General features: G+C 52.8%; 52 protein-coding genes (2 of these 52 only partly in view). 46 read left to right on the plus strand and 6 right to left on the minus strand.

What is annotated here, in order from left to right:
* The 5 genes in view from AC07V9_RS07140 to AC07V9_RS07160 are tightly spaced (at most 19 nt apart) and all read right to left on the minus strand, a layout consistent with a single transcriptional unit that may run on beyond the window.
* A protein-coding gene (locus tag AC07V9_RS07140; RefSeq protein ID WP_495015024.1) for a response regulator crosses the window boundary here: on the minus strand, window positions 1–2,400 show its start. The gene continues 3,594 nt to the left of window position 1, outside the view; the window shows 2,400 of its 5,994 coding nt (coding positions 1–2,400); the start codon lies at window positions 2,398–2,400; its stop codon lies beyond the left edge, outside the window.
* Entirely contained in the window at window positions 2,393–3,184 is a 792-nt protein-coding gene (locus AC07V9_RS07145; RefSeq protein ID WP_495015025.1) for a CheR family methyltransferase, read from the minus strand. Before AC07V9_RS07145 ends, AC07V9_RS07140 begins: the two co-directional genes overlap by 8 nt.
* Window positions 3,185–3,186: 2 nt before the next feature.
* Window positions 3,187–5,181: a methyl-accepting chemotaxis protein gene (locus AC07V9_RS07150; protein WP_495015026.1), complete on the minus strand. Its 1,995-nt coding sequence runs from the start codon at window positions 5,179–5,181 to the stop codon at window positions 3,187–3,189.
* Window positions 5,182–5,200: 19 nt separating this feature from the next.
* Complete coding sequence (locus tag AC07V9_RS07155; RefSeq protein WP_495015027.1) at window positions 5,201–5,686, minus strand: chemotaxis protein CheW; 486 nt, start codon at window positions 5,684–5,686, stop codon at window positions 5,201–5,203.
* Complete coding sequence (locus tag AC07V9_RS07160) at window positions 5,679–6,059, minus strand: response regulator (RefSeq protein ID WP_495015028.1); 381 nt, start codon at window positions 6,057–6,059, stop codon at window positions 5,679–5,681. The genes AC07V9_RS07155 and AC07V9_RS07160 overlap by 8 nt, the downstream gene beginning before the upstream one ends.
* Window positions 6,060–6,178: 119 nt before the next feature.
* Between AC07V9_RS07160 and AC07V9_RS07165 the strand changes: the two genes are divergently transcribed.
* The 27 genes from AC07V9_RS07165 (at window position 6,179) to AC07V9_RS07295 (ending at window position 32,592) form a co-directional block, all read left to right on the plus strand.
* The gene (locus AC07V9_RS07165) at window positions 6,179–6,871 is read left to right on the plus strand and encodes a hypothetical protein (protein WP_495015029.1); all 693 of its coding nucleotides are present in this window, start codon (window positions 6,179–6,181) and stop codon (window positions 6,869–6,871) included.
* Window positions 6,872–6,931: 60 nt separating this feature from the next.
* On the plus strand, window positions 6,932–7,792 hold the full coding sequence (locus AC07V9_RS07170; protein ID WP_495015030.1) for a ParB/RepB/Spo0J family partition protein: 861 nt from the start codon (window positions 6,932–6,934) through the stop codon (window positions 7,790–7,792).
* 163 nt (window positions 7,793–7,955) lie between these two features.
* Window positions 7,956–9,587 carry a hypothetical protein gene (locus tag AC07V9_RS07175; protein ID WP_495015031.1) on the plus strand — a complete coding sequence of 544 codons (1,632 nt, stop codon included), beginning with the start codon at window positions 7,956–7,958 and terminating at the stop codon, window positions 9,585–9,587.
* Between the two features lie 144 nt (window positions 9,588–9,731).
* Window positions 9,732–10,583, plus strand: a complete 852-nt coding sequence (locus AC07V9_RS07180) for a ParA family protein (protein WP_495015032.1) — start codon at window positions 9,732–9,734, stop codon at window positions 10,581–10,583.
* A 6-nt stretch (window positions 10,584–10,589) separates the two neighbouring features.
* Window positions 10,590–11,807 carry a ParB/RepB/Spo0J family partition protein gene (locus AC07V9_RS07185; RefSeq protein WP_495015033.1) on the plus strand — a complete coding sequence of 406 codons (1,218 nt, stop codon included), beginning with the start codon at window positions 10,590–10,592 and terminating at the stop codon, window positions 11,805–11,807.
* Window positions 11,808–12,877: 1,070 nt separating this feature from the next.
* On the plus strand, window positions 12,878–14,134 hold the full coding sequence (locus AC07V9_RS07190) for a DUF7146 domain-containing protein (protein WP_495015034.1): 1,257 nt from the start codon (window positions 12,878–12,880) through the stop codon (window positions 14,132–14,134).
* A 436-nt stretch (window positions 14,135–14,570) separates the two neighbouring features.
* Entirely contained in the window at window positions 14,571–14,729 is a 159-nt protein-coding gene (locus AC07V9_RS07195; RefSeq protein ID WP_495015035.1) for a hypothetical protein, read from the plus strand.
* Window positions 14,730–14,800: 71 nt separating this feature from the next.
* Window positions 14,801–15,745, plus strand: a complete 945-nt coding sequence (locus AC07V9_RS07200; RefSeq protein ID WP_495015036.1) for a PD-(D/E)XK nuclease family protein — start codon at window positions 14,801–14,803, stop codon at window positions 15,743–15,745.
* A 62-nt stretch (window positions 15,746–15,807) separates the two neighbouring features.
* On the plus strand, window positions 15,808–16,266 hold the full coding sequence (locus AC07V9_RS07205; RefSeq protein WP_495015037.1) for a hypothetical protein: 459 nt from the start codon (window positions 15,808–15,810) through the stop codon (window positions 16,264–16,266).
* A 118-nt stretch (window positions 16,267–16,384) separates the two neighbouring features.
* Window positions 16,385–16,636, plus strand: coding sequence for a hypothetical protein (locus AC07V9_RS07210; protein ID WP_495015038.1), 252 nt, complete (start codon window positions 16,385–16,387; stop codon window positions 16,634–16,636).
* A 289-nt stretch (window positions 16,637–16,925) separates the two neighbouring features.
* The gene (locus AC07V9_RS07215) at window positions 16,926–17,297 is read left to right on the plus strand and encodes a hypothetical protein (protein ID WP_495015039.1); all 372 of its coding nucleotides are present in this window, start codon (window positions 16,926–16,928) and stop codon (window positions 17,295–17,297) included.
* 127 nt (window positions 17,298–17,424) lie between these two features.
* Complete coding sequence (locus AC07V9_RS07220; protein WP_495015040.1) at window positions 17,425–18,273, plus strand: hypothetical protein; 849 nt, start codon at window positions 17,425–17,427, stop codon at window positions 18,271–18,273.
* Window positions 18,274–18,784: 511 nt separating this feature from the next.
* Window positions 18,785–19,951, plus strand: a complete 1,167-nt coding sequence (locus tag AC07V9_RS07225) for an AAA family ATPase (RefSeq protein WP_495015041.1) — start codon at window positions 18,785–18,787, stop codon at window positions 19,949–19,951.
* 14 nt (window positions 19,952–19,965) lie between these two features.
* On the plus strand, window positions 19,966–20,778 hold the full coding sequence (locus AC07V9_RS07230; RefSeq protein WP_495015042.1) for a hypothetical protein: 813 nt from the start codon (window positions 19,966–19,968) through the stop codon (window positions 20,776–20,778).
* A 159-nt stretch (window positions 20,779–20,937) separates the two neighbouring features.
* Window positions 20,938–21,159 carry a hypothetical protein gene (locus AC07V9_RS07235; protein WP_495015043.1) on the plus strand — a complete coding sequence of 74 codons (222 nt, stop codon included), beginning with the start codon at window positions 20,938–20,940 and terminating at the stop codon, window positions 21,157–21,159.
* Between the two features lie 165 nt (window positions 21,160–21,324).
* Complete coding sequence (locus tag AC07V9_RS07240; RefSeq protein WP_495015044.1) at window positions 21,325–21,540, plus strand: hypothetical protein; 216 nt, start codon at window positions 21,325–21,327, stop codon at window positions 21,538–21,540.
* Between the two features lie 2 nt (window positions 21,541–21,542).
* Window positions 21,543–23,633 (plus strand): hypothetical protein, encoded by a 2,091-nt coding sequence (locus AC07V9_RS07245; protein WP_495015045.1) that lies wholly within the window; start codon window positions 21,543–21,545, stop codon window positions 23,631–23,633.
* Window positions 23,634–23,729: 96 nt separating this feature from the next.
* Window positions 23,730–23,999 (plus strand): hypothetical protein, encoded by a 270-nt coding sequence (locus AC07V9_RS07250; RefSeq protein WP_495015046.1) that lies wholly within the window; start codon window positions 23,730–23,732, stop codon window positions 23,997–23,999.
* Between the two features lie 555 nt (window positions 24,000–24,554).
* Window positions 24,555–25,799 carry a DUF3150 domain-containing protein gene (locus AC07V9_RS07255; protein ID WP_495015047.1) on the plus strand — a complete coding sequence of 415 codons (1,245 nt, stop codon included), beginning with the start codon at window positions 24,555–24,557 and terminating at the stop codon, window positions 25,797–25,799.
* A 70-nt stretch (window positions 25,800–25,869) separates the two neighbouring features.
* The gene (locus tag AC07V9_RS07260; protein ID WP_495015048.1) at window positions 25,870–26,790 is read left to right on the plus strand and encodes a hypothetical protein; all 921 of its coding nucleotides are present in this window, start codon (window positions 25,870–25,872) and stop codon (window positions 26,788–26,790) included.
* Window positions 26,791–26,886: 96 nt separating this feature from the next.
* A complete protein-coding gene (locus AC07V9_RS07265) occupies window positions 26,887–27,498 on the plus strand; it encodes a hypothetical protein (RefSeq protein ID WP_495015049.1) in 612 nt (203 codons plus the stop codon).
* 121 nt (window positions 27,499–27,619) lie between these two features.
* Complete coding sequence (locus AC07V9_RS07270; protein WP_495015050.1) at window positions 27,620–27,997, plus strand: hypothetical protein; 378 nt, start codon at window positions 27,620–27,622, stop codon at window positions 27,995–27,997.
* A 176-nt stretch (window positions 27,998–28,173) separates the two neighbouring features.
* A complete protein-coding gene (locus tag AC07V9_RS07275; protein WP_495015051.1) occupies window positions 28,174–29,091 on the plus strand; it encodes a hypothetical protein in 918 nt (305 codons plus the stop codon).
* Window positions 29,081–29,995, plus strand: coding sequence for a hypothetical protein (locus tag AC07V9_RS07280; protein WP_495015052.1), 915 nt, complete (start codon window positions 29,081–29,083; stop codon window positions 29,993–29,995). Before AC07V9_RS07275 ends, AC07V9_RS07280 begins: the two co-directional genes overlap by 11 nt.
* Before the next feature lie 40 nt (window positions 29,996–30,035).
* Entirely contained in the window at window positions 30,036–30,734 is a 699-nt protein-coding gene (locus AC07V9_RS07285; protein WP_495015053.1) for a hypothetical protein, read from the plus strand.
* Entirely contained in the window at window positions 30,698–32,104 is a 1,407-nt protein-coding gene (locus AC07V9_RS07290) for an ATP-binding protein (protein ID WP_495015054.1), read from the plus strand. The genes AC07V9_RS07285 and AC07V9_RS07290 overlap by 37 nt, the downstream gene beginning before the upstream one ends.
* Before the next feature lie 2 nt (window positions 32,105–32,106).
* Entirely contained in the window at window positions 32,107–32,592 is a 486-nt protein-coding gene (locus AC07V9_RS07295) for a hypothetical protein (RefSeq protein WP_495015055.1), read from the plus strand.
* 54 nt (window positions 32,593–32,646) lie between these two features.
* Here AC07V9_RS07295 and AC07V9_RS07300 read toward each other — a convergent pair whose 3' ends face one another.
* Window positions 32,647–34,164 carry an HD domain-containing protein gene (locus tag AC07V9_RS07300; protein ID WP_495015056.1) on the minus strand — a complete coding sequence of 506 codons (1,518 nt, stop codon included), beginning with the start codon at window positions 34,162–34,164 and terminating at the stop codon, window positions 32,647–32,649.
* A 131-nt stretch (window positions 34,165–34,295) separates the two neighbouring features.
* Between AC07V9_RS07300 and AC07V9_RS07305 the strand changes: the two genes are divergently transcribed.
* From AC07V9_RS07305 to AC07V9_RS07395, 19 genes are all read left to right on the plus strand, one after another.
* Window positions 34,296–35,177 (plus strand): hypothetical protein, encoded by an 882-nt coding sequence (locus tag AC07V9_RS07305; protein WP_495015057.1) that lies wholly within the window; start codon window positions 34,296–34,298, stop codon window positions 35,175–35,177.
* Window positions 35,178–35,191: 14 nt separating this feature from the next.
* Window positions 35,192–36,850: a type II secretion system protein GspD gene (locus AC07V9_RS07310; protein WP_495015058.1), complete on the plus strand. Its 1,659-nt coding sequence runs from the start codon at window positions 35,192–35,194 to the stop codon at window positions 36,848–36,850.
* A complete protein-coding gene (locus AC07V9_RS07315; RefSeq protein ID WP_495015059.1) occupies window positions 36,850–37,779 on the plus strand; it encodes a hypothetical protein in 930 nt (309 codons plus the stop codon). The genes AC07V9_RS07310 and AC07V9_RS07315 overlap by 1 nt, the downstream gene beginning before the upstream one ends.
* Entirely contained in the window at window positions 37,757–38,275 is a 519-nt protein-coding gene (locus tag AC07V9_RS07320) for a hypothetical protein (protein WP_495015060.1), read from the plus strand. Before AC07V9_RS07315 ends, AC07V9_RS07320 begins: the two co-directional genes overlap by 23 nt.
* A gap of 1 nt (window position 38,276) precedes the next feature.
* On the plus strand, window positions 38,277–38,954 hold the full coding sequence (locus tag AC07V9_RS07325; RefSeq protein WP_495015061.1) for a hypothetical protein: 678 nt from the start codon (window positions 38,277–38,279) through the stop codon (window positions 38,952–38,954).
* 2 nt (window positions 38,955–38,956) lie between these two features.
* Window positions 38,957–40,747 carry a GspE/PulE family protein gene (locus AC07V9_RS07330; protein ID WP_495015062.1) on the plus strand — a complete coding sequence of 597 codons (1,791 nt, stop codon included), beginning with the start codon at window positions 38,957–38,959 and terminating at the stop codon, window positions 40,745–40,747.
* Between the two features lie 269 nt (window positions 40,748–41,016).
* Window positions 41,017–41,484 carry a type II secretion system protein gene (locus AC07V9_RS07335; RefSeq protein ID WP_495015063.1) on the plus strand — a complete coding sequence of 156 codons (468 nt, stop codon included), beginning with the start codon at window positions 41,017–41,019 and terminating at the stop codon, window positions 41,482–41,484.
* 14 nt (window positions 41,485–41,498) lie between these two features.
* The gene (locus AC07V9_RS07340; protein ID WP_495015064.1) at window positions 41,499–42,668 is read left to right on the plus strand and encodes a type II secretion system F family protein; all 1,170 of its coding nucleotides are present in this window, start codon (window positions 41,499–41,501) and stop codon (window positions 42,666–42,668) included.
* A 2-nt stretch (window positions 42,669–42,670) separates the two neighbouring features.
* Window positions 42,671–43,189, plus strand: a complete 519-nt coding sequence (locus AC07V9_RS07345) for a prepilin-type N-terminal cleavage/methylation domain-containing protein (RefSeq protein WP_495015065.1) — start codon at window positions 42,671–42,673, stop codon at window positions 43,187–43,189.
* A complete protein-coding gene (locus AC07V9_RS07350) occupies window positions 43,173–44,183 on the plus strand; it encodes a type II secretion system protein (protein WP_495015066.1) in 1,011 nt (336 codons plus the stop codon). The genes AC07V9_RS07345 and AC07V9_RS07350 overlap by 17 nt, the downstream gene beginning before the upstream one ends.
* Before the next feature lie 43 nt (window positions 44,184–44,226).
* Entirely contained in the window at window positions 44,227–45,423 is a 1,197-nt protein-coding gene (locus AC07V9_RS07355) for a radical SAM protein (RefSeq protein ID WP_495015067.1), read from the plus strand.
* Window positions 45,423–46,565 carry a radical SAM protein gene (locus AC07V9_RS07360; protein ID WP_495015068.1) on the plus strand — a complete coding sequence of 381 codons (1,143 nt, stop codon included), beginning with the start codon at window positions 45,423–45,425 and terminating at the stop codon, window positions 46,563–46,565. The genes AC07V9_RS07355 and AC07V9_RS07360 overlap by 1 nt, the downstream gene beginning before the upstream one ends.
* Window positions 46,562–47,680, plus strand: coding sequence for a radical SAM protein (locus tag AC07V9_RS07365; protein WP_495015069.1), 1,119 nt, complete (start codon window positions 46,562–46,564; stop codon window positions 47,678–47,680). Before AC07V9_RS07360 ends, AC07V9_RS07365 begins: the two co-directional genes overlap by 4 nt.
* 231 nt (window positions 47,681–47,911) lie before the next feature.
* Window positions 47,912–48,286, plus strand: a complete 375-nt coding sequence (locus tag AC07V9_RS07370; RefSeq protein ID WP_495015070.1) for a hypothetical protein — start codon at window positions 47,912–47,914, stop codon at window positions 48,284–48,286.
* A gap of 5 nt (window positions 48,287–48,291) precedes the next feature.
* A complete protein-coding gene (locus tag AC07V9_RS07375; protein WP_495015071.1) occupies window positions 48,292–49,839 on the plus strand; it encodes a hypothetical protein in 1,548 nt (515 codons plus the stop codon).
* A 42-nt stretch (window positions 49,840–49,881) separates the two neighbouring features.
* Entirely contained in the window at window positions 49,882–50,940 is a 1,059-nt protein-coding gene (locus tag AC07V9_RS07380; RefSeq protein ID WP_495015072.1) for a radical SAM protein, read from the plus strand.
* Between the two features lie 121 nt (window positions 50,941–51,061).
* Window positions 51,062–52,666 (plus strand): radical SAM protein, encoded by a 1,605-nt coding sequence (locus AC07V9_RS07385; RefSeq protein WP_495015073.1) that lies wholly within the window; start codon window positions 51,062–51,064, stop codon window positions 52,664–52,666.
* Window positions 52,667–52,754: 88 nt separating this feature from the next.
* Entirely contained in the window at window positions 52,755–54,584 is a 1,830-nt protein-coding gene (locus AC07V9_RS07390; protein WP_495015074.1) for a radical SAM protein, read from the plus strand.
* Window positions 54,581–57,671 carry the 5' portion of a PEP-utilizing enzyme gene (locus AC07V9_RS07395; protein WP_495015075.1) on the plus strand. Its footprint extends 332 nt past the window's final position, so 3,091 of the gene's 3,423 nt are visible here — the first part of the coding sequence; its start codon is at window positions 54,581–54,583; the stop codon falls past the right edge of the window. Before AC07V9_RS07390 ends, AC07V9_RS07395 begins: the two co-directional genes overlap by 4 nt.

The following is a 57,671-nucleotide window of genomic DNA, read 5'->3' on the forward strand; positions in this document are numbered from 1 at the left end:
AGCGGTAGCGTCGGATTCGATGAAGGAGATGAGGATCGCATGGTAGATGGCGAACTCTTCTCGATACATGTCGATGTGTCCACCATCGACGCCTTCTGGATACTCACGCATTTCATTGCGCGGGCCATTCTCAACGAGCTCGCCAATGAGTACATGGTCACCACTGATATCGGCCGCAGGCACAACATCAGCAATTGTGACTTGGTCAACCGCTAACGCCTGAACCATCGAAGGATCAGATTTGGCGAGGAGTGCGTTCTCCATGTCTTTAGTAAAGATTGAGACTTTGCCCCGGGCGGAATATTCATCCATACACCGGAAGGTCATTTGGAGTGCACTAGCGATCAGAGAATCGGCTGCAGTTCGGTCAAAGCTCTCCTCTCTCGACTGGTTGTTCGCAGACTGGCTGTAAGCACCAAGTGCTCTTGCCAACCGGTGAAAGGAGTCGAAACCATACAGCTTAGCGCCCATAGCGAGACGTTCGGACGCTTTGTACAACGCGTCCATCGTTCTACGATCACGGACGTCAGGTTTCGGAAGGACCTGTTCAAAAACTTTCCGAAGCTCGAAGATTTCCGACAGGAAGTGGTTTTCAGCAGTTTCATGGCCTTCGTCAGTGGTGAGTGCAGCTTCGAACTTATCCATCAGATCCGACGTGGACACAACCTCGACGTGGTCGACCTGAATGCCCAACTCGCCCAATGCCTCCTCGGCCTTAGCCATAAGCGTGGGCGATGGTTCTATCCCGGAAAGGATTGCTGCGAGATACCCTTCAACTGCGACGAGTGCACGAGCGGCCATTTCAATCGCGGTGTTCTGCTTGATCCCTTGGTCGCTCATCTGCGATAGGAAACCCTGGCACGAACCGTTGAGTATCAAGCCAGCTCTTGTCAAACCGGTGAAGCTCAAGGCGGCCCCTGTATCTACAAGGCGCTTAAGACCCGTTTTGAGATCCTCGATGCTTGAACCGCTATCAAGGTGATCCGTGATCGACCGGCGGGTCAGAGTCAGCTCCTGGATGGACTGCTCGACGACAGCCGCAATTACGTCGGGCTTCACTCCGGGGATTCGTAATGACTGGATACTCTCGTTTGAATCTAGCCGGCGGATATGTTCGTCCAGGAACATGAAATCCGCTTTGAGGCTTTCGATGATCCCAGATGTGAAATCACTTACGTTGTCGATGGTATCTACGCGTGCCAGAGACTTTGCGGCGACCGCTGCCATCTCACTCTCATTCACCATGTAGAAGACGCTAGCTACCTGGCGGATTGACGTCCTGAAGGAAGCGATCTGTGCATCAAACGTCTGTGGTGACTTGCTGGTAATTGCTCGACCTAGCGAGACCATGGAGGTCTCCAGTAATGGGCGGAGCTCGACGACAACGTCCTTAATCGAGTCAGCACTCGCAGCTTCAATCCTAGCCTGAAGATCTGCGAGCGAACTTGCGTCCACTGATTTGCGTACGTTGAAAACGGCCAACACGTTTTCAATGTTAGTCGGGAGCTTGGTAGACATGCTGAGCACCGACAGCAACGATTTGAATCGCGCTACGCCCAGGGTTGCTTTAGCGCCCTCCTCCCCGTCGCTGTCCGCTTTCTGAATCGCCACCGAGAGCATTCGGATTTTGGAGAGCGTGTCGCTGCCACTACGAATAGCTCCTAGTGCCAAGGCTTCCGTTAGACACTCACCAATCCACCAAAAGCAGCCTACCTCGAGGTCGTATGTGACAGCTTGAAGATCCCGCAGGACATCCCGCAGCTCGCTGATCGCTGTCTTATTTTGGTTTGTCATGTACGAGCTGAAGGCGGTCTGGAATCGTTTAGGCGATCTTCCGAATACCTCCTGACGCTGCTCTTCACTGGCATTGCGGTTACGAAGGGGTGGCTCTACGTAAACAAATTCAACATCGGGTGGTAGTAAGTTGTCCTCTTCGAGCAGCGGTACCCCTCGCAACTCTCGAAGCTCGTTGATCTGCTTGGCCAGAATGCCAGCGCTGTCGGGGGCACCGTCGATAACCATCCCGATGTATTTCGGAATGGTGAGTAGCCCACCCAAAACAGAGATCAGAGCGAGCTCGATCTTGTGCGACTCAATCCTTTGATCTGAGACGTTGTTGATGATGATCTTGACTTCGAGGGCTAAAGCGCTCCCACCGATGCATTCCGCGACATCCAAGGACGCGTGGATGTGTTTGACTTCGGCTTCTACTTTCGCGAACGCCTCATCTCGATGTTTCCGCTGATTTTCATACCAGATGTCTTCTGCATCGGCCGGCGGGTTAGCTAAAGCTTTGGTTTTCTTATGGAACACATCAAGCTGAAGCTTGGTCGTGTCGACGCTTTTCTGAATGGGGGCCAGCAGCCAGGTCAGTTTGGCGGTATGTAGTTTGTTAGACATCGACAGACCTTTGGAATACGTTCGGGTTGCTATTAGGAATTCTTGAGATACCTGGACACGACCAATTCAGAGTTTCCCCGGGACCGGTAATCAGGTGACCGCCAGCCGGAAGCATCGCTGCTAGACGGTTCAGGATTTCGTATCTCGTTTCTGTCCTGTAGTAGATCAGCATGTTCTGCGTGATGATGATGTCTGGATTGGTCAGTAACACCGGACGATCCATCAGGATGTTGTGCTCTTCAAAGGTGACCATCTCTCGGACGAAACGGTGGAACCTCATCATGTCCCCTTTGGTGGGCGCGGCCGCGACAGTTCCTACGTTTGGATGTCTCGGATAGAGCCCCTCTCGTGCAGTACTGATGCAGACCGAAGAGACGTCGGTACCGTGCACTCGGAATGTCGGGTGACCAGCGTCCAGCAGAGCTGACGCAATGCTGTAAGGCTCCTCGCCTGTTGAGCATCCGACTGAAAGAACCTTAGGGGCTGTGATCTGACGGCAGATATCAACTATCCGCTGTGTGGCTGGTAACGACCGAAAGAAACGTGTTTCGTGATTCGTTGCGAGGTGCAGTATCAATGCCCATGTTTCAGGAGCAATGAGTCCACCTTTCCGTTTGGTGTCCAATTCGGCGAGGTCCGTGCCCATGCTCTCGGCCAGGCGCTCGAGTGCGCTTTTCAGCGCACCCTGACGGCTCTCATCAATCTGAATTGAGAATCTGGCCTCGATGGTTTCCAACCACCGTCCAAATATGTCCAGTTCTGCCGGGGCATCGAGGCGTGTCATCATCATTCCTTGCTGAATTGAGCGATGGTGCTTTGCAGGTCTTGCGCCTGACGGTTTACGTTCTTAATAGCGACCGCCGTTTGCTCGCTTGCTGCGCTGTTGTCAGCGCTGTACTGATTAACGCTGTCCACAACATTACTCACGTCACCGGATTTGGCTTTGAGCTGTCTGGTTTCTTCAATCGCACGTTGTGCACCTTGTGACAGACCCTGCGCCAACTCATTGATAGCTTTCAAAGCGTCTTGTGCCAGGTTGGAACGGTCTCGTAGCTTGTCGGTTTCACGTTGTGCACGGTCTACAGCCGACTGGTTTTCTCGGGCAGCGTCATTCATCGTTTTGAGCTGCACGGTGATTTGAATTACGGCGTCTTTTGTTTCTTCACTGAGACGAGCCATGGCTTTGGCCGCAGTGCCGATCCGAACTGACTGGCCTTTGTCTTCGAGCTCATCAGCCAGAAGCATTGCGTTGTAGGAAAGCGTTGCCGATTTGGTGGATACCTGAGCTACGACCCCAGCGATACGCTCCAAGTCTTGGAAGCTTTCAATCATGTGTTTGGAGCGATGCTGGATAGAGAGTGTTTGCTGCTGCAGTTCGAGAATGTTGTCGTGAACCTGGGTAACCGCGATCTCACCGGAGCCAACCTTGCGCCCCATGTCGTCTGAGATTTGCTGAGTGCCGAGCGTCATGCCTTCGATCTGATTGATGAACTGAGACAAGTCACCAAACAGTTGGCTGATATGCTCGATGGCTTTGTCTTGTTCCGCTCGGTTTTGCGCCACGTTTTGCTCAGTGATCAGCGTTTGCTCTGTGGCTGCTGACAATCCGATGATTGTTTCTTTAACCTCATCCAGGATCGTTGCAAATTTCCCGAAGGTCTTATTGAGACCCTTGGCGATATCCTTTGTGGATTCGTTGTCTTCGGTGAGCTTTGTATTCAGACGCCCCTGACCTACCAACTCAATTTCATCGAGGAGTAGCTTGAGGTGTTTGGACCTAGTGCTGATCGAAACTTCTTGATGGCGCCCTTGGTTTTCAATTGTCTCAGTGCGGCTACTGGTGATGGACCGCATCAGAAGCATAGAGATGATGGACAATAGGAGGGTCAGCCCACCCAGCCCTGCAACGATGGTTATGCCCATTGGCCGGCTATCGGGCAGTGCCTGTACCGATCCGATCAGGCTAACAGTCGACGACGACACGCGGTCGCGCGCAGCCCAAATAGTTTTCGCATGCGGAATGTTTTCACTCACACCCGCCGAGCTATCAATTGTCTTCTGAATCATGCGCACCACGGATTCAGCGTCGTGATAGCTCTTTACCAGAGGGACCATGAACTCTTGCTGGTCTTTAGGTAGGGATTGACCAATCCGTCCTAAAGCAGTGACGTACTGTGAGAATGCGCTTGATGCTGCCCGAAGAGTGTCGGTGGTGATTGCCGCGTCGGAGCTCAAAGCTCGTTGCCCGTCCTCAAGGGAGGACACAGCAGCCGTGAGCTGGGTGCGAAGCTGAGGGGAAGGCGCAAGGGCTTCCAACTTGGCAAGTGCCTCCTTGGCCCCTCTCAGAGCTTCTGAGGCGGTCTTTTGTGTATCGGCTAGGTTGCGGCTGTATTGGTCGGTGACAGATCGCTGACTGATGATTTGAGAGATTGACGGTGAAATCTCTGTCCAAACTTTCTGCACCGCTTCGAGATTCGCAAGTACGACCGGTGGAGCTGGATCAATACCCCTGACAGGGTCGCCATTACGCAATGCCGCGAACGCCTTTTCAACAGCGTTCTCCAGATTGTCCATCTCCGACGTGAAGGAGCTGTCAGTGGCCGCCCGCTCAGCCAGGTAAATCGCCTGCATAGCGTTTGTCTGCGCTTCATAGCTTGCTTTCAACAGAAAGCCTTCTTGCGCGTTGTTCTTAAGGTAGTGATAACCGGTGTACCCAGCAGCGCCACCCGTAAGCAGTACCAAAACTGTTGCAAGTGAAACCAGTGAAGAGTTATTGCTCATTTGTACTTTCTCGGGTGGGTCAAGTGAGGTCGACGTTTTGAAGCTTTTCGTCGGCTATCAGTGCTGGAAGGTCAATCAGTGCCCAGTTGCGGCCTCGAGCACTGACGGCTCGACGCATGCACTTTCCTAGGCCTGGTGGAATCTTGAAGCCGGACTGGTCGCAATCCCTGAGGTCGCTCGCCAGAATGAAAGCGCAGATCTCATCTACGACGATCGCGACGTTCCCTACGCCATCGTTACCCTTCACAAATAGGGCTCCGCTGACGTCCGACTTTTGTGTGTGATCCTTCGAGATGTTGAGGAACATGGAGATGTTCACGAAAGGAATGAGTTGCCGCCCAAGACGGCCCGCGCCCAGCAACCAGGGTTTTGTTCCAGGTATTTGGTTCAACTCCTGCGGCACTTGGTCTACCGCAATGATTGAAGATGATGGGCTCAGGCAGTACGTGTCACCGATTCGATAACCCGCAAAATGCATCCCTCCCCTTGGTTTCTGACTATTCAAGGAGTTCGTCCATTTCAGTGATGGCGTTTTCAAGGGTGGCCCTGGTGAAGGGCTTCGTGAGATAGAGATCAGCGCCGCTGATAAGGCCGGTCTGTTGATCGAACACACTGCTGGCACCGGACAACATAGCGATTGGCTTCTCACCCCAGTCTTTCCAGGAGCGAAGCAGCTCGATCAGCCTCAGCCCATCAAGCTCGGGCATTTCCCGGTCGATGAAGCATGCGTCTGGGTTTGTCTCGCGGATAACGGTGAGAGCTGCATAGCCGTTCTCAGCTACATGAACCTCGTAACCTAGTTTCTCTAGCAGAGCAGTACCAAGTTTACGAATGCCGCTAGCATCGTCGACGATGCAAACGGTCCGAATTTTGGGCATAGATTAATCCTCTCGTATGCCCTAATAGTGTCGAGGAGGTGCACCATTTCGGGCTTGAGAGGGTGGATCGGGCGGTTTTTTTTTGTCGGTCGTTATGTTGTTTGGCTTTAGGAGTTTCTATGGCCAGCAAATCAAATCATCGCTCTGCATTCGCCGCTGATCCCAAATTTCTCGCAAGACTCGCGAATCAGGGCATTGCTCCGCCCTCCCCTGCTGCCAGCGGGGTATCTAATGCACCATCCCAGGGGATCAGCTCTGGGATTGGAGAGATACGGACACCTAAAGAAGGGAAAGCAAAGGCCCGATTGCGTAAAGTGCAAGAAGCCAACATGGACAGTAGGTTTGATAGGTTAGTGTTTGATCCAACATCAAGCTCGCTGACCGCTTTTTTCCCCAAGGCTATCCTTCTGAGTTTGAACTTCATGCTCCGAGTTCACGACTCGAGCTCTACCTCACTCAAAGCCACATGGGTAAAGCGGGTCGAAGCGCTTCGGCTAGAAAACCCGGCTACCTTTCGCGCCTGGCTCAATGGCGTTACATTCCCGTTGATTGTTGAAGAGATCTACATCACTCCGGAATCACATGTGCTCGATCACGAATCTGTAACCGCGGCGTGTAAGCCGATCCTTGATGCGTTCGTTTTGAATGGCTTTCTGCCCGACGACAACGGGAAGGTCCTAGCTCAACCGTTGCCATACACGGAGCGAGGTTTGAATTCAGGACTTGTTTTGAGGTTTAAACCCTCCCCTCGGCCATGGGGTCATATTGATGATTTGACCGTTGACCAGGCACGAACGGGACTGCGCGCTTGAATATTCACTGGCATGGGTTACATTCGTGTATCCGTTACACGAAAAAACGAGTGGATACACGTGTATCAATTTGACCCAAAAAAACTTGATTCCTTAGGGATTGCGAATGTGCCCACAACCCTTATGGATGTGGGTCTTGATCAGCTATTCCCGGGCATCTGGCAGCAACGCAAAACCTTTAGCGACGATTCGCTAGATGATCTGAGCGACTCGATGCTGACAGCTGGCACGAACGTTGTTCCTATAGTGGCCACCCCAAGAGACGGGGGTGGCTTCAGTATTATTGCTGGGGAGCGGCGATGGAGATCTGCGCAGAGGATTGGCCTCAAGAAGGTGAAATGTGAAATAGGTAAATACACCTATCAGCAGGCTCTCTACATTTCAGCGATTGAGAACCTGCAACGACAAGATCTCACCCCCATCGAGGAAGCCAGCTCCTACCAGGACATGGCTCTGGAATTTGAGCTATCCCACCTTGAGCTCGGTCGACAGCTGGGGAAAAGTCGCGGGCACATTTCAAATTACATACGGCTGCTCGAGCTGGACATTCGGGTTCGTGATGCTCTTAGTGATCGCAGACTAACGTATTCCCAGGCCCGCCCTTTGTGCTCGTTGGAGCACAAGTTCGATCAGCGCAAAATTGCCGAAAAAGCAATGCGATTCAACTGGCCTGTCACACGCATTCTGCAAGCCGTTAACGAAATCACGCAGAAGCCGGCACCTACCGTAAAGCTTTCCGATACAGACGCCGATATTCGTAGCCTTGAGCGAGTGGTGTCTGAGGTCACTGGGTTGGCTTGCGTAGTCAAACGAACCCCTAAGGGCGGGTGGCAGCTTGGATTCAACGCACCTGAAAGTGAGAGTTTTACTGGTCTGCTTGAGCGTCTAGGCATATTTACAAACGCGGATCTTGAAATGTGATTCTTGTTTTGGTGGTTTTGGGCCACTCGTTACCCACTATTAGATAAATACCCTTTTGGATTTGCTGTCGATGCCCTCCTCACCTCACACACCCCCAGGATCTTTTTCATCCCAGCTGAACGGGTGTGTGGTTGAGAAAAGCTTTGGCACAGGAAGTTTTCGCATGCGGAATGTTTTCACTCTGACCTTGCTGACCGTTGCGTTGGCTCTTGCAGGCTGTGGTACGCATACAGCTAAGCCTGCAGAGCTTACGACTGTGGAGCCTCAAAGCCAGTATGACGACCGCATTCAGGATGCCTTAGGTACACAGAAGTACACAGAAGCGCAGTACCTCTATCAGCGAAAATTCAACGACTACCAGAACCAAATCGACGACCTTGAAAAGAAACGTCGAGATTTGGATGCACGCCTCAACGCCAAGGCCTATGAGACGGGCCTTGCTGAAGCACCGGCTTCTTCAACTGAAGCAGGGCGGATTCAGGAATACCAGGCTGCCTCCAAAGCGTCTCAGGCACGTGTAGCAGAAGCCACCTCCAAAATGGCAATTCAGCAGTCACTTATTGAGAATCGTCGAGACAAAGAGCTTCTGGAAGCCGACGGAAAGGCTGCTAAGCAAGTGGCTGATATCGAGATGTCCTCAGCCAAAGAACTCGCCGCTATGGAAGATCGGATCAGCCAAGATATCGAAGGCCGACGCAGTATCGATAATGCCGCCAGGCTCGAAGAAACAAAACGGTTTGACGAGCAGCGTTTCACTCTAGCGCTAGCTAACGCAGACTCTGAACGACAGGCGAAGGAAAAGGTTGCCCAAGAAAGCGCACTATTGGACCGAATGCGCGCTGATGCTTCAAATCGAATGACTGTTCAGGAGGCCAGGGTCGCAGAGCTCAAGCGTCAGATCGCTGAGATCGAAACCCAGATGACTAAAACTCGAGGGGAGGACGACCTTGCAATTCGATCTCAGGTTTCCAAAGTAGGGTTTGCTCAAGGAGAGGTAGACCGCCTTTCTAAGATCAGTCAGGATTTGAAGTCGTCGAGTTCTAGCGCTCAAGTCGGACTGTCGCCAGGTAGTACGGACTACGTCCAGGCGAAAAATGCTGAAATGAGTCGTGCGCGGGCAGAAACTGATTCCCGTAAAGCTCAGCGGATCGCCGATGTGAACACGCGGGCGGCAGTCGAAAAGAATGCCATAATTTCACGCGCTCGAACGGAGCTTGCAGCACTTTCTGCCAGTACTGAGATGGCAAAGGCGAACGTCGTTGCCCCTGTTGTGACCGGGCGCGCCGTCTACGGTGGTTCAGACAATTCACCGCCGGCCCCAAAAACCATTTTGCCAAAGCCCACCATCAAACCAGCTCCGCTGCCTACCCAAGCTGTGGTATCGAAGCCTGCACCTGTACTCACCATCAATCGGTTCGAGCCTAAGGTGGATACCACTCCTAGGTCTGTGCCTAACGACGAGATTGGGGGCGCGGTCTTGGCCGGGGGTAGTGGCGTGTCTGTTCCGGCCGCAAGTGGAAACGTCGCACCATTGGTTGTCGCCCCTAAAACTCGTTCTGTCTATGACGTTTTCTACGTGTACAAGGACGAGGGCAGCTGGACCAAGTTTCAAGCTTATCTGAAGGCGTATGGCATCACTGACTTTGAGCCGACGAAAAACAACAAGGCTGGCGAATTCTTCATCTACTGTGGACGCTACTACGACAAGGACGAGGCTGCTACACGTGTCTCGTTTTTGAACAAAACGACGGCTACATCTAATGTGAAGGTCCGTGAAACGCAGGTCCCTTTGTAAAAAGATTCTGCATGCAGAATCTTTTTGAAGAGCTGATTTCCGCATTGCGAGAAATTCATCAAATAATGTTGCGCATGCGCGTGATTTCCCTTGAAAATGGTCGCGATGCGGTTACATTGATCTGCATCTGAACAGGAGCCGATCATGTTACTTAAGAAGCGCACCGGATGCCCCGCCGACGTCATCGTCATCGAAAACCAGAAGGGCGGCGTAGGCAAAACTACCATTGCATATCACCTCGCCTGTCATCTGGCGGAGCTTGGATACCGCGTTTTGGCTGTGGATCTCGATCCCCAGGGAAATCTCTCCAGCCGATTCAAGTCCCGTAGTGAGCGGATCAATGGATATCGTGCTGTGCATATGTTCATGGCCAATCGCCCTGTGTTTTCACCGTTGCCGACTGCATTCAACGTCGACGTGATCTATTCGCTGGACCGTGATGTGGAGCTCGGTAACATTGAGCGGATGCCCCTCGGCGAGGCGATGGGCAATTTCGGTAACAACCTGGAGCCTTTGCTTGAGGAATACGACTACCTCGTACTCGATACGCCACCGGCGCACGGAAACAAGATGACTGCCGCCAGCCTGGCCAGTACGTACATGTTCGTGCCTGTGGAACTCGCCGCGTTCGCCGTCACGGGCGTTGAGAGCGTATTGGAGACCCTTGCTGAGATCAGTAAGTTGATCGGGCGTCGTATCCAGATTACCGGCCTAATCTGTAACCGCATGCGCAAGGTCAAGGCCCACACCTTGGCACTTGAAGAGATTTCCAAGAAAGAGAACCAGCTGAAGGTGCTGAACACGCACCTGTCAACGAACGGCGCGATCGACGATGCTCTGCGGGATGGTGTTCCAGTTTGGAAGAACCGCGCTACGGGAGCTCAGCGGGAAAGCGGGAAAATGATGCTTAATTTGATGAAAGAAATCGCTGACCTTGTTGGTGCCAAAAACCAATTAGCAGACAGCTCTAAAAAGAGCTCGGCGACTAGGAGTTAACGAAGCATGAAAAATGATTTCGCGCGTTTCAATGAAATGGCGGACCTGAACTCGATGTCTGCGAGCTCTCAGGAGGGTATCGTCCTGATGCTGGATCCGGAAGAGATCCTTATCCTTCCGCAGGTCAGGAAGGTCTTCAAGGGAATTGAAGAGCTGGCCGAGTCGATGAAGGTTGAACAGATTGAGCCTATCGTCGTATCCCCGCTCGACAAAAACACTAACAAATACACGCTGCAGAAAGGCGAACGACGTGTCCGTGCCGGTAAGATCATCGGCAATGGATACAAGCTGAAGGCGATTGTTGATTCGACGCCGAGGACTGGCGCAGAGGCGATCGCCTCGCAAATGCGCGAGAATCTCTTTCGTGAAGATTTCACTCCGATTGAGACTGCTCAAGGCCTGGTCGAACTTCGCAAGGTGATGCAGGAAGCGGGTATGAAGGGCTCTGGTCGAGATCTTGCTCTGGCTTTGAATAAGCCTGAGTCGTGGATCTCAAAGCATCTGGACTTGGCTGATATTCCTGAAGCGCTCACCGAGCTCTGCACCGACGAAATCACTTCCGACGCCGATTTGATTCAGTCGCTGAAGAAGATCCATGAGTTGGATCTAGATCTTTTCGGCAAGCTGGTTGCTAAGGCTCGTACCGAGGAGGGCTTGGGTAGGGCGGAAGCGCGACAGGCTTTAAAGAACATCCGAAGTGGTGCTTCAGTTCGGACTGAGCAAAACCCTGGCGAAGCCGGTACCGGTTCGAATGCGTCGGATATCTCAGAGCAGTCGTCTCAAAAGGTTGACCCAAAGGCAGGGCAGGGCGGTACTGCGCAAAGTGAATCACATAAGGGTGCTATAGACGAGAAGCAGGACGCGAACCTTGAAGCGAACTCTGGCGGAGGTGCACCAAACATTCTGCATGCGGAAACCTCAGGATCAGGTGGTGGGCAGCAGGATATCCCTCCTGAGCTTCCAGCATCGAGTTCAACCAAGTCTGCTTCTAAAAAGCTCGGGAAGAACGATGTGATGGAAATCGCAGCTGCCGAGATGGTCATGCAGGTTCGGGTTTCCCTGGATAAGAGGCACGTCACTGGCGAGCTACTGCTTAATGTGATCACTGGTAACCCCCATAAGGGAATGGTGTCGTACCTGGACGGTGGCAAACAGAACCGCGCACTTTTTGATCTAGACAGGATTGAGATTGTCAGTCTCGCCCGCTTAGCGGCCGGCGATTAAAAGTTTCCGCATGCAGAATCTTTCAAAGGGGCCAAAGGCCCCTTTTTTTGTTGTCCTTTATGGACACGATGTCCTTGATTCAAAGCGACAGGACTCGTAGCCTAAAACTGTTTTTCGTGATCACTCCCGTGCCCTGAGTTATTTCTCTAGCACCGATCACAGCCTTTACCGACCAACGACATTTCGTCTGGTTTGTTTAGGTGGTCTGTCAAAGGTGCAATTTCACCTATGATCTTGACCGTCCTGTTCTACCTTTGCAGCTTGACTATTCGTTTTGTTGCTTTGCGTCATCGCTCTTTAAAAAGTCATTGTCTTAGGTTGTCTTCCCTCTGGATTGCTTCCTGCGACTTGTCGTTTTGGCTGATGTTTTCGCCCATTCGTCACCTCGCTAACTTGTCCATCTCTGTGTTCCTTGCATGTGGCCGGTCTGCTTGGCTTTTGACGTTTGTGTGAGTCCTTTCGCACTCATCATCCGTCACTAGTTCGTCGCAGTTCGCCGTCCCGATAACGATTTCCTAAGGCCTCAATCGGAGATACGTCCCCGGTTGAGCGGTGCGAATCAAACCTTTCAATGGTTTGATGCTGTCTGCGTTTCCCTGCACTTTATCCGCGTTCGCCGCTGCTCTTTGCTGATATTCAGCTCTTGATGCGCAGTTCACGGTTCTAATGCTTGCGTCCACCTTCATAGCCTGGAGCTGGATCTGAAATGCTTTCTTCTCGCCCATGACCTTCATCTGGGCACCCCTCGTGCAGCTTTACTCAAAGCTGTAGGAGAGGTGTCCAGGTACTAGCTGAATGTGAAAGGCTCTGACTTAACCGTCAGAGCCTTTTTGCATTTCTGGTACATGGCGTCCTTGAATCCTACAGCCCTGGGCAGTAGCGTCGTAGGTGATCTTTTTGCCAGTTTTCGCATGCGCTATTTCGCATAGGATTCTGTCGAAGGTTCCTTGTACGGCTATTAGCTGTTCTTGGGCTCTTTAAAAATCTGTATTCACGTAACACACAACCCTTTAGGGCATGCACATTGCCCTTTCGGGACATGGCTGCCTCATTTTTTAGGAGATACAGCCATGTCAGATAGTAAAAAAAGACCTCCTTTGAAGGATGAGGTTAGCGACATTGTGAAGCACGCTGGTGGTTGGTTAAACGTCATGGAGCGTGTAGCCCCCATCTTCAGCCAAGCAATTAGCAGGCTCGGTCACGGTGTCGACTGTCCATTCCCAGAGCGTCATCGGGAAGGCGGCGGACGTGACTCCTTCAGGTTCTCTGAGAAATCAGATCACGAAGGCCGGGCCATCTGTTCTTGCAACCAGGACGGATGGAGCCAGATTGATTTGCTCGTGCAGGCAGGCGTTGGTAGCTCGTTTACTGACGTGTGCTTGGAAATTAAGCGGGCTTATGGTGGCGGTGCAGCAGCGTACAAGGCAAAAGAAGCTCCGGCTCCTCAACGCCAACGTCCGCGCTCAACTGCTGACGAGAATAAGATGAAGGTTGCTGCGTTGAAGAGCATAGTCAAGGATGTTCTTCCCCTCGGTCATCCGGATTCGAAAATCGGCAGAATGTATTTCCGTCGCCGCGGCATTCCTTTGAACAAAGCCATTGGTGATGTTTGGTTCCACCCGGCTTTGCCCTATTACCGTACTCGTACGGTTAACGGCAAAGCAGTGAAGGAACTCATTGGAAAATTTCCCGGGATTGTTTCGGTGTTTCGAAACGGGCAGGGTAGGGTGATGAACCTTCATCGCATCTTTCTGACCGAGGACGGACGCAAACTCGATCACCCTGAAGTGAAGAAGCCAAAGAAGGTCTGTTCAGGTTTGGACAACTGGTCTAAAACCCCCATCGCTGTAGCCACCGTTCCTGAATGCAGAACTCTGCACATCTGTGAAGGTGTCGAAAAGGGATGGGCGCTTCACCTGGCAACGGGCGAGAGCGTTCGTGCGGCCAACAGCTGCACTTCGCTCCCAGGTCTATACGTTAACCGTGCTGAATGGGATGACGTTGTTCTTTGGGCCGATCATGACCCTTTCAACGAGGCCACCCAAAAGCCTGGTGTCGGGCAAACCTACATGTACAAGCTCTTTGTTGAGCTTATGCGTGCGGGATTCCGTGTCTGTTTGATGATTCCTGATACCAACCCAACGAAGGAAGCGAAAGGTCCTGACTGGGAAGATATTGTGGTCGCGAACAAGGTGCTGGATATGCCCATTGCTGAACGATTCGACTATCTGCGTACCCAAGCCCTTGAGGGCGGTGTGTTCACGCCTACAGGCCATGCCAAGAAGCTTTCTTCGGAAAGCATTTTGGCTGCGTCTAAGGCGGCGTGAGTACGAAGAGAACCCCTGGCCAGCTAATGCTGCCAGGGGTTTTTTTCGCCCTGTCATTTTGGCTTGACGACTGACCCGAGCTACGGCAGCATTGCGGTGTCCTACTAGCCCTCCTTTGAGAGCTAACCTGACCTACGTCGTAGCATTTCTATGAGGTTTTTCAGGGTGTGATTCAAGTCCTGCTAATTCTTGACTTGTTGAACACAGACAATGTTGGAACCATTTTGGATTCGTCATCTGACGTCTCCTCATTTTGAGATACCAGGCATTTCCTGTTGCGCTTGCGCTTCAGTAGATTTGTTCCAGGATCGTGTATCTCTGCCTACCAGCACTGCTCGCAGTACTGAAAAGGCACCTCCGGCTTCATGCCAATCCCCTGCACGGGTAATCTCTATGAGCTTATCCCTGGTGCAGTCGGGGATATAGGAGGCACTTCATGTCTAACCAAATTGAAATCGTGAGTGTTCCCCAGCTTTGGCGGCAACCAAGCAGTGAGGCATTTGAGCAAGCGAAAGCACGCTTTTTGTCACATGAACGCGATGATGATGGTGAAATGAAGATCGAAAAGGATGATTCTGACGAGTCGCCCTTCTAATTAAAAATATTCCCTCGAGGGCACTCACACTGCCTTCGGGTTAGTTGTGCGCGCCCGTTATAGGTGAGAGCATGACCGCATATTTTAATCCGACTTATATTTTCAACCCGATCTCTGATGATACGGTTGTAGATTTGTCACCAACACAGATTTTGAAATCTCAAGTCTGTCAACGTTCACTTGGCTACTATCGATCCCGCGTAAAACCAATGGCTACTCCTTTGAATCTTGTGTTCGGCTCTGCTCTGCACTGGGTGATTGAGGGTTATATCAAAGGTTATATTCAACCCGACGAAATGGAAAAGCGCTTCTCCGAAGAGTTTTTCCGTCTGTCTATGTCAGGCTTAATCAGCATGGCAAAGTCTAAAACTCGGGAGGTAAACGAGGTGATCGGGAAACGTTTGGCCGGTCAGTTTCCAAGCTTCTTTGAAAATCTAGGGTTGAGGCCCGTGATCATCGAAGGCGCATTCCGGCTGAAGATTGCACCTAATACTTACATCAACCTCGTCATCGACTTCGTCGGTGTTGCTGAAAGGGACATCATCTTCAATGGTGTTGTCATTGCAGCAAAGGGAGATACCGTAATCCTTGATTGGAAGACGGCAGCATCAAAGGAGGGCGCTTTGTTCGCAGGCATTGCCTTGCAGCTTACGTTCTACTGGGAAGCGGTTCGGTTAGCGTGTGAATCACTTGGAATCAAAGAACCTGCAGCATGCGGATTTGCCTCAGGGCTTAAGCCGAATATGTCGAAGGTAGATTCTGAGTCGTTGATCAATGCCATGTGGCAGCCAGTGCAGTGGACCAAGCGCACTCGTAGTGATGTCGAAGAGGCTTTCGACTATGCACGAATTGTCGCAAGTCGTATCAGGCGAGGTGAATTTCACCGAACGTCTGGAGCGGCCTACAACTCGCCCTGTGATAGTCAAACACGTTGCGACTATGCCGGGCTTTGTTTGGAAGGTTCTAAGCGAGGCTACAAAATCCCAGGAGGGCTAACCATTGCCGACCTGGTTTAAACAATCCTACCTAGTAGGGCATCCTTGCCCTATTGGGGAATGCTGCCCTTCGGAGACTTGATATGCGTGAGTCGTATCTGATGGAGCGGTATGCCCAGCGGGCTGTCGAGAAGCGTCGTAAAGCAGAGGATCCGAATCGCAAAATTGGTCAGTTCGTTCTGATTCAGTACATTGCGCAAGGTGAACACCTCTGTGAAGCGTTGAAGAAGATGAGCCAAATGGAGCGGCAAATATACATTGCCAAACACACCGAACTGATTGAAAGCTCAGACGGTGCTGAAGGCATTAACGTGGTTTGGTGTCCAGGTAGCCAGGTGATAACCCATAGGCTCCTATCCCTCGAAATGAGGAAGGAGTTTGAAGGGCGTCATTATCTGAGTTCTTGGGTGCGCCGAGTGGGACCTCATCAGCATGAAGCGCTCCGACTGGAATTGCGTAGACGGCTGGAAATGAGAGTTGCACAGCGTAAGCGCCAAGAAGATCAGCTGACCATGGACTTTTCAGAAGTCAAGGTTGGTTAAACAGAGTTCCATCAGTTGATGGGCTAAATCCAGCCCTCGGGCCGGAAGTTAACACTTCCGGCGGGACGCCCTGGGAGTGTTATTAACTTAACACGCGACGGCGTAACTGGAGGTAACGATGTCATACATCAAAAACCTGATGCTGGCCATTGTGTCGGCAATCATGGGTACTGTCTCTGCCTCCTTGTTTGAAGGGTGGACTGCTCACGAACAGAAGATCGTTTTTCTTGTTTCCGTGTTGATGGTCGCAGTAATGCTGACCAAGTCTTCAAATCCAACCAAGGCCAAGAGCAAAAAGAAACGGCTGCAGCAAAATGTTGCGCGTAAGCGCAAGACTCGCCGCGGCAAACGAAAAGGTCGTGCTCCTTGAGTTGTGATGGTGGTGAAAATCCCAATCTTTAACTTTTAAAGGAATCGACTATGTCTTTCCCAGCAATTGCATACCTAGTGGTATTGACCATGGCTTTCACAGTATGGTTATGGTGCGATCACTGCGAATCGAGAGGGAAGAGTTTATTCCCAATCAGACACACCCCTCATGACTGAGGGCGCTGCATAGATTCACCCCCTGGGGCCTAAAAAACCCCATCAGGGTTATTAGGTTTTAGGGGCTCGCGGCACTCTATAAAAATAAAATCTAATAAAAAAGGTGAAAACAGATGTTCAATTTAAATTGCTTCAACTCAAAAAATGTAAGTGGTGTAACCGCTAAAGGCTTTGGCCTGGTGCATCCACTTGTGAAGCTGTACCGCAGGAAAATCATCGGGCTGACGTTTGCGTTGTTTGCAGCGACGGTCGCTGGTGAGCGTCCAATGAAGCGGTGGCTAGTCGTACCCTCATTTGTGGGGGTTTGGCTTGCCAAATACTTCAAGTGGGCTATTACAGCCTTCACGTTTTACGTGTTCATTTTCCATGGCATTCATATGCCGTGGTGGCTAACCGTTGGGAGCTTGCTCACTTCGGTAGTTCTTGAGGTCGCTTACGCAGCGGCCAAAATGGAGATGAAACACATTGGGTACCTTAACAGCTGATGCTGTCTGGTCGTGAAAACGTCCGGAACAGCTTTGCTGTTTCCGGGCGTTGACCAATCCACGCCCGGTCTGCAGACGGGCGTTTTTCTTTTTATCTCCCGTCTGCAGCGGGTAGGAGCGCTTTACGATGAATTATATTGAAACTACCCCTACACCCCTTCGTGCTCGCTTTGTGACTGGAGTGTTGGTTACTGCTGTCCATCCAGCCCTCGGCAATTTGTACTGGGAGAAAATCCCAGGAGCTGGTGTTGGCGGATCTGATGGTTTCTCGATCACTAATTGCATCGACAGAGCCTTGTTGCTTGAGGCGAACTGGAGATCAACCGATCGGGGGATGCACGGTAACCATTTAACCCATTTCGTCCGAAGCCATGTGAAAAGGTCTCGTGTCCTCGAGTTCGATGGCTGGTACGACGAAGTCGAGTTCTCTGAGACCCTCATGGAACTGTTTGAAGATTCAAGACAGTCTGAAGAGACGTTCCTGAATTTTCTGCTTATGGCAGATTGGGTAGATGTGCCCGCTCCGAACACGATCGAACGTTTGGTCGATCGTGGTGGTGCGTTGGAATGGGTGGTACACACATATCCAAAGGATAACGGTATTACTCCCTGGGAAGCTGGCCGCTTGGCTGCGAATCAGGTGGGAAGCAGCAACATCGAGAATCCACACACACCGGATACTCGTGACCACGATGAGTGGAATCGAGGATACGCACATGGTGTTGGTGAATCGAAGGTCAGTAATGGCGTCGCGGAGTTAGCGGTCGAGATACCGTATCCAGTGATGTCCGTTGAGCACCTTCCAGAGCGTTCGTTCTGGGCTGTCGCTAATCAGTTGCAGCTGTCACATGGCTTTGAAGAAAAGCAGCTTGCTGCTCGAATCGGAGTTTCCAGTGACTTGTTGCGATCTGAAATGATCCGTCATCACTTTTGGGATGAAGACGCAATTCCTTTGGGGATTCGCGAAGCAAGTTAAATCTCTCCCTTGCCTCCGGGCTGGACTAATCATCCAGCCGCGGCTGGTGAGGAATTGAAAATGTCTATGTATGCCGAATGGTCACCCGGCTTCACCGGTGTCGCCACAGAAACACTCTTGTATGTACGCCGCGCTTCATCAGGGTGCCGGATCTCGAAATCTGAGTTCCAGGAATACCTAGCTGAAGCCGGTATGTATGCAAGCACAAAGCTGAGTTGGCTCGGAAACGTGCTTACGCTACAGCTGAAATGGATGGGTTCTTGGCACTCCTATGACCTCACTGAGGTCGATGGGGGTGACTTCACATGTCCGGTCCAACTGGGTGTGGGAACGCATCTAATCCTTCTGTAATTCGGACGCCCCTGGTGGGCGTCTTCTCTCCTAGTGAGCTGGATCAAACCTCCGGCTTACGCCGGGTGTTTGCTCGAGTTCATTGCTCGAATCGCACCCGGCTCCGGCCCCGGGTGTTTACTAAATATTCCCCGTGGTCCGGCGGGTGAGAGGCTCCATCATGACTAACGCAATCAACGCTGTAACCAACACCAACGCTGCTCGTACTGTTGCTGAGATTGAAGCACTGCACCGTCAATCATTGGCTTCTCAGAAAGCTGAAATGGTCATGGCTCATGAACTGTTTGGTTTCTCTGAGGAACTGAAGGGGGTAGGCGCCTTGCCGATTTTCACAGGCCAGCATCCGCTGGTACCGAAAGGCAACAGTGCTCATGTGTTCAACAAAAGTCTGGTTCGCCGGATTCTGCTGAGCATGAAAGGTGGCGATACCAGCTACATGCTGGTAGGTGATAAAGGGACCGGTAAAACCTCCCTGGTTACCCAGCTTCACAATCGCTTGAACAAACCAATGATCAACATCACTGGTAGCACTGGCGTTGACGACACTCACCTTCTTGGTTGCAAAACCATCAAGGACGGTGACGTCAAGGAAGTTGATGGCGTGTTGAGCTATGCCTATCGGCATGGTCTGACTTGCCTGATCGACGAAATCTGCACACTGCGTCCTGGTGTTCTTGTTGGCGTCAACGACATCCTTCAGGGTGACGGGGTCATCAACTTGAAACACCACGGTATTGATCCAACCCTGGACCCGCGAGATCTTCTCAACGTCGATGGAGGGATGACTATCGTCAAGCACCCTACGTTTCGGTTGTTCGCAACTGACAACACGGGTGGTAAGCAGCAGCGCGATGCCCGCTTCTCAGGGGTCAACTCGCAAAATGCTGCTGTTCGCAGTCGCATGACCAGCTTCAAGGTGGGCTTCATGTCACCTGAAGAGGAAATGAAAGCTCTGAAAGGGGCTGCAGATGCCTATGCAGTTCAGAAAAAGCTGGCCGACAAGCAAAAGATGGATGACATGTTCATTCGTCAACTTGTGGAGTTCGCCTTCCGTTTTCGGAAAGCATTTGCCATGGAAGAAGCCTGCGACAACATCTCGTTCCGCGAGATTCAGCGCTGGGCTTACAAGTGGATGATGTATGGCGATGCTGATGAGTCATTCGTTGATGCTATCTACACTAACCTTGAGGAAACTGATCAGGTGTTGGCTGCAGAGCTTTTCGAATCGACGTTTTCTCGGAAACTGATTCTGCCTGAGGAGCACTCCTTCTCAGTCAGCGAAGTAGCCGATGCATTCATCAAATCCAACATCGCAACCGCTGCATAACTGAGGGATTCACAATGTTCTATCTCGTGAGCCCCAAAGGTAACTTCCTGGCCGGCTTTGTGCCGGCGGGAAGCAGGGGCAGTGTGATGTTCGAGGGTCAGATTGTTCAAGGCGAACCGAAGATTACTAAGCGTCTGGAGGATACTGCTCACAGTACCCAGGAGGCTTGGGAATATCTGTGTGAGATGGTTTCTGAGGCGCGAGCCAATGGCTATCTCGACATGCCGGTCGATACCAGCAAACTCCAAGTGCCAACTGATGTTTTTCACGGGGAATTTCCCGTGTTTCTCAGAGGGGTTTACGCTCGGATTAAGGCAATGACTTCAGATCAGTTCTCGGCCGGGCTTGCCCGTTTGAAGGCTGTTCATGAGGTACTTGCTTCAGCAGGTGTCGTGTTAGGTGGTAATGAGAAATCGGTAGAGCTGCGCCTTGGTGCGCGGATCCTGCGATTTGGCTTCGTGTCAGACCGTCTGTGGGAAACCATGACGACTAAGGCGCGTGAGTTGTGCTCTGACAGAGGAATGCTGGATGACAACGAGCTGCTCCCAGACGGGCGTGGCTTGTTCCACTTGCGGACCGAAGAAACATGTCTCGACCTGTATGTTCGTGCATTCATGCAAGGGGCTATTCAGGCAGGGGCATCGATTGAGTGGTCTTCTGACCATCCATGGACGTTTCTCGAGTCAGATCCATTTAACAAGGCGGATGTTCAGGACCTTCAATGGTTTCACGACGCCCCAAACCTTCACGGCAACGTTCTCAAGCTTGATCAGACGATCCCAGTACAAGCGACTCCTGTCGCGAGTCTTGTGGACTTCTATTGCTAAAAAAATCGGCCCACTAGGGCCATGCTTCTTCACTGAGTTGGATGAAAACCCCAGCTCACGCCGGGATTTTTGTTCGAGCTCACTGAGCTCACAACCCGGCACCGTGCCCGGGTTACACCCTTGTTTAATCCTGTGCACGGCAGGTAAGAGGCTTTATCCATGAACACACTGAAATCAGCAATTGTACGCATCGACACCGCTCTGAACATGTTCTGGATCGGTGTAGTTTTGCGTCGCTATCACGAAGCGCAGGCAGCGCGTTTTAGCCGTTTGGCGGAGCGCCTTGCCCACGATGCAGTAAACCGTCCAATGCGTGACTACGTGAGCCACCAGGCTTGCCGTCATAAGCTGGAAGTCGAGCTGCTTCAAGGAAAGGTTTAATACGTTTCAAGGCTGCCCTTCGGGGCAGCCCTTGCTCTGAGAGCTGGATCAAACATCCAGCTCAAGCTGGGTGTTTGACGAGTTCTTCGAACTCACAACCACCCGGCTCCGGCCCCGGGTGTTGATCTCTATTGCCCCTAGGTCCGGAGGGTGCGAGGAAACACCATGAAATTGATCAAAACCGTAGCGCAGGCTGTAACTAAATTCGTGATGGTCCGTTACCACCGCCGCATGGCAAGTGTGTACCGGAAAGTAGCTGCGCAGCATGCAGACCTAGTCATTCACACGCAACACCGTGTCCCAAGTGCTTCGCTCGCGAAGCTACGCGGGATCGCGGCACAGCACGACCAGAAAGCCAAAGCTATTCGAATCGGAGAGTGATCATGACTGCTATGTTGCCTTTCAGCGCCAACGCTATTACCCAGGGCTGGATTTCGTTCTTTCGAGTTCTAGCTTCCAACACAGGCATCGAATTTGTATTTGGTCAAAACCAACCAGTAGCAACGGATGGGAAACGTGTTTTCCTTCCGAACCTGCCGGTGAAGCTGACGATCGATGACTTTGACCTCACGAAAGCATTCGCTTTCCACGAGGTGGGCCATATCCAGTTCTCTGACGTGGCGTTCTTTCAGGCGTTTGCAGCTAAGCATGGCGACTTTGCCCGCTTCCTGCTGAATGCCCTCGATGACGTCTACATGGAGTACAAACAAGCACGTGCTACCCGAGAAGCCGAGAGATACTTCCGGCGTAAGGCAAACATCCTGTTCAATCGAAAGCAGTTCCGCGACGGCAGCCAATCGGTTGCTGAAGCTGTGGCCTGCTATGCCCTTTGCTATCTGCGCAAAGATCGCTGGAGTGAATATAGTGAACCGCATGCGGTGATCGAAACTAACTTCAATGAGCACTTTGGTACTCATGCTGATCGCGTGCGTGGCAACCTCAATGACGTTCTGATCAATGAATTCCCTAATGTTCAATCAACTCAAGATGCTGGAGCGTTAACGCTACGGATCATCGCGATGTTGAAAGCATTGGGCGAAGAAGTGGAGAAGAAAGACGAGCCAAAGAATGAAGATCCTCAGGGCGGTGGGCAACCATCGCAATCAGGTAACTCTGACGGTGGCGAAGGTGGTCAACGTGGTGAAGCTGAACCGGGTAACCCTGGGAAGCAACAGCCTAGTGAAGGGGAGGGCGGTAGTGCAGGTAACTCTCAGGGCGACTCTAAAGCCGCAGGGGCAGAAAAACCTGGCAAGGACGGTGTTCAAGGTGAAGCACAGCCTACGGGCGGTGACGAACCTGGTCACGGGAATGGCCAAGGTAAATCTAACGCTGCTGGTGATGATGACACCGCAAAGAGTGCCGCAGGTGCTGAAGATAAAGACGGTCAAACCGGCGATTCGGGTAAGGCTTCTGGCCGATCCCTGAAAGAAATCGTTGATGAGATCGTCAACGCTACTGGGTTGGGGGATAAAGAGGTTTTTGATGACCGCGAGGCTGTCAAAGCTGTATCCAACTCGGTCAAGGCAGGTACCAATCCTGCGTATGAAGGCCAAACGCTTGCTCCAGATTGCGTCATCGACGGAAAACTGGATGCTGCGCCTGGCAAGCCTGGAAAGGGCATTGGCGGTGGCGCAGGGAACAAGGAGAAGGTCGACGGGATGTCTGTTACCCCGTTGGACGCTGCTGAAGCTCTGCGAATCGAGAAGTGCCTAGGCCGTCGGTCTCAGGTACTGGCCAGTAAGCTGCAAGCTTTGCTGATGCAACAAGAAGAAGCGGAGTCGTACTCGACCACCCGTGGACAATTGGGGCAGAGCCATCTCTACCGTCTAGGTCTGGGTGACACTCGACTCTTCATTCAAAGTGAGGAAGCGGAGCGCCCTACAACTGCAATATCGATTGTTGTCGACCTTTCCGGTTCAACCATGGACAAGGCTGACAAGGCTTTCGCAATGGGTGAGGAAGAGGATCAGTTCGAGGCCGCTAAAGCCCCGAGCACCCTGCGCTCGATCCTGGAATCAGTGATGCTGCTCGAGACGGTCTTTGACCAGATCGGTTGCCCACGTGAGGTTCTGGGGTTTGCACCGCGCACGGGTGAGCTGATGTCTGTTGCTCGAACTTTCGGCGATAACAAGCAAACCGCGCTCAAGCGCATTGGCGGCCTCCGGAAAATCGCCGGCGGGAGCCACACCCCTATTGGAGAAGCAGTTTTCCATGCGGGGCGTCGTCTTATTTCTCACGAAGCTAATCGGAAAGTGATGTTTGTGCTGACCGATGGCGCTCCGGGAAATATCGCCAAGGCAAAAGAGATGACTCGTTTCTGCGAAAGCGGAGGCGTTCGTGTGGTGTATCTGGTCATCGGTGAAAAGGTCCGTACGGACTGGCTTACTGAAGCGAAGATCCCATTTGCGGTAGCTAAGTCGAGTGCAGAAGTTTCTCCAGCGCTGCTGGCTGAAGCAAAAAAGCTGTTGATGTAAACCATGTACCCACCCGGGTATTCCGAGGAATCCACCTCAGAACGCCCGGGTCACCGGGCGTTGCAATCAATGCCCCAGCTCGGGTGCGAGGAATTTATGTCAGGCCTAATCAACTATGACTACGTCGAGGTAGCTATCTCGGCGTGGAACGATCACGTTTTGGAACCGCTGGAAATTTCGCTGGAAACAGTGGAGGGCCATGGGTTTCACGCTGGCTTTAACGGTTATCCGTGGCAAGCGCCTGATGTGATCAAACAAACGCCGGCACTGCTGAAAGGCTGGAACGCCGGTTGGACTGCTGCGCTTGAGCGCGACAAAAAAGAGGAGGCCGCTACGCGCGCTGCTGAGAAATTAGCAAAGCGTTGATGCGGACTCCTTGATAGATCTCATCAGGTTGATCCTTCGGGACCGACCTTGCTGGGTGTTTTCGAGACAACGTGCTCGATACCACCTGGCCCCGTGACCAGGTGTTGTCTTTTCAATGCCCCGACACGGCGGGAGCGAGATTGATCATGAACCTCATTGATCGTGCAGTAAGCGAGTTTACGAACACAGTTCCAGCAGCCGGCTCGCCTGATGAAAAGAGGGCAATCGCGGCAGCGTGCAACGTTGGTTTCAATGCCCCTAACGGGGCTGCGATGCCAACTCAATTCGAAAACATACCCCTTCTAGCGAAGTGGTATGAGATCGGATTGAAGGCACAGGCTGGCTTCTGTCGTCCCGCATGACCTGACTGATACGGCTTAGGCCGATGAGTCAGTGGAGCCCCCATCCAGGGGCTCCATCTCCTCCTAGTGAGCTGGATCAAACCTCCGGCTTACGCCGGGTGTTTGCTCGAGTTCATTGCTCGAATCACACCCGGCTCCGGCCCCGGGTGTTTATTACTTTGCCCCGAGGTCCGGCGGGTGCGAGAGAAATACCATGACCGACACAAACGTAAACAACTCTGTTCAAATCGTTGCTCAAACTGCTGAAACCGAAGTAGCGGTGCTCAACCACCAGATCAAATGCATTTCGGAAGATCGTCAGATCGACCTGAATGACATCGATGTGAAGGTGGGTGAGTTGCCAGAGAAGGCTCGTAAGCTCCTCAGCGAGAAAATCTTTCCAAAGGATTTCCTCCGTCCATACCACCGCATCCGCGAGCAAGCGGAAGAGGTGCTGGACAAGCTCGGCTCCATCAAAACTCAACTGGGCGGTATTAACACCATCGCATCAGCAGTGGAGAAGGCAGAAGAGTTGGATGCCCTGGAAGTGAAATGGAATCAGCTTTTGGCTGACGATAAAGTCCGCTACACCGACATGTGCCAAGCGCATCTGTTGGAGTTGGGGCAAAAGGCAATCGCCGCCGGCGCTGACCAGTTAACTGTTGCGAAGCTCACAACAGCACTGGTTAAGCGTCAGCCGACGTGGGAAGAAGTAGAGAAGAACATCACCTTCGCGTACACGGTTCATATCATCCAGCTGGACGATAAGAACTTTAACGCTCAACTCTACAAAGCTCAGCGCGACAGCGTTGTGGCTCTTCGAGAAGGGGTGATGGGGGCTTGCGTACAGCACGTATGTGCTGAGGCGCTTGCAATCTGGAAGTTGGTAGACAGCAAGGATCGGACCACTAGCAATGGCGAGATCAAATTGAACCCTCGCACGATCCGTCGTGCGAAAGCGATGACTGAAAAGCTGGTTCCACTGGCCTTCATTCACCCGCTGATTCAGCCGCTTCACGACGCTCTTAATGGGCTTCTGGGCAAGCTGCCGGAATCGGGTTTCATGAGCGCAATTGATTATTCGAACTTTGTAGCGTGCCTCACTGCACTGCGTGATCAGCGAAAAGTTGTTGATCACCTGCATAAAGGCACGTTGCTCATCTCGATGGTCGCTCCCGTGTTGCAGCAACCTAGTCTGGCGTTGACCTCGCCAGCTTCGGCTGTCACGGCTTCTGTCCAAACCACAGGTACTCAGCAGCAGAACGCTGCAACCGCCCCCGCGGTTGTCTCGGCACCCGTTGATGTCGCTCAAGTTGCATCAACTGTTGTAGAGACTACGGCTCCGGTCGTAGTTGCAGAAGCTGTTGTAGAGAAGCAAGAGGAAACGGTCCCGGCCGTCGAATCGAGCACCCCTGCTGAACAAACAGGCATTACTGCCTCGTTCGACTTCTACCTGTAACTCAAACCTTCCCACCCCTGACGGGCCACCACACCCGTTAGGGGAGTGGTGCGCCCGATTGGAGCGCGCTATGCAAACTGATCTATTCGGCGATGTAATTCGCACACCATCTGTTAGAAGACAGTCCGAACGCAAGATAACCACTACCAAGTTGGTTTTCGATCGTAAGGCACTGTGGTCGACCTCTGGATATCTGCCAGGCGCTGTTCAGGTTGAAAAGGAAAACGTGGCGGAAGTCATGGCTACCTCGGATACCCGATCAGACAACGCCACAATCGAACGCTTGGAGATTGCCCTTGGGCTGGAACCTCGTGTGAAGAATGGGCAGTGGATAAGCGACACGTTTGGGTTTCAGTACCGTCGTGTTGGTAAACCATTCAAAGGAGCCAAACGTTTTGGGGAAAAGGGCAGCCTTTTCCGGGATCTGAATAAGCAAATGACGCTGACATCTGCAAGGTCTGCGATCGAGCCACTATTCCATGATCCTTGTTCCTGGTTGGTCATCAACTCACTCACCGTCCTCGACGTTCGACTGAGAATGATGGATGCCGATGAGGACCACCAATTCTGCCTCAAGGCATTCTTGGGCGTTCTCGCTCAGCACGACTTCATCGACAACACCCGTACGGGAGAGACCATCAGGTCGCTCACCAAGCGGGATCAGATGCGCGATAAGCGGGCTAAGGATCGAGAAGCTAAAGGGCTTCCACCGATTGAAACTGTAATCAAACCTATCAAGGTTGCTGAGCCTGTGAAGGCACCAGCTCCGGTGGTAGAGGCGGTTGTGGTTGCACCGGTGGTAGATGACGCATTCATTGGTGAGCTGCTCGAAGATGATTTCGTGCCGGAACCAGAGATGAACGCTGACCTCGCTGAGTTTGACGACGAAGACGAGGAAGTCATTGCTAAACGAGGTGGGAGAAGGAAACCGGTATCCAAGGCTCTCATGGAGGCCTTTGAATCCGACGACTTCTCATACGAGTTTGACTAACTGATGTTCGAGGGACGCTGCCGGCGCTCCCTCAATAAATTCTATAGCCACCCAAAGGTGTGCGAGCTGAGGTCCGGCCCTCAGTAGGAGAAACTCATGAAACAAAATATCAAATCGAAACTGGTCCCAATGATCGACAACTGTGTGATCGGCGCTGCAAAGGTTCTCTGGAAGGTCATGAAGATCTTCGATCCTCGGCCCATCCAGGCTCACTATGCAGCTCGCAAACCCGTCAAGAACGTTGAGGTAACCCAGTGCTTTTCACTGCGTGGTGCCGATGCCGAGCTGAACATTGCTCGGCTCGCAAACGTGCACATCATGAGCAGTACCGGCCGCGGCCGTGGATTGGTAAGCCGTAAAGGGCTAATCAAGATCTACAACGCAGCAAATGGTCAGTTCCTGATGATTCGCGCCCAAGGTGTACCAACGGTTCAAGGTGAGAAGCAAATCCCAAGACACGGCATTGCATTGAACTACGATGCGAAAAAGGCTCTGGGGATTCCAAAAAATCAAGAGGATGAACTCCAGCTGTTTGTTGGCCCTGCCAACCTCGGTGATGAGGAGTTCTATCACATGTACCAGGACACTGACGCCTCAAGCCGTACGGCTCGGGCACTGGGCTGGTACTTGGCAATCGGGGGCGTTGTTTATGCCTTGTTTCAGACAGCCTTGAGCTGCCTAGAAGCTGGCTTAGCGCTGTTGTTTTGATTGATCGGTGACCTCGCTTCTTCCGGACAACGGAAGGGGCGGGCGTCACCTCCAATCATCTTCGATAAGAGGGTGGTTGGAGGTGGCGCCCGCCCCGGAAATTAGATGAAGAGGTGTCACAATGTTCGATCTCGTAAACCAGCAAACGCCCAACGATGTTGCAGATCAAGGTTTTTCGTTCGAAAGCCATTTCCGCTACGGCGCTGAATGCATTCTTGCTCGGCCTGAAGCCCCTAAGCTCTATTTCCCTGATTCGATGCCGCTTGAATTCGTTCGCAATACCATCGAAGCGTGGAATGTGGAGCTGAAAGGGTATTATCCAGGCACGGGTTACTACGCATTCAGCCAAGAAGATGAGATGGCAAATCCTGAGCATCATGTATTGGTGCTCTTCGCGGACGAGAGCTTTTGCAACACATTCATGGGCAACGTCGAATGCGAGAGGTTACCAGCCCACCTGGGCTATTCGATTGGTCAGTACTTTGGTAAGCAGGGGTAATTTCCTTGTGTGCCGAAACTGCCATCCTCATTCGGCGTGCGCGTACCTGGACGCGCGTTGAGGGCCGACAATCGGCCCTCTAGCCACTCCCTGAATTCCCCACCCCCTTTTTGGGTAGCGTGCAAAATTCTGAGCCTTCAGCATATGAGGTCGGAATCAGTAAAAGCAGCTCTCCAATGTCTAACAGAGAATTCTTCAAAACGATGTGGTCTGAAGCCCCAAACGATCGTGGGCTTGACTTTGATCACTTCACCTTTTCGATTGACTACATACGCGACTGGTTGACCGCCAATCTATTTGACTGGGTTGTCGACTATTCACACCTCCTGATTTACCTTTCCTTTGCTCTCTCCATCACCCTGATTTTCCGACGGACACTGAACGCCAAAAGCGGTATCGGTGCGCTTCTTGTCGTCCTCATTTTGCTACGTGAAGGCGAGAACTATTCAATTGCCCACCTGATTTTTGGGCCAACAGTGAATCCTCAATTCCTCAACGTAATATTGGCCAGCGTGGCTGTAGCAGGCCTCGCCATTGGGATTGCGGTGAAGCGCTGGCGTACCATTGATCGAATCATGGTATTTGGAGCCCAGGGCGCCGTCGTGTTAACGACACTCCTGTTCCATATGCTGCTGGTGCAAACCATCCTCCCGGGCTGGAACTTCAGCATTGCCTGGGGAAATATTGCAGCAGTAGCCCCTCCAGAGGAGATGGCTAAGATTTGTAAGGACAGTCGCCTCGTTTGTTGGCAGGGGGACACATTCGAACCAGCTGCATTCAACCCCTACATCAGGGATCAGGTGAGGGCTCGTATGGAGATGCTCCATGCCGAACCGATAGCTGAAATGGGTAGCACCTTCGGCTCGGACAACGATCTGGTCACCAACGGGACCATGGCTGTGCTGGTCTACAAGCGCAACGAGCACTATTGGGTTATAGGCGACAGCAAGTACGGTGTACGCGCTCATACCGTTATCTTGCGATCGTTCTACATCCTCTGCGCCATCGCGCACACGATTTGGATCGCTGGGGCTCTAGTTCTGATCTGGTTCCACAAACGACGATTCGCAAGGAGACACGCCATTGCTTATTGATTTCTCAGCTATCCACGAGAAATACCTTAGGGGATCGTTGAATGATGGCGTCTGGAGCTTTGAGGCCGTCAATCCTTCGAACCCGAGGGCAGGGAAGCACCTGAGTACTTATCAGGTCTTCAGTAATGCAGGCCTGTCTGTTGCGCTTTATCTACGAAACGATTTTGAGGGGGTTGTTGCTACTCGGGTGCACGCCGGCCTCAAGTTGGTTTTTAGCCGAAAAGTGAAGGAAACCTTCCTGCTGCAGAAAGACGAACAAAAGATCTCCCTCACCTTGGACATGGGGGGCGTGCGTGCTCTGTACGCATGGCTTCAGGGAGACACCACGGCATTTTCATACGAAATCGTTCGGCCCGATGCACCCAAGAAGCAGATTAGTGGATTCGAAACTGATCTCGCATTCCCTCTAAGCATTCGTGCAAACGAGTCCGATGCCTATGGCAGTGGAAGATCGATCAGCGTTGGCCTCTCTGACGCCGATATCTTCCACCTCCAACTCTACTGCCTGGCCTTAGCAAAAGTGCTGTATCCATCCTTATCCGACACCGCACTGCTTGCTCATCTGAAACCTCGCATGCCCGCTAAGAGGATGGTCCCGACTTCAGATTCTCCTGCCCCGGTAATGGATAGGGAGAATCAAGCAGCTGTAGCCTCTTCTGAGCACGTTCTCGCGTTATCCCGACACGAGGGGAGGGCACCACCCTCCGCATTTGACCCTGAGCGCTCTAGAAAGGCCGTATTTGCGGTAGGAAAGAACAAGTGGCCGAAGAAAGATCTAGCTACCATCGAGCACATTCAGAGTGGGCCGGTCGACGCAATGGATCGATTTGTGAAGGACGGCAATGCTGGCCGTTTTGAGGAATGGGACAGGCTCTACGCCATTCTTCACCATGAAGGCCAATGAGTTAGCGATTTTGGGGCAGTCCCTACCCACTATTTAGGGTATGACTACTGAAAATCTGAAGTTCCCATTGATCGTCCAACACAACGCTGAGTTCGCGCGGGAGATTCATGCGGCCAAGGAGGTCAGTCGACTCCTCCAAAAGGCAAACTTCCCGGGACAAGACGTTTGGATTGATCTCCGCTTTGACTATTCGCTGTCGGACCACTCGACCTCCAATTTGGATGTCATGCTCGTCCGTGGCCAACCTCATGGGACGGTGAAGCTCAACCTGCAGGGTCTTTACCTCATGCAGGATTTTGAGGTGATGATCAACCAAGTTATTCCTCATGAGGTTGCCCACATCCTTCATGGCATCAGGGCCAAGGTTGAGGGTTACGAGATCCAGAAACCTCACGATGAAACGTGGACAGACTTGTTCCTCGACCTGCTGAGCGGGAATGACCCAGATATAGAGCCGGCTGCAAAGGTTCGCGGGGATTTCGATGACCGCGCGATCAAGCTAAACCGGAGCGGCATTTTGGTCGAATGCGAATGTGGTGATGACGAATCGTTTGAGGTCATCGCTGATACCGCCGGCAATTCTGCCAAGTTGCGGAACGAAGAACTCAAGTGCACGACCTGCAAATTCCCCTACGTCCGTTCCCAGGGCGACTCGATTCCACAGCGCATCGCCGCTGACCTGAAATTTCTAGAGAAGATCAAATGCATCAAGCTTCAGCATACTCACCTTCAGCGGTAGCTCAGGGCGTGGCGCGCGCTGGCGGCCTAACCCATTTTGATGAAATCAATATCGGCGTTGACGCCAAGACTGGTGAGCCCAAGATCTGGTCCTATCCATCGGTCTCGAACTTCAACGTCATCTTCTTGGGTGGATCTGGTGCGGGTAAGACTCACACCATCCATCACATGGCGGCCAACGTCTTTGTTCGCGGTACCACACTTCACGTAATCGATATCAAGGGCGACTTCGCACACTCAAACTTTGAGGCGACGGGGCTGGGGCACATGCTCGCCCCCGATGACTTCAACGATATCAAATTCAACTACTACCAGGATGGTTGCTCGCTCAATCCTTTGCAGGTACCGCGGACAGAGGAGGGTGGGGGAGTAGTTCGAACGATCGAGTACGTGAAGGAGCTTGTGAAGGTATTCAACCCACAGGCGGGCCAGAAGCAACTCAACTACCTGATTGAGATTCTGAAAAGCGTCTACCTGAAGGCCGGCATTGATCATGATGACCCAGCAACATGGGCTATGACGTCCCCGACATTAGTAGAGGTGCTACACGAAATCGACCTTATCTTCAGTGCCCTGACTGGGGGAATGGATACCACGACTGTCGCTGATATTTTCAAAGCGTTTGGTCAGGCTAAATCTCAAGCGGACAAGGACATCCGCAAAATGAAGATGCAGGAAGAGCCGAATTCGGCAATCGAGGAGCGTGTTCAAGAAATCAGGGCGACTCTTGAAGATACCCTCAAAGGCCATGCAGCGAAGCTCATTAACTACGACGTTCTGACCAGTAAAAAAGGGGTCGGCGCTGATTGGGAACACTGGTCGAAAGACACGCTCTTCAGCCTGAAGGCAATCATTCAGGGGATGGTTGATAGCCGACTGTTTACCGGTAACCCATCGAAACCTAAAGCCGGGAAAATCAACCGGTATGACCTCACCGCACTGAGCCCTGCTCACCAGCAGGTCATTATGAGAATCATCGCAAGCCAGGTGTTTGCAATGGGGGTCATGGAGACGAAACGGAACAACTCCTTTAACCCCAAATTCCCGGCGCACATCCTCATTGCGGACGAAGGGAAGCACATCAAAGAGATTTCTGTCTCTCCGATCAGCCCATTCAACCGGATCGGCACAGAAGGTCGAGGATATGGTGTCGGGGTCTGGTGTGGTGTGCAACAGCCAGATCAGGTGACCAAGGATTTGCTTAAAAACTTTGCAACGTTCTTCCTGCTGAAAACTCCGGATGCTTCATATCTGGAAATCACAAAGCTGTTTGGCGTCCGTCCGACGATGCTGAAGTCGTTACAGCCGCGCGAGAATTTGTTGTTTGGTACGGGGGGTGGCTACTCCCTTGTGAACCACTTCAGGGGCTAGATATGGTCAGGCGTTACACCTCTATCCTGATGACGCTTGTTGCGCTCTCAGGGTGCTCACACGATGACAAGCCCATGTTCGCTCCCTCAGCGGCAGACCTACAGGACCAGAGTCAGTTATCTGGAGCGGGGCAGGCTGTTCAGATAGGGAAGTACGGGGCGGCGGAAAAGGTACTCGGCCAGTACGTGCATCGCGATAAAAACGGTGATCTGAAGATGAAATACTTCGGAATCAGCGGAGAAAACCGCAAACACGCGATAGATACCGTTGTAGCTTTGCTGTGGGAGACCGGGCGCGACGACACGCTGAAGCAGTTTGCTCGCGACTACCTTGACGGATCCGAGTATCAGACGACCCTATGCCGAATTTCAGAGAGACAGGCGAAGTATGAAGAGGCCTACCACTGTTGGAATGACATGGGTGAGGTTGACCGAGCTGAGAGGGTTATGAGGACTGAGGCTTCATTCAGGATTCTCGGCACCCCCTAACATCCTTACTCCCCGGCATTGCGCCGGGGAAAAGTTTTCGCATGCGGAATCTTTTTACCCGGAAGCTTCGGCAACTGGGTTTTCATCGTCAGACTCATTCTTATCCAGAGTCGGCCTGAGGATCCGGATCATCCCATATTTCGTGGTTCCCCATTTTGGAACAGTGGCGGGAAGCAGGTCAGAAATCCGATCTTTATCCAGCAGAACACAGGCTTTCCAAGGCTTCACTCCCACCTTCACATCAAACATTCCGGTCGGGCTGTCCATGTCCTTGATTTTGGACATAAGCAATCCTAGGGCGACCAATGAATCTCGAATGACGGGGATTGAAGGGTGACTGAAGCTTCGTGAGTCGACGCCCAACTGCATTTGCCTCGCGAGTTCATTAGGTAGGAATTCACTCAGGGACTCGATGAGGCGAGACATCGGAATGATGACGTACTCAAAGGCTTCCTTGGTCCAGCCGGCGTCTTGGCCCCCGCGGTAGGCATTGATATCGGCAACGTTAAGAAATTTCTCAATCGCGGAAGACACAAGGTCGATCGTATTCGCTGCGGATTGCGCGGAAGCAATCCCGGCAGCTTTCTCTGACTGGATGGTTTTCCCGTCAGAATTTCGAATCGCACTGATTAGCCGCTCAACCCGATCTCCAACATTCGTAGGAAGTTGAGTTGGGTGATGGTAGTACCGAAGCGCCATGGTCAACGTGAATTGATCTTCTTGGGGCAGTAAGAGGAACTCTGGCTGCTGGCGTATGAGATATGCGCTGAAGGTGTTGTGATGAGTCGCGTCCTTACGCTTGACCCACTCCTCGGGCCCTTTTTGCTGGTACGCGAGGAGTTTGTCCAGATCGTGAGCCAATCCGGCAAGCCGAGCCAATGGTTCGACCCAGCCCTTTGAGTGCATGTATTCAGCGACCGCCTTCGAGATGGCTATGGAGTGGTGTAGAAGCGAGGCATCTGCGTGGTGGTGGCCGACGCTTGCTGGCACTGTGGAATGGGCCTTCAGCATTTCCAGGACAGCTACATGCAATTTCTCAATCGGCGTTTCAGGAGAGCGTGCAGTGGGGACAGGTTGGCGATCGCACCGCAAAAAGATTTGATTGAATGGGTCGATGTCTTTCACCCCTTCAATGACCTGGCCGGTATTCGGATCTTGGGAGTCTGGAATCAAAACCATCATCGTCGATCCAGGTATGTCGCACGGGAAAAGCCCGGACACTGACGGATCCACCTCAGCCTCATCCTCCTGCTGCTCTGCGCCATTCCTCGGGGCGTAGAAACGGGCAAGACCGATCGTGACAAGTGAATAGGCGACTACGGCGAAAAGAACCGCGTGGACGATGTTCAAGGCGACAGCGACAAGAGTTCCGACGTAGCCCCCATCGGAGATGAGCTGGGTCAGGATTCTCGGTTTAAACATGTACCAGGCAGGCGCTAAAGCGGAGGCTTGGTAATTCAGGTCTTGGCCGATCTCTACGAGATATGCCGCATAGCCGCCGATCATCAAAGCCAGCATGACGAGCATCGGAAACATAGCGGACTTGGCATTCGTTGAAGTCGAATTGCTCATTTTTCTGCATACCAAAATGGGTGACCCAAAAAGGTTGCCGGTTTTTTTACAAAAGTTCCAACCAAAACCGCGTTTTTGGAGCAGTGGCTGACCACTATTACGGATAACAGTCACCTCCAAAGGATTTTGTTGTGAAGCATGCCCTGTCCATTCTGGCACTGATGATCGGCTGCCAAGCGGCTTATGCAGCGAATAGCGCTTTCGACGACAGCGCTCTCGCCCGCAATCAAGCCTTGTCCCCGTTCGATCGGTCCTACGAGGCCGGCCGTGCACAAAACATTAACCAGCCCGTCGATTATCAGCAGACCAAGCCAAGCCAAGGTCTGAAGCTTGATTTGTCGGTTGATGATCCAGTCATTTCTGTTCAGGAGACTGAAACCGAGCGTAAGTATCGGCAGACCCTGGTCGATCTGGAATCCAACAAACAATCGTTGATGTCCGCCCGCAAAGAAACGGAGCGGCAGCTCGAAGCAGCGAAGGCCACTGCTGAAGCTACGGCTGCCAAACGTCGTACTGACCTGCTAGCGCAACAAGTTGAAATTCAGCATGCGCTCGAACTAAACCGGCAGGCACAGCAGCAAGCTGAACGTGTGAAATACGAGCAGGTCGCCGATATCGCGAATATCAAAGCTCACAGCGATCAGCTGTTGATGCTTGCCGAAAACAACGCCGAAGTCATCGAATCAGCCGCACACAAGCGAGTGATCCTTGAGCGCATCGATCCCACTGTCGTGATGAACGAGCCGGTGACTGCTGAGTACCAGGCCGCAACCTTGAAAGAGATCGTGGGCGGAATCATGCCCAACGGCTGGCGGGTGCAGACGGACTTCAATCGTAAACCAGAGCTGGAAGTTCGCAGATATCAGTTCGTATCCACTGACGCGCGTGATCTCGCCCTTCGCCACCTGACCGCATCCATTCGAGACGCAAAGGTTCGGTACCAGTATTTCTGGGATCTGAGGGATGCCCAAGGCAATCCTTCGCCAATGATCCTTCTCACCGATCGCCCGTAACGTAAGGCCAGCAAATGAAGCTCAAGCACATCGTACTTGCACTGACACTGGCTTCCGGGCTGCTCGGTTGCCAGAATCAATTTGAATTTTCACCAGAGTCCCAGCACGCGGCGCTTCGTCCTGAAGCCCACGACAAGATGCAGGCTCTGCGTGGGAGCACCTACGTCCGCGAGATACGTACGGAGGACGCCGCAAAACGTCGTCCGGTGTTCCTAACGCAGAAAGCGATGCCACTTCGTTCGGTGCTGGCAGAAACCCTGCCTGGGTATTCGATCATCCCCCGCGGGAAGGTGAATCTGAACGATACGATCGACGTCGCTGCAAGCGGGATGCAACTTTCCGATTTCATCGAATACATCGAGGGAACCCGGGATCTTGACATCAAGATTGAGGGAAATCGGATCATCGTCAGCAACTTTGAAACTCGTGAGTGGAACCTTGCTGCCTTTGCGTCAACACGCAACGTAAACAACGTTATCGCATCAACCCAAACACGTGGTGCGAAAGCCGGTGACAGCGACGATGACAACAAAGAAACAGGCTCATCGACTGGTAACGTAATTGGGTTCACTTTGTCGGAAGATGAATGGACCAAGATTATGGATGGTGCACGCAAGATCATTGGTGCGGCGGCTGAAAAAAGCGGCTCCGCAGGTGGTCGATATGTAGGCGCATCCGACAGCACGTCACTCGGCGGCGGCCGTGGCGGCAGCACTCCGGGCGGTTCTTCGAATATGCAAAGCTCGGGACTGAATTTCGATGTTCAGACTCCGATGACCCTTCCTGGCAGTTTGGGCGATTCTGAAGATATCCCTCCATACATTGAAGGGATTCGTTCGGTAGGCATCGTCACTGCCGGCGGTAAGCCCTCGAAGATGAAAGTCCTTGATCGCTACTTCCAGCGGGCAATCGCTGAATCTACGAAGGTAGTGAACGTCCAGGTCGAAGCCTACGATGTACTCCTGACGGACGGAAAACAGAAAGGTATCGACTGGAACCTCCTGGTCAACTCCACCGTTAGTGGCAACCCTCTGGGTCTGAACTTCTTCAATACTTCGCCTACGAGCGATGACCCTTTCTGGAACGTTCAAGGCACCTACAGCTCGTCCAAGGTCACCGCTAAAGCTCTGGTCAAATTCCTTGAGCAGTATGGCCGCGTCGAGTTGAAAGATCAGCCGAACATCACGGTACGTAACGGCGTCCCAGCGCAGATCTACGCAGGGGAGGAGCTGACCTATATCGTTGATGTCGAGCAGTCCCAGGATGAAAGCGGGAACGTTACGGTTACGCCGAAGCTCGGCCGCTTGAAAGTCGGTGTGACGCTTAGCGTAACGGTTCGAGTGCTGGACAATGACCAGTTGCTGGTTGACGTATGGCCAGTGATTTCCAACCTCAACGACCCAGACACGATTCAAATCGGCGACTACTCGTTCAATACACCTCGGGTCAACCTCAAGGAATTCAGTACCCAGCTTATTACCTCCTCTGGGCAGTCTGTGCACCTTGGCGGTTTGATCACCAAGCGAATGAACGAAGCTCTTCGCCAGCTGCCATGGCAGAACCTAGTGACCAAGGCGGTATTGAACCCGCTTACACAAGGTATCAACAATCAACTGGAGCGTCGCGAGCTGGTGTTGGTTGTTACTCCAACCTTGGTTGAAGGTGCTTTGTGATGTCCGAACTTCAGCTAGGGATGCCGATTACGATCGATGGTGAAGATGTCATCATCTTTCGTGACACGATCGGTAGTGCTGCGCTGTCGACAGGTCGTGACGCCGAGGTGTTTACGGTTGTCGAGCAAGCGGGGCCCGACGGCCGCCCCCCGATCTACATCGATGAGAATGAGCTGCGTACTCTCCGGGAAAATTTTCCGGGTACGAACGTGTACGGGCTGTGGCAGGTTTTGTTTGCAAACAATCTCGTCCCGTTGGGGGACGAGGTTGTGGTTTTTCCTACCAGCGAGACTGGTGGTATCTACCTGCAGATGGAGCAGAACACAGACTATGAAAACCCTGTAAACATTAAGCGGTCTTCAGAGTACACCGATAACTATTCTGCTGAGCTCTACGGAATCGACCTTGGAGCAGCGAAACGAATTCGAGTCGATCTCGCTGAGCTGAAGCTGCCTCTTACACCCGCTTTCACTCGGGTAGAGCTGTTCTCAAAGAAACAGCACGAGCGTACAAAGCGATGGTACTTGACTCTCTGTATCTGCACAGTTATCGCTGTGGCAGCCGTGGGTTACAACTATGCCATGTATTCGATCTATCGGATGAATCTGGCTGAATACAAAACAAAGAAGCAGCTCAGCCAGGATCTAGATGCTCGTTCATCAGCTCTCCTGAAAGAACGCTTGCCAGTGCGTCCGGATAATTCTGAGGTTATTGGCCGAATCGATAAGGTCCTTGCGTTTGACCCTAAGATTTCAACACCAACTGCGGCCGGTCACACCAATGGGTTCACAACTGGACACATTTTCCTCACAAGACCAAATTACCCAGCAGACCTCTCGGCCAAAATTCCAGGTGTAACCGCGGAGCTGACTCCGCAAATGGGCTATTTGCTGACGGTGTCGCCAGATGCCCAGGGAGTTTCTCATTAACATTTCTTTCTTGAAGCGTAGTCTGCGGGGTAAGGCAAATAAGGCCCACGCAGAACCAATCTTTACCGGTGCGATGTATCTGGTAATTCTTGCCGTGGCGTTTGCTGGCCTAAAGGTGACAATGACCTTGGGTGAGGGGCGGAAATTGCCCAACGATTACAAGCAAATTGATCGAGTAAACAGTGGACTGCAAAACGACATTGATTCGATCAACAAGCTTCCTGTGCTGCCTAAGCTGGAAGGCTCCTGGCGCATCGCCCGCGCTACTGCCGTCATTAATGGTGTCGAGTTTAAAGCACTCGATGATCAGACAAAGGGCGAACAAACCAATTCCTATTCAGGTCCGCTTCGGAACTGGCCGTCACAATTAAGTGGCAGCCCACGAGCCGTTATTGGGGTCGCCGCAAAGATTCAATCTGAGGTTCCGACGTTCTTGTATGACTACACGATCTCGGGCGGAATCATGAAGTTAAATATTACAGTCGTAGGGACTTGAGATGAAGTTCTTTAATGGTTTTGCCCTTTGCGCAATAGCAAGCGTCTTATCCACCGTGTCGCATGCGGATGATGCTGACCAAGTACTCGACCGCGAAAAGACCATGACAACCATGGAGTATAAGCGCAACCAATTAAAGGTTCAGGCTGATATGGCTGAATCTTATAAAAAGATGTCTGATGCAGGGTTTATTGTCGACTCAGATGGTAACCCTTTGGGCGTTGAGAGCATTCAGAGACTTGGTGTTGAAGTACGGAAGCAGGGTAGAGCGCCTGAAACAAACCCATTCCAGAGCGCATCAGGTTCACCAATCGTTCCAAACGCGATGCCGTTTATGCTCGACCAACCGACAATGAGTGGCTCCGTGCCTTCTAACGGAAGTCCTTTCAACCAGCAGCGTCCGCCTATGCCTGGCCCTGCAGCAGTTGTAAAGACGGAGCCTCAAAAGCAACCCGCATCGAGCGACGAAGAAAAGAAGGTATTGGCACTTCAGCAAGTTCGCGGCGATTCGGTGATCCTGAGAACGAGTGATGGTGATCGCTTGGTTCGAGTTGGAGAGAAGGTCTACGACCTTACCCTGACGCGGTTCTCGGTTGATAAGGCCTACCTGAAAGGCCCGAAAGGGACCCAGGTGGTATCGATCGACTGGACTTCATCTAAGCGCTACGCGGACGACTGATCATGACCGATGAAAGATCCAAACACATCGAGCTACAGCAAAAAAGAATTCTTCATCACTTGGTGTCGGAGGGCAAGATCTTGCCCACTCAGGCACAGTCCCTTCCGACCGCAGAAACCGTTGATTCGATTATTCCGGACATTACTCGGATGGCGAACAACGAGGACGCTGTGGTCTCAGCAGTTGCGGCCACATTAGGCAAACCAGCTTTCTTTGAAGTTGAAGTAGGCAGAAAAGCTTTAATGCCTGACAGCTCTGAAAACTTTTGCGTCTACGATGGCATTGTGTTTTTAACGAACCCAATGGATGAGCGAAGCATCGGTCGCGCACTTGCCTGGGCAAGGCAGAAGAAAACTGATGGGACCCTCAAGCACACTGGCGAACTCCGGATTGGAGTGATTGGAGCTGCAAGGCTCGACAGCCTAAGAAATACTGATATTGATGATGAAGACGTGGTCGCCGCCGATGGCGAAGCAGCAAAGGTAATCGCAAGGAAGCGAATTGAGGACATGCTTCGCGATGCTGCCGCGAAAGGCGCCACCGACATCCATCTTCAGCCTACCCAAGGCGACCGTATTCAGGTTCGGTATCGTATTGATGGCGACTTGCGAACGCAGCGAACCTATCCCAATGGCTTTCACGATTCCGTGTGTCGCGTTGCGATCGAAACGCTTTGCAACATGACGCTTGAGACAGGTACTCCCCAAGACGGGAAGTTCAGCTTCGAGCTCACAGGCAACAAGAAAATCAGCATTCGCCTGAGCTCGATCCCCGTTCAGCGTGGTGTTGATAAAGCGCTGAAAATCGTAATGCGACTACTGGGCAACGATACGTCACTGGCGATATTGGAGGCACTGAATCTTTCAGATCGTAACTACAGGATCTTCAGGCGGCTAAGCGGTCAGCCGAACGGCTTGATCGCTTTGACTGGCCCAACCGGTTCGGGCAAAACCACAACGTGCAGTGCCATCCTGGTTAACGCCTATCGCAACAACCCAGATCGCAACTATCACACGATTGAAGAACCCGTTGAGATCACGCATGAGGGTATGACTCACACGGAGTGCGGCAAGCAGCTGACGTTCGCTGATGCGCTTCGATCTCTGTTGCGTCAGGACCCTGACGTTATCTATGTCGGTGAGATGCGCGACGACGAGACTGCTGACCTTGGATACAAGGCTGCGATGACAGGTCACCTTGTGTTGACAACTCTCCACACAAACAACGCCCACGAGTCTATCGGCCGACTAGAACGGATGGACGTCCCGTCCGACATCATTGCCGCCAATACCTCTGCTTTCGCTGCGCAGCGTCTCGTGCGCCGACTCTGTCGTGATTGCAAGATCGAGTACCGCCTTAAAGACAACGTCGACGAAGCTCGGACATATGGTCAAAACCCAATCTTTGGTGGGGATACCAACGCTTTGCTCTTCAAGGCCAATCCGAAAGGCTGTGCTACCTGCGGTGAGGAGTCAGGGGGCATGAAAGGTCGTGCTGGCATTCTCGAAATCCTTGAATTCACTCCTGAGGTTCAGGAAGCAATCCTGTCGGGAGTGAGCCCAAGTGTGTTGCGCAGAAACGCTATTGCTGACGGGTCGTTCCTGGATCTCTGGGACGATGGGTTGCGGCTAGTAAAGCAGGGCGTAACCAGCTTTGTTGAGCTAGAGCGAAATCTCCGTCCGTACATGACCGACAGGGTCGGCGCTAATAAGTCCGGCAGGGTAGCGACACAAAGCGGTGCCCACCTTTCTAGCGTTCAAACCACCGACATTCGAAAGCAACCACAGCTCTAGCCCTCCGTATAAGTCGGATATCAAGGCTGAATTTGGAGGGGGTGTTTTGGATAGCGTTCGTCCAAAACATCTCCGACAATCTCACCGGTTGGCTTATCACAGAATTAACGGTGATGGGCTAGGTCAGCACCAATGATGCCCAAACAGCCGGCTCGGCCAGCGGGCAGAGAAAGGCCGCCTCGGCGGTATTACACGCAGCACAAACACTAAAGGTCTGATAGGTCAGGCCTGAGTCGAACCCAGCATTAAACCACCGAGGCAACTCCCAGATGACACACCAAACACGTGTTCTTCACGCAGGCATCCGCAAGCAAAAAGGTTTCACTCTGCTCGAGATCGTGATCGCCATTGCGATTGTTGCAATGCTGGCAGCTTTTATCTTGCCAGGTCTGCTGCAGAACAAAGAAGACGCCAAATACAGCACTGCGTTGACCCAGCTCGAAAAAGATTTCCCGTCGGCAATTACTCGCCAGGTTTCCCGGACCAACACGTGCAGCACCACCACGATCACCAAAGCTCTGCTTTTGGAGCGCGGCCTGCCTACCACTACCGTCTGGAACACAGATTGGTCGGTTGCGTCGGTGACCTCGAACCTGGTGACCATCAATTACACCATCGACTCGACTGACGACAACACCGCGGCCGACATGGCTACGGCTTTGGGCAAGACCAACAACGTCCAATCCGCAACTGCGAGCGGTACTACCCAGATCGCCGTCGCTTACCGCTGCAACTGATCGAGGTTTGAGAGATGGCTTACTGGCAGATTCGCTACATCGGAGAATCAGGGTCTATTGAGACCTCTTCGTCAATCAAGGCCGAGAGTCGCGAGCAAGCCATTTCTCTATTCGGTCGACCTCCGGCCTTTATCCAGCAAGTGAAAGTAGATCACCTTGGTGCGGTGAAGGCCGCTTTTGAGAAGAGGTTTCCACCTGTTGAGCAGGTGTTAATGCTCTCCGCAATTGGCTCCAAAATTGCGTCGGGTAAAACCATCTCAAAAGCGATCAAGGAATCGGTGGACTATGGCCGCCTAGGTTTGTCTTTTGCAGAATTGGACCAATGCGAGACGCCAAAGGAGTACTTCACAAAGCTGCGGTTTGACGAGACGGCGATTCTGATTGCCGATGCGGGCGACAAAGCAGGCAAGCTTGCTGAATCGCTTTTCCGCGCAGGTAGGGCTATTCAGGAACGAATCAACGCCAAGAAAGAATTTGGTAAGGCCATGCAGCAGGGTTTGCTGTACACCATTCTGGGCCTCCTTTTTATGGTCGGTATTCCACTGTGGGCGGGTGGAACAATGCATGATTTCATCGAGGTCCAACGTATCCCGTTGCAACTCAATACACTCAGTAAAGTGATCATGTTTTTGCACATGGCATACACGCAGTATTTTGTATTCATGCTCGCGGGTATCGCTGCAATTTATGTTTTCCGTGAAAAAATCTGGGACAACATTCGAACCTTCCCGGTCATGTCATTCATCAACGATCGGATGAAAATTTCTCGGGGGCTGGATTTTGTCACCACCTACCAACTCTTGTTTGCAAATGGCTTCAACAACCTCCAGAGCTTTCGATTTCTGGCCACCCGTTCCAAGGGGTTGACCCATCGGCTCTATCAAGAGGCATCGGAGCGTTTGAACGAGGGTCGTCAACTCTCCGACGTTTTCGACAGCCCCGAATGGCCCCCAATCATTCACCAAAACCTCCAAGGCTTTGAAGACCAAGGTCCGGCGGGAAGGGACATGATTCTGTCAAATCTCAGCGAAGCGTTACGTGCCTACTACTTGGAATATTCCGCGCGAGTTAGTCGAGCAGCGTCCATGGTTGGATTTGCCATGATGATCCTGACCATCATGATGTTTGCCATCGGCTTCTACATGCCCATCGTGAACCTCAACTCCGCTCTGAAGCAGATGTGAAGATGCGCCGCGGACAAGAGGGTTTTACCCTCATCGAGATCATTTTTGTCTTAGCGATTATTGCCATCCTTACGGCTGCAATATTGCCGCCGTCTCTCGAGCGGGTGACAGAGGCAAAGGTAGATGCATCACTAGACCAGGCCCGAATGGTCCTTCAAATCTGTGACATTGCCCGTACCAAGGCACTGAGTACTACCGTTGCTGCCAATGGGGTGTACAGCCATACCTATGGCTCGCTGGACAATTGGTCCTCCACTGCAACGCTGCAGGCGAAGCTGACTAAGGACTACAACCTTCCTGATCTGAACCCGTTGAATAGCCAAATTTTGGTCAAATTCGACGCGGCCCGATGCTATGTCGCGGTTGATCTGCCGTTCCTGCAAAACAATTACGGTGGTTATGACACAGAGACTATCGCCGGAAAGACCAGAGTCATTGTTTCCACGAGACCCCGTAATTCTGCTTACCCAGCCTGGGTTGTTAACCAAAAACGGATGTTGCACGATGAAGAAACACGCTGACCTCAGCAAAAGCCAAGGCCAGGCAGGCTTCACGCTCATCGAGCTTTCGGTCGTGCTCGCTATCCTCGCGCTAATCGCCGTTTATTCTGTTCCGAAGCTGATGGAATCGATAAATGAGAAGCGCGCGAGCCTCACCGTACAGGAAACTCAGGCGGTGCTTGACGCAGCGAGAACGTATCGAATGAAAAATGGTGCGTGGCCAGGCAACTCAACGTGCTCGAATGCAAAAAACGTTCTTGAAGGCACCGTACCGCCCATGCTGTCCGGAGTAGGGGATAAGAACAAGTACAACTCAGCGATCAGTACCCAGTGCACGACCTATACCTTCAGTGTCACCCAGAACATCATTGAAGACTGGGACGGCGATGTCGCGAACGGTTTGCCCGCGACCACCATTACGGACGCCGCAAATCACACGATTAAAAGCACGATTGGCGTCCCTGGATCGGAGCCGGCCCTCGACGCGAAGCTCACTCGGATTGCAACTGGTGATCCCGAAGATAATCGGATGCGGACTGCATTGCTGATGGGCCAGCAGACCATTGCTGAAGGTGGCGACATAGAGCTCTCGAAGGCAAATCCCACCATCATTGCTCAGAATGGTGCACTGAACCTTGCTTCAGCGTCCGGGGATGTGAGCATCGCTGCGACAAATACTCTAACCGTAGACGACATCAGGATCAGGAATCGCAACAACGCGCTGCTAACGGATCTACTTCCGAACTACGTTCAGAAGGGAACATATCTGGTCAGGCACGGCTGGGGCGTTATAAAGCCTACGTGCTCAAACGGCGGCGTGCCTAAAGCCTCTCTAAGGCCGGGGATGATGTCTGGTGGCTACGAAGCTGGTGTATCTGGCAACGGTATCTTTGGCTTTGTGTATCGGCTGATTGATAACGGCAGCATGTGGATTGTCCAGACGGACATCTGGGGTAACGCCGATGAGCGCAACAAGCTCGACTCTCTAGTAGATGTTTACTGCTACTACCCATAACGCTCTGAAATGACATCCGCCAGCCACCATAGGTTCATGACCCGTGCCGTATTCCGTCATCATTGCCAAGCCCACTAAAGAGTGCAACGCAGACTGTACGTACTGCTCGGCACCTCCCGATGGCAACCCTGGATGGACATTTTCTGAATTTCAGAAGATGTTCGATCGCCTCCTCGACTCGTTCACCCCTAACGTCCAGTGGATCTGGCACGGGGGAGAGCCGATGCTGATGGGCCCTGAGTTTTTCATCCAGTGCGCTGAATACGCCAGGCAACGGCACTCGGGTATCAAATTCGCGATTCAGACCAACCTTTTAGGCTACAAGTCATCTCGTTGGAAGGATGTGTTCGAGACCGTCTTTGAGGGGCGCATTTCTACCAGCTTCGATCCCTATAAACGGTATCGAACTGTTAAAGGGTCGGCTGATACTTACGATCGGCTATTTTGGCGGGCCATGGATTCGGCCATCGGTGACGGCTTTCGCCCATTAGTCATTGGGGTATATGACGAGGGCGCAGCTCCAGCTGCATTGGAAATGTACAACCTCGCAAAAGCGTATGGCGTGTACGGCTTCGACATCCGACTGAACTATGCCTACCCTGCCGGCCGGGTCCGCGATTCTGGCATGTTGATCAAACCTGGAACGTATGGGCAGATGCTGATTGATCTATATGATCGTTGGATCACCGATCTACCGGCTTTCAACATCACACCGCTGGACCAGATGCTTCAGAAAGTAGCGGGGTACCGCAGCACACTGTGTCCGTGGACGAAGTCGTGCGGCGGGAAATTCCTGACTATCGATCCGGATGGGTCCGTGTACAACTGCAGCGAATTTAGCGACCTCGGCGATGAACGTTACCGCTTTGGGAATATCCTCACGGGTGAGGTTTCCGCTGCAACGCCAGTCGAAGTCAAATTTTATCCTCCTGCTGAAATTGTTCCTGCGCTAGCGGCCTCCTCAGCATCGAAAGAAATCATGCGGCGGCAGTTCAAGTTCCCTGTGGACTGCAAAAGCTGCGAGCATTTTTCGGAATGTGAGGGGGGCTGCGCTCGCGACTCGGTTCTCTTCGACCGAGGGATGGGGGGGAAGTTTGGATACTGTGAGAGCTGGAAAATGGTGTTCGCCAGGCTAAAGCAGTCCGTGCTGTCTGGTGAGGCGGACAACCTCTTACTCAAGCTAGGCATCACACCGGCCGATGCTCGCGCACGTGTCGATGCTTTGGCGATGGTGTCCTGATGTTACAGGTGTACTTGAAGCCGACAAACTACTGCAATGTGGGATGCGATTTTTGTTACCTGCCTGAGGATGTCAGGGCTAACAAAACACGGATGTCTCCCGAGACCTTGGAGCACTCACTTCAGCTGATCCGTGATCTCGCGGCACGCGAGGGGCACGAAAGAGTGTCGATTCTCTACCACGGAGGTGAGCCGTTGACGATGACAGCAGAGGCTCTATACGAGTTCTCTGATGCTGTGCGTGCTGGGCTCAGCAATCTCGAAATTCAAGAATCAATTCAGACGTCATTGATCCCGTTAAGGCCCAGTCATCTAAGGTTCTTGCACGAGCGGTGCGGGTCTTTTGTTGGCTCATCCATCGACTTTTCGGGGCGAACTATTCAGGGGTCTTCTGAGCGGTATGCGGAGCTCTGGATGGAGAAGGTTGAATTGGCGCGCTCAAATGGCCTGCAAGTTGGGCCGGTCATGGTTCCGACGCGAGGTGAGATGGCCCGTGCGAGCGAAATCTACAGTTGGTTCAAACTCAACGGATTCCATCACTTCAACATCGAGCGCTACAACAGCCAGGGTATCGACGCCGATCGGCCTGACAATCATGAGCATGCGGCCTTCCTGCGAGAGTTGTTTGACCTCTCTGTCGTTGATTTGAGAGAGACAGGAACCTGTGTCACGAACAATGCCGTGGGTGCCTCTATCGCAGGTGTCATGAATGCCCAACCCGGAGAGCGCTGGGGTGGTACCTGCCAGCGCGATTTTCTGGTCATCAACCCGGACGGTAGCCTAAACAGCTGCCCTGACCGTATGGAGTATGAGGTCGACAAGTGGCCAAAAGTCCATGACGGGGTTGATGCATTCCAAGCGAGTCCCGCCAGACAGGGATGGATCAAGGTTCAGTTCATAGAGCACGTCGAAAACCACTGTCGTAAATGCGAATTCCGTACCTGGTGCAAGTCAGGATGTCCCATCACATCGCACCAGGTGCATACGGGGCAAGGTGAATGCGCAGGTTACCGCACGCATCTTTTGCACGTTAAAGAGTTTCTGAGTGGCCATGATGGCTTTCGCCTTGCCTCAGCCTATCTCGCGGCTGCTGGCATTTTCCGCTACGACCCTTACACCTACGGCATTGAGCGAATTCAGTGAGTATCGGCGCCCCAGCTTTTGACCACATGGTTTATGTCCGTCTAATTGAGGCCTGCAATCTCCACTGTGAGCATTGCTTTATCCCCAACAATCCGAAACGGATGGACTGGGAGCATGTGGAAGCAATCCCCGCAAAGGTCCGCACCTTCGCCGCGCCCGGCAATACCATCCTCTTTCAGATGCATGGCGGCGAACCAACGCTCGTCGGTGTTGAGTTTATGCGGAAGGTGGTGGTGTATCTCCGCTCTGAACTATGCGAATACAACGTCGAGTTTTCGCTCCAGACCAACCTGATGACATTCGACGGTCGCTGGGCCGACCTCTATCGAGAGTTCTTCAATGGTGTAGTAGGCGTGTCCTGGGATCCGGTCATACGACGCACTAAGGCGAGTAAGCCTGAATCCAACGCGGATTTCGAATTGAGGTTTTGGGAGAATCTTCAAGCTTTGCAGTCAGCAGGGCTTGAGCCATACATGGTCATAACAACGACCCGAATCCTCATGGAGAAATATCGCAATCCTGCTGATCTGATCGAGTTCTTGCGCTCCAAGGGACTGCGTCATGTTCATTTCGAGCGTCTGACACGAACCGGATATGCAATATCCAATTGGGACAGGATTGGAGTGAGCAACCGTCAGTACAGTATGTGGATCGCCAGGTTCGCAATGGCCTACTCACGGTATGTCGAGACTCCCCGCGACCACATGCAGGATCTACACATATCCCCTCTCGATGGGCTCATGGAGAGCGTGCGGCGCTTAAGGCGTGGCGAGCATGGCGGATACGGCTGTCTATCAGGAGCGTGCGATACACGCTTCCATACGTTCGATGACGGGGGGTATTACAAGGCTTGTACCGCTCTGACCTCTGAATCCAACAATCGAAATGCTGTGGGTGCCGCAGTTGCAGATCCTGAGCACCTTCAGGACAAGCGTGAGGTACGCCAGCTCGATTGCCACGATTGCCAGTTCAAGCCTATTTGTAGCTCAGGCTGTATGGCTACGCCGCGGGCAGATGAGAGCGGCGAATGCGCCGGCGGGTACACAGCATTTCGGTTGATTAATGAGCAGATTGCCCTATCAGATCAACCTTCGTTGATAGCGATCGGCGGGTAAGCACACAGCAAATCCTTCTCAGAATTTTGGGCCGTCATTTTGGCTTCGTCTTTTGAAGACAGGTATGTACTATCGCGCCATACCCGTCAGCCTCTCTGAGTCCGATGCAGAATCAGCAAGCAGTGATGAACGACGAATAATCGAGTTAATGCTACATCCAAGTCCGCCCTGTACGGCAATGGGTGAGTAGTCGGCCTATCGGCCGCGTTGAAATTCTGGAGAGAAGGCAAAATGAGCAAATTCACACCCAATCGGGTGTTGGCCACTATGGCTGTCAGCGCCATTGCCGTGGCGGCATTCAATAACGTGTCGACCAGATTCACCATTAACGAAACCCAGGCTGAACTGGAGAGTGATTCACAGGTTTCCAAAATGCGAAATCTGCTTGAGATGAATCCAATCAAGCCTATGGTCGAGCGTCATGCCGATACTCTGAATAGCGTTGTGACATACGATGCTGTCCCCCAGATCGACAATATGCTGCTGGCTACGACGGCAACTGCCAAGGACATGGACTCCACCAACGTCGGCGACTGGGGCTATTGCCATAGCGCTTGCCACGGTGCTTGTCACGGGGCGTGCCATGGCGCGCGTGGCTGGCGGTAACAGACATGAAGAATTTTTTGTCCTTCAAAGGGCTGAAGCGACTCTTCGGTCTGAACGCCACGCCTGATGACACTGAAGACGCGGGCAAAGCTGACAATTCTGAACCTGGTGCGGCAACCCCAGCTAGCGTGCTTGCACCTCAGAGCGATGTTCAATTTGCAGCGCCGGCGGACCGTGACGATGAGTCAATACCGGAGGAATATCGGTATACCTTCGTCTTCAACAAGAAGGTCTCGGAGTTACGGGAGACGTTCCAGGAACAACACCGGCTGATCCGGGAAGAGGGTGCTGAGAAACCACGCAAAAATGTTGCCTATCAGGCAGTGGTCTGCGATGAGCAGCTTAACCACATCCCTCTCGATGCTCGTTCAATCGGTTTGCTGGTGCAGGCAGACGAGAACGACCCGACGATGCTGAGTGAGAACTTCGAGTTCAGCCTTATTCTGGCTACGGGTGGCACCGCGGCGGCGGGTACGATTGACGTGCCCTTCAACACGACAGTCGACACCCAGGAAATTCTCAATCAGGCCGAATCAGCTGGCTTTGGAATCAATTTGCTGCCGCCAGCGAATGCAACAGTCGTCAATGAGGACATTGCTGCCTACTGTGACTTGATCCGTGACTACGGCCGCATTTCCTTGACCAGTGCGAATAGCAATATCCGTGTCTCGCCGATCGACGGGTACATGGAATATCTGCTGTATGCGGAGCTTGGCTACAAACCAGCTGTCATTTCGACAGACGACATGATGAACCTGCTCTACACAGATGCGATGTCTGAGCCAGTAATGGATCACGTCAAAACCTGCATTGAGGAAGTGGTGTATGAGGTTCTGGGTCCGGACTTCAAAAAAGAGCTGCTTGAGCAGACCGTAAAAGCTCTGCATCTGAAGAACCTGCAATTCCGGGAGGCTCGCGCGGCAATTCTGGAATCTGAGCTCGACAGCCGCACACCAATCCCCAACATGATCCGGATTCTGGCTGAGGTTACAGACCTCAGGGTTGCTGACGCTGCTGGGCTACTATTTGAGCTCAAAAACTCCATCCATACTGTGCTCGACAAGTACTTACCGCCGGCCCCCCCGGCTGATCCTGAACCTATTGTCGATGGCTCAGATGCCGAAACTGGTGCTGAAAATGCTTCGAAAGCAGTTCAGCTGGTGGAGCCTGGTGAGGAGAGTACTGACCAGCTAAATGGTAAGCGGGTTCGTTCGCCGAATGCGAAGCAGGCTGCATTGGCGAATGCGATCTGCCTCATGGCTGGATCAGTTATCGGTGGCCAAGACGCGCTTAAGACGCTTTGGGCATCAATTGAGGAGTCGACCCAACTCAAGGAACGCATCAATCTTGACCGAGGAACTACTCAACCGAGCGCCGCAGCATTCCGACTTGCTAATGCAGTGGGTGTAGAACCAAAAGTCGCTGCATTGGCCGCCGGCGAGCTCGCTACTTTTGCACAGGTGATTCTTGAGGCCGGTGGAACGATCGACCCACCCCCACCTCCAACCCCTCCTAAGCCAACTCCTCCAAGTGGCTTAATCGCAGTCGGATAAGCAACCGCTGGCAGCTGCCGCTGCCAGCTCTAAGGTCTAGTGATGCGTTCAGAGGCTGTAGGGTTCATCAACGTTACTCGACAGTGCAATGTCGACTGCAAGCGCTGCTATCTGACGGAAGAGCACCGTTCTGCCAAGGAGCGATTAAGCGTAACCCTCCTTGAGCGCTTTCTCGATTCAGATTTTTGGCACGACCGCGACAGCACTCTCATCTGGGAAGGGGGCGAACCAACAGTTATTGGGTCCCAGGCCATGCAGCTATTGGTTGATGCCGCCCGGCGAACCTTGCCAGAGGCCAGCCAAACCATGGTTACCAACTGCTTTTCGGTACCCGCCTGGCTGGTCGACATGGTGAAGTCGGAGTTTAGTGGGCGAGTAGAAACGACCTATGCCCTTGGTCACAAATTCAACCTGGCCGGTTCCGAGAATGCCTACCAAACCAAATTCTTCGAGGGTTTGAGCAAGTTTTGGGAAGCCGGCATCCGTTGCGTCGTCAACGTAGAGCTAAACATTGAGACAATTCGCCGAGGGGCTGCCACCCTCGCCGATGTGATCTATCGAAGCGGTTGTCGGGCTTGGGAATTCGACATCTCCGTCGACTTCGCAAAATTCTTGTACGCACCGATTTACCACCCCTCGACAACCCCGGCGCTACCGCTAACTGTGCCCTATCAGGACGCTTGGAGTTTTTTAAGCGAATTGAGGAATCAGCACTACCCCAGGTTGCGTGAAGCTGGAATTTCCATTGGGGCGTTTGAGCAGCAGGTGGGAGTTCAGAACATGCAGTTCAATGTACTTTCAGAAGACCGTTTTCTTACTCTGAACCCGGACGGTATGGTTACGACCAACCCCCTGTATTCTGACCTGGCAGACACCTTTCTGGGAAATCTCCACACGACTTCGCTTGATGAGATGATCACCTCAAGGAACCGACTCAGCCGCGTCCTTCATGAACGTAAGCGCGTAAGAGCATGTCGTGACTGCACTCATGTCAGCTACTGCGGTGGCGGGCCTGCACACGTGCCTGTGTTTGATGGGTCCGGTGAATGCGCCGGAGGTGGGACTCTTTGGGATTCTCTGCGGCAGGTGCAAAGTGCATAAAGCTTCTCGCGTAAACCAGGCCAACATCAGCATCACTGCCACCCGGTGGTGCAACAGACGTTGTACACACTGCTACATAGACCCGGCAGAACTTGCGAACCCAACTCAGATGGAGGAGTCGGTGTTCCGGGCAGTCTTTGATAGTGTCGCCGAACTGGTGGCTTTGGATAGTGGGCTAGAAGAAGTGGAGTGGGAGCTCATTGGTGGGGAGATCACAAAGCTGCCCGTTGAGTATTGGGAGCGGAATCTGCCCTATGCACTGAATCGATGCCGCGAGTTCAACGCAGGCTTCAAAACTCCGGGGTCGATCAACGTACTCACCAATCTGATCTTCGCAAACGATAAGCATAGGGCCGATTACGTCGACCTATTCAATCGCTACGGGGACTGGCCTGAGATGGCCATCTACACCTCTTGGGAGCCCGATACAAATCGCTTCGGGAAGAACATGAAGCTCATGGGCGCATGGTCGGAGACTGTCCGCGCCATTAAAGCGAAGCAGAAAATTCTCGATGTCATCCTCACCAAGACAACGGTAGCGATGGGGCCTGACTATCTGCTGGAAACTTTCCTGCCCTTGGGTATCACCGATTTCAGCATCAAAATGATCTCCCCATATGGGTCCGGACGCACGTTCTGGCAACCGAACATGGTCTCCTTCAAGGAGATGAGTGACTACCTCTGCAGGCTGTTCGAGATAGCACCTCCGGGCATCACCTTCACGCCGGCGGATGAGATGTCAGGTGCCGTATTTCGAGGGACCAGCTATCAGTGCATTGGGAATTTCAGATATGACCTGGCCGTCGAGCCTGATGGGCTTACAACCTTCAACGCTAACCAGACCACTGCCGAGGCAGCGCTTGGTGAGCGGAAGATCTATGTAGGCGATGAGGATTGGGCTTATCGGGTATTGGCTGACAACACTCAGGAGCTCGATAACAAGCTTTCCCGGTACCACAGTTACTGCTTCCAGTGTGAGTTTCACTCTGCCTGTGCCGGCGGCTGGTACCACTACCGTGTTGCTGAGCCCGCGGATGTGCGACCTTGGGATCAGGGTGATTGCCCGGGCTACAAGCAGCTGTGGACAAAGGTTAAGGCGCGGCATGGCTCATTCGATCCTGTCCAGGCCAGACACCTTTCCGAGATGAGGTCTCTTGTCGCGCAATCGCGCAAGGATAGTCACATTCCGGTTTCATGCGATGAACCGGATGGCGATGGTCAACACTTCTCGGAATGGCTCCAGGATTCCAAGGGTGGGCGGGTGACGGTTGTTGCTGGTGGAGCATTTGGTAAGCCACTGATTGAGCGACTATGGGCCTACCAGGCAGTAGACACTCAAACTGTTGTGCCAGCCTCCACGCTTCAGGAGATTAGCCAGAAGGAACGTCGAGTCTTTATTGAGCACGTTGTGTACTCAGACCTGCCGACTGTTGAGGTTGATGCATTGGCAATCTGGCAATGGGTAGATTCCTCATTGGGGGATCCATTAGCAGATCTTCTGCTCAGGGCGGAACAGGGTGCTTCGTCGATCGGATTGTCACATGAGGATCTTCTGGTCGCCGGGCACAACACTGAACTGGTTCGTTGGGTGCTTCGTTACGGCCGCAGGAGCGGAAATGAACATGATTGGGGCAATTCACATCCCATCATCGGCCAGCTAGCCCATCATCTTCACCTCGAAGCTTTAGCCAGGGATCGAATCGAGCGCAGACGTCTGATGAACTGACGTTTGCCTCGAAGAAATCGCTCAGCAGAAGTGCGATTTTTTACTGGAAAGTACGAGATTTGGGGCAGTCGCTATCCACTATTAGGGCATGAATATTCAGCCCTTCGACCTTCCGCGTAACCGTTCGATCGAGATGATGTCCACCACCATCTCGACGAATCTCAACTGCAACCTGGCTTGTAAGCATTGCTACATCCAGCCTGAGCTGCTGCGGCGCAAGGAATATATCGACGAGGCGACGTTTCGTAAGGCTGTTGAAGTCATCATCGAAGCCTTCCATCTGGATCAGTCCGTCAGCTACCTGCACCTTGACGTGCTGGGTGGAGAAGCGACGCTGATGCCGTTCGAGTTCTGGGAACGAAACCTGCCTTGGGTCCTCGGACAAATCGAAGAGCTCAACCGAATCGGAATACAGACCGAGTTCACCTTCTGCTCGAACCTCATGTGGAAGGACGATCGGTATTTAGGTTTGTTGCGAGAGTTCAAGGGGCATCCGGCCATGGATATCGCTATCCCGTTCGAAGGTCCTGAAAGTGGGCGCTTCGGGCGGGGCATGGCGATTCTGCCCAAATATCTTGAGCGGATCGAAGCGCTAGGTGACTGCAACATGCTCAACCTGGTGCTCGTTATGGGACAAGGGCTTATCGACCTGGGGCCCCAGTACATCATCGATACCTTCGTTAAGCGCGGTGTGACCGACGCAACATGCGACATGATCTTCCCGTGGGGCTCCGGTAAAGCCTATTTCGACAGAGCTCAACCCCAGTACCGGGATGTCGCACAGTACATCCAGACATTGGCCGAGATCGGTAAACCTTTCGGTTTGACCGTCGACCATATGGATGACATGAAGAAATCCCTTCATACGCTGTCCCGATCCCAGAACACGCTTAATGATGCCTATGAGTTCCACTGGGATCAGCGAGGTGAGCTATCCCTGAACCCGAATCAGACCGGCACCGAGGCGGTTAAACCCTATATAAACCTGAATGCCCATGACACCAATGCGGCGCTCAAGGTGGTGTGGGGCAACAACAGCGAGCTGGATAACAAGCTCAGCTATGAGCATGATTTCTGTAGAGACTGCCGGTTCCTGCAGGCCTGCAACTCCGGCTGGTACCCCCACAAGGCACTACCACCAGAGACGGTGGGGGCGTTGATGGAATCACCCCCTACGGAGTTCAGTTGCCCCGGGTTCTATCAGTTGTGGGAGAAGCAAGCGGCTGACAACTTTGATGAGGTAGGGGTAACCCAGTACGGCAACAAGCGCCGCATCAAGAGAGCGCAGGCGCGTAAAGCCGCCGCATCGGATCAATCCACTCCGATGAGAGAGGCGGATTTCCTAGACGATTACGAAGGCTATTTCGAGGCCATCAAGCGAGCTTCCAGAGTCGTAGTTGAACCAGGCCCTCTGTTCGGCTGCTCACCACGTCAGCGCATGTGGTTCTACGATCGACTGCAGAAACAGGTGCTGTTCGCAGCAGGCTCCTTTTCGGCTTTCCATGAGCGCCTATCAATCCTTGCACATTCGCTCGCGGGGAATTACCACGGCCTTGCTTTTAGCGATGAGCTGGTCTGGGCGGTAATTCGTGAGTCGGCAACAACCCCATTTGCTCGGTATGTGATTGACGCGCTAGCGCTCACGTCCTGGATGACGTTGCCGACTTCTGTAGACGTTGGATTCACGAAAATGGGCTCAGGTCTTGAGGTCTCGTACAAGTTCGAAGACTTGATCATGTGGGCAATAGGGCGTCGAGCGCCGGCTGATATTGCTGCGCTCGCAGAAAAGCAACGTCCCAGCGTTCTTACCGTCGACTCCATAGCCTATCTACGGCGTATCGCTCCGACGGCCAAAACGATTGGAGGCCGTGAAGCGGTCATTTGCAACTTCCACGAGAAGTGTGAGGTGCTCGTATGAGCCGAAGTTGGTTGCTGCTGCTTAGCCTGCTCGCAATGCAGGCCAATGCTTTTCCAATCATTTTAGGGGGCGCTGGGGCCTTTGCTCTCGGTACCGCATTTCTCCCGATGCTTTTGGTGGCGCTGCTCATCTACGTCGGCGTGAAGCTCTGGCGACTTCCAAGGATAGTCCTGGTTGCTATCTGCATTACGGGGGCATCGGTCAGTGCGGTGATCTGTGACCTCTGGGCTTCTGACAATCGTGAAGCAATCCTGACCAACACCCAAAGCCTGGGAGCGCCGGCACACCGTTCAACTGACATTCCATACCCCTATGTCAGCCCTGATGAGCAAGCTGCATCCCCAAGCCGGATGACCCCGGCAGAATTCTATGGGCAGTTGAGTAAGCGGGCGGTTCGGGTAATTCGAGTAGATCTTGAGCCACAGATGTTCAAAGACTTTGGTTTCGGCGCGACTGCCACCCAGATCCACGAGAACCCGGACCCGATCGTTGCCCTAGCTGAGAAAGGGCAGTCGATAGTTCTCGTAGATGAGCGAGGCACGACCGCTTCGGCAGTTGCCGATGCCCTGAACAAACTGCATGGAACCCACATTCGATTCCTCGAAGGGGGAGCGAATGCGCTCAATGAGTTCGCTTGGGACCACTTGGCGGTGATAGGCGACTCCCACGCTGTGTTGCCAGCGGATGTACCCAAGTTCAAGAAGGCTCATTCCCCTGAGATCTTGAGCACCACGAATCCAGATGAGTTCTTGAACTATGGGTGGATGCATGGGCTCACCGTAAGCCTCCCTGTCTTCCTCTCAGGGGCAGATGCCATCGCCGCACGCATGGAAGGCAAGACTGTTCTCATTACAGCCGCTGAGAGCCATTACTCAGGGGACACCTGGATTCTGTTGGACATGCTTCGAGCCCGGGGGATCGACGCTTACTTCATGCAGCCCACCCGGGAAGAGCTGTTGGTGAAGCCTGCTTACTTCAGGCCGTACAAAAACGCAGATCGATACATCGGTGCTGATGAAACCATGAGCTATGTGCTGGGGGGGGATGACGTTCGCTTTCTGGATTTCCAACCTAAAGTTGACTGGGCCCGTACCAAAAACCAGTTACCCCGGACAGACCATATCGACATGGAGACGGTGGCCAAGGGCGAGCTCGCAGATGCACTATCCAAGCTGGACCGCAGCAAACGGTACTTAGGCCTTGCCTATGATCGCCGGACCTTCTACCACTCCATTTTGGCCGGGGAAGTTTTGAGTGGCAGCGGCGTCAAATGGCTAGGAATTGATACCCAGCCTGAGCTTTTCAATCGCGCACTGCTGACCGACCAAGACCTGATTGATCCGACACAGGTTTTCGTTGCAGGGGTCCAGAACAAATTCATTCGAGCAATCGGCGAAGTCTTTGAGTTTGTGCCGGGCTCTCAGGCATGGGTGCTTTGGCTCAACGTGCTGACTTGCTTTGCCGGCGCGGTCATTGCCACACAGGTACGGACCCTGGCGCTTAAGTGGGCGGTATTCATCGGCTCAACGTCGCTCTCCTATGTCCTGTGGGTCGCATATGTAGAAACCACTCAGATCTGGGTCAGCGATGACCTGATGTCCATTGCCCCAATTGTTGGGGCAATCGCGGGATGGTTACTGGTACGCCGTATGAAGGCCGGTAGGACCTTCAGCCGAGATGACCGTGATGCGAAGCTTCCCGCCAAGATCGCGCTGCTTCAGCGTGCTTCGGAACTGGGCTATCCAGTTGAGCAAGGCTTTGTTGTCACCAATCCATTGACGGATCACCTGCCAAAATGGGTTACCAAATCTCCGGTAATCGTTAGATCTGCGGCGCAGTCTGAAAGCTCAACCGCATTTACGGTTGGTGTCTACGATTCGATCCGAGCGGAGGGTGAGGAGGCTGTTCGGGATGCGATTCGCACCGTGCATGCCCAGATCAGTGCAGCTGGCGAGACGTCGTGCTGCTTGATCCAGCCTTTGCTCGAGAACCAGGTCTTTGGCGTCGCCATGTTTGGGACGGGGACAGATGGTCATCTCTTCATCTGCGAAGGCGGTGAAAGTGACGCCGTCACTGCCGGTACCGGTTCAACTCAAAGGTTTGAAGCTCCCGTTTGGACCTCTCGAGGCCTAGACAGAAGGACCAAGAAGGTTCGTGCCGCCCTATTCGGCCTATACCGAGACGTGGGTGCAACAACTATTGAGTGGGCGATATCAACCCGGGGCGAACTAACTGTTCTCCAGGTGAGCACTGACATACTCGGTCGGCCGGCGCTGAATCGACTGATGGGTTACGAGACTCGGAACGGCCTTCCCCGGCCGAAATATGTCGCGAGTCCAGTAGAGCACGAGACGTCTCTCGGAGCAGCCGTTGTCTCTGCCATGGCGGCCCCTGGTGATCAGTGTTCAATTGGCGGGGTAAGGTTTATTCGTCAAAGAGGCTACCTCGCCGCTCGCGCTTTGCAGCTTGTCGACATCGTACGTGTCTTGGATGGTCTACCACGGAGAGCTTTTATTCACGTGCCTGGTGAGCTTTTGCTTGCTGCTTTTGAGGGCGCAGATGAGAAGCGCAAAGCTCACAGAGAAACCATTCAGATCTCAACAACGGCCCCGACTGAACACTTGGCACTCGTTGTGGCAGCAGAGTTGGGACAGATTGCTGACCTGTACGGCCGATTTAGCCGGATTTGCACCACTGCACTTGAATTGAAGAACGAGAGGACGGCGATCGGATTCAGCCGTGCATTGTCGTCGACTGTGATTGGTTCCGAGATCGCAGGGCTCTCTGAATCGGAGATTGATGCCTACGTTGATGCAGGCGGTTACGCCTCGGTTGCGACCTTTTCCCCATCTCAAGGGCCCGCAGTCGACGCAGAACTAGTTTCACCCGTTATACAGACCGTGAACTCCCCCCTTGCTTGGATCAAAGATCAATGTGCAGTAACCATGATGATTGAACTGGGTCGCTTGCGCCCGGCAATCAATGAGCTGGCCGTGCGTGGAGCATCGGACGCACTGTTGTCCCGGCTGTCCACCTATAGAGGGGAATCTGCGCATTCGGGCGTGCTGGGCAACACACCTCGCAGAG

It is taken from the genome of Pseudomonas sp. GW821-FHT02A11 (assembly GCF_059421985.1).

What these genes read in the sequence shown, in the direction of transcription:
- AC07V9_RS07340 (WP_495015064.1), top strand. Translation starts at nt 41,499, where the DNA reads ATGGCTTACTGGCAGATTCGCTACATCGGAGAATCAGGGTCTATTGAG.
- AC07V9_RS07310 (WP_495015058.1), top strand. Translation starts at nt 35,192, where the DNA reads ATGAAGCTCAAGCACATCGTACTTGCACTGACACTGGCTTCCGGGCTG.
- AC07V9_RS07160 (WP_495015028.1), bottom strand. Translation starts at nt 6,059, where the DNA reads ATGCCCAAAATTCGGACCGTTTGCATCGTCGACGATGCTAGCGGCATT.
- AC07V9_RS07375 (WP_495015071.1), top strand. Translation starts at nt 48,292, where the DNA reads ATGAAGAATTTTTTGTCCTTCAAAGGGCTGAAGCGACTCTTCGGTCTG.
- AC07V9_RS07145 (WP_495015025.1), bottom strand. Translation starts at nt 3,184, where the DNA reads ATGACACGCCTCGATGCCCCGGCAGAACTGGACATATTTGGACGGTGG.
- AC07V9_RS07370 (WP_495015070.1), top strand. Translation starts at nt 47,912, where the DNA reads ATGAGCAAATTCACACCCAATCGGGTGTTGGCCACTATGGCTGTCAGC.
- AC07V9_RS07195 (WP_495015035.1), top strand. Translation starts at nt 14,571, where the DNA reads ATGTCTAACCAAATTGAAATCGTGAGTGTTCCCCAGCTTTGGCGGCAA.
- AC07V9_RS07205 (WP_495015037.1), top strand. Translation starts at nt 15,808, where the DNA reads ATGCGTGAGTCGTATCTGATGGAGCGGTATGCCCAGCGGGCTGTCGAG.
- AC07V9_RS07250 (WP_495015046.1), top strand. Translation starts at nt 23,730, where the DNA reads ATGTCAGGCCTAATCAACTATGACTACGTCGAGGTAGCTATCTCGGCG.
- AC07V9_RS07150 (WP_495015026.1), bottom strand. Translation starts at nt 5,181, where the DNA reads ATGAGCAATAACTCTTCACTGGTTTCACTTGCAACAGTTTTGGTACTG.
- AC07V9_RS07380 (WP_495015072.1), top strand. Translation starts at nt 49,882, where the DNA reads ATGCGTTCAGAGGCTGTAGGGTTCATCAACGTTACTCGACAGTGCAAT.
- AC07V9_RS07165 (WP_495015029.1), top strand. Translation starts at nt 6,179, where the DNA reads ATGGCCAGCAAATCAAATCATCGCTCTGCATTCGCCGCTGATCCCAAA.
- AC07V9_RS07215 (WP_495015039.1), top strand. Translation starts at nt 16,926, where the DNA reads ATGTTCAATTTAAATTGCTTCAACTCAAAAAATGTAAGTGGTGTAACC.
- AC07V9_RS07210 (WP_495015038.1), top strand. Translation starts at nt 16,385, where the DNA reads ATGTCATACATCAAAAACCTGATGCTGGCCATTGTGTCGGCAATCATG.
- AC07V9_RS07225 (WP_495015041.1), top strand. Translation starts at nt 18,785, where the DNA reads ATGACTAACGCAATCAACGCTGTAACCAACACCAACGCTGCTCGTACT.
- AC07V9_RS07230 (WP_495015042.1), top strand. Translation starts at nt 19,966, where the DNA reads ATGTTCTATCTCGTGAGCCCCAAAGGTAACTTCCTGGCCGGCTTTGTG.
- AC07V9_RS07200 (WP_495015036.1), top strand. Translation starts at nt 14,801, where the DNA reads ATGACCGCATATTTTAATCCGACTTATATTTTCAACCCGATCTCTGAT.
- AC07V9_RS07360 (WP_495015068.1), top strand. Translation starts at nt 45,423, where the DNA reads ATGTTACAGGTGTACTTGAAGCCGACAAACTACTGCAATGTGGGATGC.
- AC07V9_RS07350 (WP_495015066.1), top strand. Translation starts at nt 43,173, where the DNA reads ATGAAGAAACACGCTGACCTCAGCAAAAGCCAAGGCCAGGCAGGCTTC.
- AC07V9_RS07260 (WP_495015048.1), top strand. Translation starts at nt 25,870, where the DNA reads ATGCAAACTGATCTATTCGGCGATGTAATTCGCACACCATCTGTTAGA.
- AC07V9_RS07330 (WP_495015062.1), top strand. Translation starts at nt 38,957, where the DNA reads ATGACCGATGAAAGATCCAAACACATCGAGCTACAGCAAAAAAGAATT.
- AC07V9_RS07320 (WP_495015060.1), top strand. Translation starts at nt 37,757, where the DNA reads ATGCCCAGGGAGTTTCTCATTAACATTTCTTTCTTGAAGCGTAGTCTG.
- AC07V9_RS07220 (WP_495015040.1), top strand. Translation starts at nt 17,425, where the DNA reads ATGAATTATATTGAAACTACCCCTACACCCCTTCGTGCTCGCTTTGTG.
- AC07V9_RS07180 (WP_495015032.1), top strand. Translation starts at nt 9,732, where the DNA reads ATGTTACTTAAGAAGCGCACCGGATGCCCCGCCGACGTCATCGTCATC.
- AC07V9_RS07270 (WP_495015050.1), top strand. Translation starts at nt 27,620, where the DNA reads ATGTTCGATCTCGTAAACCAGCAAACGCCCAACGATGTTGCAGATCAA.
- AC07V9_RS07325 (WP_495015061.1), top strand. Translation starts at nt 38,277, where the DNA reads ATGAAGTTCTTTAATGGTTTTGCCCTTTGCGCAATAGCAAGCGTCTTA.
- AC07V9_RS07345 (WP_495015065.1), top strand. Translation starts at nt 42,671, where the DNA reads ATGCGCCGCGGACAAGAGGGTTTTACCCTCATCGAGATCATTTTTGTC.
- AC07V9_RS07335 (WP_495015063.1), top strand. Translation starts at nt 41,017, where the DNA reads ATGACACACCAAACACGTGTTCTTCACGCAGGCATCCGCAAGCAAAAA.
- AC07V9_RS07290 (WP_495015054.1), top strand. Translation starts at nt 30,698, where the DNA reads ATGCATCAAGCTTCAGCATACTCACCTTCAGCGGTAGCTCAGGGCGTG.
- AC07V9_RS07240 (WP_495015044.1), top strand. Translation starts at nt 21,325, where the DNA reads ATGAAATTGATCAAAACCGTAGCGCAGGCTGTAACTAAATTCGTGATG.
- AC07V9_RS07300 (WP_495015056.1), bottom strand. Translation starts at nt 34,164, where the DNA reads ATGAGCAATTCGACTTCAACGAATGCCAAGTCCGCTATGTTTCCGATG.
- AC07V9_RS07295 (WP_495015055.1), top strand. Translation starts at nt 32,107, where the DNA reads ATGGTCAGGCGTTACACCTCTATCCTGATGACGCTTGTTGCGCTCTCA.
- AC07V9_RS07285 (WP_495015053.1), top strand. Translation starts at nt 30,036, where the DNA reads ATGACTACTGAAAATCTGAAGTTCCCATTGATCGTCCAACACAACGCT.
- AC07V9_RS07245 (WP_495015045.1), top strand. Translation starts at nt 21,543, where the DNA reads ATGACTGCTATGTTGCCTTTCAGCGCCAACGCTATTACCCAGGGCTGG.
- AC07V9_RS07390 (WP_495015074.1), top strand. Translation starts at nt 52,755, where the DNA reads ATGAATATTCAGCCCTTCGACCTTCCGCGTAACCGTTCGATCGAGATG.
- AC07V9_RS07275 (WP_495015051.1), top strand. Translation starts at nt 28,174, where the DNA reads ATGTCTAACAGAGAATTCTTCAAAACGATGTGGTCTGAAGCCCCAAAC.
- AC07V9_RS07175 (WP_495015031.1), top strand. Translation starts at nt 7,956, where the DNA reads ATGCGGAATGTTTTCACTCTGACCTTGCTGACCGTTGCGTTGGCTCTT.
- AC07V9_RS07315 (WP_495015059.1), top strand. Translation starts at nt 36,850, where the DNA reads ATGTCCGAACTTCAGCTAGGGATGCCGATTACGATCGATGGTGAAGAT.
- AC07V9_RS07255 (WP_495015047.1), top strand. Translation starts at nt 24,555, where the DNA reads ATGACCGACACAAACGTAAACAACTCTGTTCAAATCGTTGCTCAAACT.
- AC07V9_RS07265 (WP_495015049.1), top strand. Translation starts at nt 26,887, where the DNA reads ATGAAACAAAATATCAAATCGAAACTGGTCCCAATGATCGACAACTGT.
- AC07V9_RS07235 (WP_495015043.1), top strand. Translation starts at nt 20,938, where the DNA reads ATGAACACACTGAAATCAGCAATTGTACGCATCGACACCGCTCTGAAC.
- AC07V9_RS07190 (WP_495015034.1), top strand. Translation starts at nt 12,878, where the DNA reads ATGTCAGATAGTAAAAAAAGACCTCCTTTGAAGGATGAGGTTAGCGAC.
- AC07V9_RS07185 (WP_495015033.1), top strand. Translation starts at nt 10,590, where the DNA reads ATGAAAAATGATTTCGCGCGTTTCAATGAAATGGCGGACCTGAACTCG.